At 37.6% G+C, this 57,671-nt stretch carries 67 protein-coding genes and 3 tRNA genes; 16 read left to right on the plus strand and 54 right to left on the minus strand.

All coding sequences use genetic code 11. The features are described 5' to 3' along the window. Positions 1–21 precede the first annotated feature (21 nt). Together LGB01_00005 and LGB01_00010 are read right to left on the minus strand one after the other, a co-directional pair. Positions 22–780, minus strand: coding sequence for a fibrobacter succinogenes major paralogous domain-containing protein (locus LGB01_00005; GenBank protein ID MCB4752611.1), 759 nt, complete (start codon positions 778–780; stop codon positions 22–24). Positions 781–932: 152 nt separating this feature from the next. Further along, positions 933–2,666, minus strand: coding sequence for an ATP-binding protein (locus LGB01_00010; GenBank protein MCB4752612.1), 1,734 nt, complete (start codon positions 2,664–2,666; stop codon positions 933–935). Positions 2,667–2,763: 97 nt separating this feature from the next. Between LGB01_00010 and LGB01_00015 the strand changes: the two genes are divergently transcribed. Genes LGB01_00015 through LGB01_00025 form a run of 3 tightly spaced genes read left to right on the plus strand, consistent with a single transcriptional unit; the run spans position 2,764 to position 6,370 of the window. Next, positions 2,764–3,177 (plus strand): DUF1566 domain-containing protein, encoded by a 414-nt coding sequence (locus LGB01_00015; GenBank protein MCB4752613.1) that lies wholly within the window; start codon positions 2,764–2,766, stop codon positions 3,175–3,177. Between the two features lie 3 nt (positions 3,178–3,180). Beyond that, positions 3,181–5,001 (plus strand): HPr family phosphocarrier protein, encoded by a 1,821-nt coding sequence (locus LGB01_00020; GenBank protein ID MCB4752614.1) that lies wholly within the window; start codon positions 3,181–3,183, stop codon positions 4,999–5,001. Next, the gene (locus LGB01_00025) at positions 4,994–6,370 is read left to right on the plus strand and encodes a PTS transporter subunit EIIC (protein ID MCB4752615.1); all 1,377 of its coding nucleotides are present in this window, start codon (positions 4,994–4,996) and stop codon (positions 6,368–6,370) included. The genes LGB01_00020 and LGB01_00025 overlap by 8 nt, the downstream gene beginning before the upstream one ends. A gap of 36 nt (positions 6,371–6,406) precedes the next feature. On the opposite strand, the gene LGB01_00030 is transcribed toward LGB01_00025, so the two are convergent. Genes LGB01_00030 through LGB01_00045 form a run of 4 tightly spaced genes read right to left on the minus strand, consistent with a single transcriptional unit; the run spans position 6,407 to position 9,423 of the window. Beyond that, the gene (locus LGB01_00030) at positions 6,407–6,877 is read right to left on the minus strand and encodes a PTS glucose transporter subunit IIA (protein MCB4752616.1); all 471 of its coding nucleotides are present in this window, start codon (positions 6,875–6,877) and stop codon (positions 6,407–6,409) included. After that, positions 6,850–8,010: an N-acetylglucosamine-6-phosphate deacetylase gene (gene nagA / locus LGB01_00035; GenBank protein MCB4752617.1), complete on the minus strand. Its 1,161-nt coding sequence runs from the start codon at positions 8,008–8,010 to the stop codon at positions 6,850–6,852. The genes LGB01_00030 and nagA overlap by 28 nt, the downstream gene beginning before the upstream one ends. Before the next feature lie 27 nt (positions 8,011–8,037). Continuing rightward, positions 8,038–8,928 carry a deoxyribonuclease IV gene (gene nfo, locus LGB01_00040; protein MCB4752618.1) on the minus strand — a complete coding sequence of 297 codons (891 nt, stop codon included), beginning with the start codon at positions 8,926–8,928 and terminating at the stop codon, positions 8,038–8,040. Positions 8,929–8,931: 3 nt separating this feature from the next. Further along, positions 8,932–9,423, minus strand: a complete 492-nt coding sequence (locus LGB01_00045) for a hypothetical protein (protein ID MCB4752619.1) — start codon at positions 9,421–9,423, stop codon at positions 8,932–8,934. An 85-nt stretch (positions 9,424–9,508) separates the two neighbouring features. Between LGB01_00045 and LGB01_00050 the strand changes: the two genes are divergently transcribed. From LGB01_00050 to LGB01_00060, 3 genes are all read left to right on the plus strand, one after another. Further along, positions 9,509–9,583: transfer RNA gene (locus LGB01_00050), tRNA-Glu, on the plus strand. Between the two features lie 27 nt (positions 9,584–9,610). Continuing rightward, a tRNA-Glu gene (locus LGB01_00055) sits at positions 9,611–9,685 on the plus strand. Between the two features lie 64 nt (positions 9,686–9,749). Then, positions 9,750–9,825 (plus strand) — tRNA-Ala (locus LGB01_00060). 82 nt (positions 9,826–9,907) lie between these two features. Here the strand turns inward: LGB01_00060 and dnaG are convergent. Continuing rightward, on the minus strand, positions 9,908–11,557 hold the full coding sequence (gene dnaG / locus LGB01_00065; protein MCB4752620.1) for a DNA primase: 1,650 nt from the start codon (positions 11,555–11,557) through the stop codon (positions 9,908–9,910). 33 nt (positions 11,558–11,590) lie between these two features. Here dnaG and LGB01_00070 point away from each other — a divergent pair, with 33 nt between their 5' ends. From LGB01_00070 to aroC, 4 genes are read left to right on the plus strand one after another with little or no spacing between them, the layout of a single operon-like run. After that, complete coding sequence (locus LGB01_00070; GenBank protein ID MCB4752621.1) at positions 11,591–12,634, plus strand: hypothetical protein; 1,044 nt, start codon at positions 11,591–11,593, stop codon at positions 12,632–12,634. Continuing rightward, entirely contained in the window at positions 12,594–13,040 is a 447-nt protein-coding gene (gene rnhA / locus LGB01_00075) for a ribonuclease HI (protein ID MCB4752622.1), read from the plus strand. The genes LGB01_00070 and rnhA overlap by 41 nt, the downstream gene beginning before the upstream one ends. Before the next feature lie 8 nt (positions 13,041–13,048). Further along, positions 13,049–13,720: a ribonuclease III gene (gene rnc, locus LGB01_00080; GenBank protein MCB4752623.1), complete on the plus strand. Its 672-nt coding sequence runs from the start codon at positions 13,049–13,051 to the stop codon at positions 13,718–13,720. Continuing rightward, positions 13,717–14,793 (plus strand): chorismate synthase, encoded by a 1,077-nt coding sequence (aroC, locus tag LGB01_00085; protein MCB4752624.1) that lies wholly within the window; start codon positions 13,717–13,719, stop codon positions 14,791–14,793. Before rnc ends, aroC begins: the two co-directional genes overlap by 4 nt. Here the strand turns inward: aroC and LGB01_00090 are convergent, their stop codons facing one another. The 9 genes from LGB01_00090 to LGB01_00130 all read right to left on the minus strand — a co-directional run bounded on the left by LGB01_00090 (position 14,794) and on the right by LGB01_00130 (position 22,679). Next, positions 14,794–15,357 (minus strand): ribonuclease HII, encoded by a 564-nt coding sequence (locus LGB01_00090; GenBank protein ID MCB4752625.1) that lies wholly within the window; start codon positions 15,355–15,357, stop codon positions 14,794–14,796. It lies immediately after the preceding gene. Further along, positions 15,350–17,128, minus strand: coding sequence for a DNA helicase RecQ (gene recQ, locus LGB01_00095; GenBank protein MCB4752626.1), 1,779 nt, complete (start codon positions 17,126–17,128; stop codon positions 15,350–15,352). The genes LGB01_00090 and recQ overlap by 8 nt, the downstream gene beginning before the upstream one ends. A 58-nt stretch (positions 17,129–17,186) precedes the next feature. Beyond that, complete coding sequence (locus LGB01_00100; GenBank protein MCB4752627.1) at positions 17,187–17,870, minus strand: response regulator transcription factor; 684 nt, start codon at positions 17,868–17,870, stop codon at positions 17,187–17,189. A gap of 65 nt (positions 17,871–17,935) precedes the next feature. After that, the gene (locus LGB01_00105) at positions 17,936–19,474 is read right to left on the minus strand and encodes an inorganic phosphate transporter (protein ID MCB4752628.1); all 1,539 of its coding nucleotides are present in this window, start codon (positions 19,472–19,474) and stop codon (positions 17,936–17,938) included. Positions 19,475–19,529: 55 nt separating this feature from the next. After that, positions 19,530–20,642: a putative porin gene (locus tag LGB01_00110; protein MCB4752629.1), complete on the minus strand. Its 1,113-nt coding sequence runs from the start codon at positions 20,640–20,642 to the stop codon at positions 19,530–19,532. A gap of 113 nt (positions 20,643–20,755) precedes the next feature. After that, positions 20,756–21,283 (minus strand): ankyrin repeat domain-containing protein, encoded by a 528-nt coding sequence (locus LGB01_00115; protein MCB4752630.1) that lies wholly within the window; start codon positions 21,281–21,283, stop codon positions 20,756–20,758. 215 nt (positions 21,284–21,498) lie between these two features. After that, a complete protein-coding gene (locus LGB01_00120; protein MCB4752631.1) occupies positions 21,499–21,810 on the minus strand; it encodes a YbaB/EbfC family nucleoid-associated protein in 312 nt (103 codons plus the stop codon). Further along, a complete protein-coding gene (panD, locus tag LGB01_00125; GenBank protein MCB4752632.1) occupies positions 21,810–22,178 on the minus strand; it encodes an aspartate 1-decarboxylase in 369 nt (122 codons plus the stop codon). The genes LGB01_00120 and panD overlap by 1 nt, the downstream gene beginning before the upstream one ends. A gap of 123 nt (positions 22,179–22,301) precedes the next feature. Further along, positions 22,302–22,679 (minus strand): (2Fe-2S) ferredoxin domain-containing protein, encoded by a 378-nt coding sequence (locus LGB01_00130; GenBank protein ID MCB4752633.1) that lies wholly within the window; start codon positions 22,677–22,679, stop codon positions 22,302–22,304. A gap of 149 nt (positions 22,680–22,828) precedes the next feature. Here LGB01_00130 and LGB01_00135 point away from each other — a divergent pair, with 149 nt between their 5' ends. The 4 genes from LGB01_00135 to LGB01_00150 are packed head-to-tail and all read left to right on the plus strand — an operon-like array spanning position 22,829 to position 25,428. Further along, positions 22,829–23,431, plus strand: coding sequence for a hypothetical protein (locus tag LGB01_00135; GenBank protein MCB4752634.1), 603 nt, complete (start codon positions 22,829–22,831; stop codon positions 23,429–23,431). Between the two features lie 13 nt (positions 23,432–23,444). Beyond that, complete coding sequence (locus LGB01_00140; protein MCB4752635.1) at positions 23,445–23,885, plus strand: hemerythrin domain-containing protein; 441 nt, start codon at positions 23,445–23,447, stop codon at positions 23,883–23,885. Positions 23,886–23,888: 3 nt separating this feature from the next. Next, positions 23,889–24,149, plus strand: coding sequence for a DUF2249 domain-containing protein (locus tag LGB01_00145; GenBank protein ID MCB4752636.1), 261 nt, complete (start codon positions 23,889–23,891; stop codon positions 24,147–24,149). Beyond that, positions 24,142–25,428 carry a hypothetical protein gene (locus LGB01_00150; GenBank protein MCB4752637.1) on the plus strand — a complete coding sequence of 429 codons (1,287 nt, stop codon included), beginning with the start codon at positions 24,142–24,144 and terminating at the stop codon, positions 25,426–25,428. Before LGB01_00145 ends, LGB01_00150 begins: the two co-directional genes overlap by 8 nt. A gap of 7 nt (positions 25,429–25,435) precedes the next feature. Here LGB01_00150 and LGB01_00155 read toward each other — a convergent pair whose 3' ends face one another. The 32 genes from LGB01_00155 to rpsJ form a co-directional block, all read right to left on the minus strand. After that, the gene (locus tag LGB01_00155) at positions 25,436–26,734 is read right to left on the minus strand and encodes a UDP-N-acetylmuramoyl-L-alanyl-D-glutamate--2,6-diaminopimelate ligase (protein MCB4752638.1); all 1,299 of its coding nucleotides are present in this window, start codon (positions 26,732–26,734) and stop codon (positions 25,436–25,438) included. Beyond that, a complete protein-coding gene (locus LGB01_00160; protein ID MCB4752639.1) occupies positions 26,734–27,312 on the minus strand; it encodes a hypothetical protein in 579 nt (192 codons plus the stop codon). Before LGB01_00160 ends, LGB01_00155 begins: the two co-directional genes overlap by 1 nt. Position 27,313: 1 nt before the next feature. After that, positions 27,314–27,592 (minus strand): NifU family protein, encoded by a 279-nt coding sequence (locus tag LGB01_00165; protein ID MCB4752640.1) that lies wholly within the window; start codon positions 27,590–27,592, stop codon positions 27,314–27,316. 183 nt (positions 27,593–27,775) lie between these two features. Beyond that, complete coding sequence (gene rplQ, locus LGB01_00170) at positions 27,776–28,126, minus strand: 50S ribosomal protein L17 (GenBank protein ID MCB4752641.1); 351 nt, start codon at positions 28,124–28,126, stop codon at positions 27,776–27,778. Positions 28,127–28,146: 20 nt separating this feature from the next. Further along, positions 28,147–29,148, minus strand: a complete 1,002-nt coding sequence (locus LGB01_00175) for a DNA-directed RNA polymerase subunit alpha (protein MCB4752642.1) — start codon at positions 29,146–29,148, stop codon at positions 28,147–28,149. A 20-nt stretch (positions 29,149–29,168) separates the two neighbouring features. Further along, positions 29,169–29,795 carry a 30S ribosomal protein S4 gene (gene rpsD, locus LGB01_00180; GenBank protein MCB4752643.1) on the minus strand — a complete coding sequence of 209 codons (627 nt, stop codon included), beginning with the start codon at positions 29,793–29,795 and terminating at the stop codon, positions 29,169–29,171. 2 nt (positions 29,796–29,797) lie between these two features. Further along, positions 29,798–30,172 carry a 30S ribosomal protein S11 gene (rpsK, locus tag LGB01_00185; protein MCB4752644.1) on the minus strand — a complete coding sequence of 125 codons (375 nt, stop codon included), beginning with the start codon at positions 30,170–30,172 and terminating at the stop codon, positions 29,798–29,800. A gap of 14 nt (positions 30,173–30,186) precedes the next feature. Continuing rightward, complete coding sequence (gene rpsM, locus LGB01_00190) at positions 30,187–30,549, minus strand: 30S ribosomal protein S13 (GenBank protein MCB4752645.1); 363 nt, start codon at positions 30,547–30,549, stop codon at positions 30,187–30,189. A 2-nt stretch (positions 30,550–30,551) separates the two neighbouring features. After that, complete coding sequence (gene rpmJ / locus LGB01_00195) at positions 30,552–30,665, minus strand: 50S ribosomal protein L36 (GenBank protein MCB4752646.1); 114 nt, start codon at positions 30,663–30,665, stop codon at positions 30,552–30,554. Positions 30,666–30,914: 249 nt separating this feature from the next. Beyond that, positions 30,915–31,133 (minus strand): translation initiation factor IF-1, encoded by a 219-nt coding sequence (infA, locus tag LGB01_00200; GenBank protein ID MCB4752647.1) that lies wholly within the window; start codon positions 31,131–31,133, stop codon positions 30,915–30,917. Positions 31,134–31,151: 18 nt separating this feature from the next. Beyond that, positions 31,152–31,922: a type I methionyl aminopeptidase gene (gene map, locus LGB01_00205; GenBank protein ID MCB4752648.1), complete on the minus strand. Its 771-nt coding sequence runs from the start codon at positions 31,920–31,922 to the stop codon at positions 31,152–31,154. Continuing rightward, complete coding sequence (secY, locus tag LGB01_00210; protein MCB4752649.1) at positions 31,922–33,184, minus strand: preprotein translocase subunit SecY; 1,263 nt, start codon at positions 33,182–33,184, stop codon at positions 31,922–31,924. The genes map and secY overlap by 1 nt, the downstream gene beginning before the upstream one ends. Before the next feature lie 2 nt (positions 33,185–33,186). Next, on the minus strand, positions 33,187–33,585 hold the full coding sequence (rplO, locus tag LGB01_00215; protein ID MCB4752650.1) for a 50S ribosomal protein L15: 399 nt from the start codon (positions 33,583–33,585) through the stop codon (positions 33,187–33,189). A gap of 10 nt (positions 33,586–33,595) precedes the next feature. Further along, positions 33,596–34,042 (minus strand): 30S ribosomal protein S5, encoded by a 447-nt coding sequence (gene rpsE, locus LGB01_00220; protein ID MCB4752651.1) that lies wholly within the window; start codon positions 34,040–34,042, stop codon positions 33,596–33,598. 9 nt (positions 34,043–34,051) lie between these two features. Next, positions 34,052–34,408 (minus strand): 50S ribosomal protein L18, encoded by a 357-nt coding sequence (rplR, locus tag LGB01_00225; GenBank protein MCB4752652.1) that lies wholly within the window; start codon positions 34,406–34,408, stop codon positions 34,052–34,054. 11 nt (positions 34,409–34,419) lie between these two features. Then, positions 34,420–34,956: a 50S ribosomal protein L6 gene (gene rplF, locus LGB01_00230; protein ID MCB4752653.1), complete on the minus strand. Its 537-nt coding sequence runs from the start codon at positions 34,954–34,956 to the stop codon at positions 34,420–34,422. Between the two features lie 10 nt (positions 34,957–34,966). Then, positions 34,967–35,362, minus strand: a complete 396-nt coding sequence (gene rpsH, locus LGB01_00235) for a 30S ribosomal protein S8 (GenBank protein MCB4752654.1) — start codon at positions 35,360–35,362, stop codon at positions 34,967–34,969. Between the two features lie 12 nt (positions 35,363–35,374). Next, the gene (locus LGB01_00240) at positions 35,375–35,560 is read right to left on the minus strand and encodes a type Z 30S ribosomal protein S14 (protein MCB4752655.1); all 186 of its coding nucleotides are present in this window, start codon (positions 35,558–35,560) and stop codon (positions 35,375–35,377) included. Next, positions 35,560–36,105, minus strand: coding sequence for a 50S ribosomal protein L5 (rplE, locus tag LGB01_00245; GenBank protein MCB4752656.1), 546 nt, complete (start codon positions 36,103–36,105; stop codon positions 35,560–35,562). The genes LGB01_00240 and rplE overlap by 1 nt, the downstream gene beginning before the upstream one ends. Before the next feature lie 4 nt (positions 36,106–36,109). Then, positions 36,110–36,358, minus strand: a complete 249-nt coding sequence (locus LGB01_00250) for a 50S ribosomal protein L24 (protein ID MCB4752657.1) — start codon at positions 36,356–36,358, stop codon at positions 36,110–36,112. Beyond that, the gene (gene rplN / locus LGB01_00255; GenBank protein ID MCB4752658.1) at positions 36,358–36,726 is read right to left on the minus strand and encodes a 50S ribosomal protein L14; all 369 of its coding nucleotides are present in this window, start codon (positions 36,724–36,726) and stop codon (positions 36,358–36,360) included. Before rplN ends, LGB01_00250 begins: the two co-directional genes overlap by 1 nt. After that, positions 36,726–36,977 carry a 30S ribosomal protein S17 gene (rpsQ, locus tag LGB01_00260; GenBank protein ID MCB4752659.1) on the minus strand — a complete coding sequence of 84 codons (252 nt, stop codon included), beginning with the start codon at positions 36,975–36,977 and terminating at the stop codon, positions 36,726–36,728. Before rpsQ ends, rplN begins: the two co-directional genes overlap by 1 nt. A gap of 7 nt (positions 36,978–36,984) precedes the next feature. Beyond that, positions 36,985–37,176 (minus strand): 50S ribosomal protein L29, encoded by a 192-nt coding sequence (gene rpmC / locus LGB01_00265; GenBank protein ID MCB4752660.1) that lies wholly within the window; start codon positions 37,174–37,176, stop codon positions 36,985–36,987. Further along, a complete protein-coding gene (gene rplP / locus LGB01_00270; protein MCB4752661.1) occupies positions 37,163–37,588 on the minus strand; it encodes a 50S ribosomal protein L16 in 426 nt (141 codons plus the stop codon). Before rplP ends, rpmC begins: the two co-directional genes overlap by 14 nt. 2 nt (positions 37,589–37,590) lie before the next feature. Then, complete coding sequence (gene rpsC / locus LGB01_00275; protein MCB4752662.1) at positions 37,591–38,289, minus strand: 30S ribosomal protein S3; 699 nt, start codon at positions 38,287–38,289, stop codon at positions 37,591–37,593. A gap of 1 nt (position 38,290) precedes the next feature. Further along, positions 38,291–38,629: a 50S ribosomal protein L22 gene (rplV, locus tag LGB01_00280; GenBank protein ID MCB4752663.1), complete on the minus strand. Its 339-nt coding sequence runs from the start codon at positions 38,627–38,629 to the stop codon at positions 38,291–38,293. A 1-nt stretch (position 38,630) separates the two neighbouring features. Further along, a complete protein-coding gene (gene rpsS, locus LGB01_00285) occupies positions 38,631–38,909 on the minus strand; it encodes a 30S ribosomal protein S19 (protein ID MCB4752664.1) in 279 nt (92 codons plus the stop codon). 11 nt (positions 38,910–38,920) lie between these two features. Beyond that, entirely contained in the window at positions 38,921–39,748 is an 828-nt protein-coding gene (gene rplB, locus LGB01_00290) for a 50S ribosomal protein L2 (GenBank protein MCB4752665.1), read from the minus strand. 9 nt (positions 39,749–39,757) lie between these two features. Then, a complete protein-coding gene (locus tag LGB01_00295; GenBank protein MCB4752666.1) occupies positions 39,758–40,039 on the minus strand; it encodes a 50S ribosomal protein L23 in 282 nt (93 codons plus the stop codon). A gap of 1 nt (position 40,040) precedes the next feature. Continuing rightward, positions 40,041–40,634, minus strand: a complete 594-nt coding sequence (gene rplD / locus LGB01_00300) for a 50S ribosomal protein L4 (protein MCB4752667.1) — start codon at positions 40,632–40,634, stop codon at positions 40,041–40,043. Continuing rightward, on the minus strand, positions 40,631–41,212 hold the full coding sequence (gene rplC, locus LGB01_00305) for a 50S ribosomal protein L3 (protein MCB4752668.1): 582 nt from the start codon (positions 41,210–41,212) through the stop codon (positions 40,631–40,633). Before rplC ends, rplD begins: the two co-directional genes overlap by 4 nt. A 9-nt stretch (positions 41,213–41,221) precedes the next feature. Continuing rightward, positions 41,222–41,533 (minus strand): 30S ribosomal protein S10, encoded by a 312-nt coding sequence (gene rpsJ, locus LGB01_00310; GenBank protein ID MCB4752669.1) that lies wholly within the window; start codon positions 41,531–41,533, stop codon positions 41,222–41,224. Positions 41,534–41,725: 192 nt separating this feature from the next. On the opposite strand from rpsJ, the gene LGB01_00315 reads away from it, so the two are divergent. Beyond that, positions 41,726–42,619, plus strand: a complete 894-nt coding sequence (locus LGB01_00315) for a hypothetical protein (GenBank protein MCB4752670.1) — start codon at positions 41,726–41,728, stop codon at positions 42,617–42,619. A gap of 1,072 nt (positions 42,620–43,691) precedes the next feature. Here LGB01_00315 and LGB01_00320 read toward each other — a convergent pair. The 6 genes from LGB01_00320 to LGB01_00345 all read right to left on the minus strand — a co-directional run bounded on the left by LGB01_00320 (position 43,692) and on the right by LGB01_00345 (position 52,309). Continuing rightward, positions 43,692–45,086, minus strand: coding sequence for a pre-peptidase C-terminal domain-containing protein (locus tag LGB01_00320; protein MCB4752671.1), 1,395 nt, complete (start codon positions 45,084–45,086; stop codon positions 43,692–43,694). A 247-nt stretch (positions 45,087–45,333) separates the two neighbouring features. Next, positions 45,334–46,014, minus strand: a complete 681-nt coding sequence (locus LGB01_00325) for a PPC domain-containing protein (GenBank protein MCB4752672.1) — start codon at positions 46,012–46,014, stop codon at positions 45,334–45,336. A gap of 709 nt (positions 46,015–46,723) precedes the next feature. Beyond that, positions 46,724–47,110: an RICIN domain-containing protein gene (locus tag LGB01_00330; GenBank protein ID MCB4752673.1), complete on the minus strand. Its 387-nt coding sequence runs from the start codon at positions 47,108–47,110 to the stop codon at positions 46,724–46,726. Between the two features lie 147 nt (positions 47,111–47,257). Beyond that, the gene (locus tag LGB01_00335; GenBank protein ID MCB4752674.1) at positions 47,258–49,024 is read right to left on the minus strand and encodes a PPC domain-containing protein; all 1,767 of its coding nucleotides are present in this window, start codon (positions 49,022–49,024) and stop codon (positions 47,258–47,260) included. A 26-nt stretch (positions 49,025–49,050) separates the two neighbouring features. Beyond that, positions 49,051–50,967, minus strand: a complete 1,917-nt coding sequence (locus LGB01_00340) for a PPC domain-containing protein (GenBank protein ID MCB4752675.1) — start codon at positions 50,965–50,967, stop codon at positions 49,051–49,053. Between the two features lie 160 nt (positions 50,968–51,127). Continuing rightward, positions 51,128–52,309 carry an RICIN domain-containing protein gene (locus tag LGB01_00345; GenBank protein ID MCB4752676.1) on the minus strand — a complete coding sequence of 394 codons (1,182 nt, stop codon included), beginning with the start codon at positions 52,307–52,309 and terminating at the stop codon, positions 51,128–51,130. 3,564 nt (positions 52,310–55,873) lie between these two features. Here LGB01_00345 and LGB01_00350 point away from each other — a divergent pair. After that, a complete protein-coding gene (locus tag LGB01_00350; GenBank protein MCB4752677.1) occupies positions 55,874–56,020 on the plus strand; it encodes a hypothetical protein in 147 nt (48 codons plus the stop codon). Positions 56,021–57,671: the final 1,651 nt, after the last annotated feature.

A 57,671-nucleotide genomic window follows, 5' to 3' on the forward strand; every position in this document is an offset into this window, starting at 1 on the left:
CTACTATCTACCTTCTAGTTTTTATTCTAAATATTTATTTTTAGCAATTTCATATGCTGTAGCACTATTTTTTCTAATGCAGCGGATAGATAATCCATATATAGGAAAACCTGGACGAAAATTTACACCTTTACCACTTGTGGTACGAAAATACCGAGCAAGTCTCCTTGTTTCATCAAACTCAGATGTCCAATAGTAACCACGTTCACCCATTTCTGTTAGACGTGCACCTTGGGCTTCTGCAACACGAATACCTGATGTTGGTAATTTTAATACCGAAGTATAGGCACCTTCGGTATCGTTACTTTTCCAAGTATGATATTCATTTTCCCACTCCTGCCTAGTTGGTACCCTAAATCCATTAGGGCATATACCTTTTCCATCAGTTTTCAATAGAAAAGCTGTTCTTTTTGATCCATTATCATCCACTCCATCAGCTACCCAATCACTATCTACTGCTCTTACAATAAAATTACTATTTGGGTTTTCTAGCGTTGTTGCTAGAACTGATGTTGTTTTTGATGTCTTGTCTTCATGGCCATCAGCTTTTCTGCCCCACTGAAAATAATCACCATAAGACAGTGTATCTGTAATAGATCTGGCTACTCTTGTAGCACCCAGATTTCTATCTAACCATACTTTATGTGTTGTGTTATTAATAACACATCCATATTTATTGCCATTGTATGTAGTTGAAAAATTAGCATCGCATACAGATTTACAGCCTACTAAAATTAATGATACAAATATCATTATTATTGAGAATGAGTTAAAATTCATAGATATTCTTCCTTCATCTATCAAAATAACTTACATACTTAACATAATCTATATTTAAGATTTTTTATATAAAGCATTTGTATGCTCAATACTATTTACCCTCAATAAACCTTAATAGCAATATATCATTATTTTTATTCTTTTTGATATCACTAAACCTTAAATCCCATACTTTTAGTGCCATCGAAACTACTGCCAAGTTCTTTTTCAATCTCTTCAAGAAAATCATGGTTACCAAAAACTGACTCTTTGCGTACCGCAACCTTGTAGGCAGTATTTCGAATAATAAGATTGATCTGTCCACCAGTTAGCTCATATTTTGCCAGTATTTCTACATCAAAATCTTCTGTATAGTCTGCTTTTTCAGGCAACATAAACTGCCAAAGTCTCAAGCGCTGTTTTTTACCTGGCTTCCTAAACTCAATCTTATAGTTAAATCGTCTTGAAAAAGCTTTGTCAATATTGCCCAATAGATTAGTAGTAGCAATAAGTATCCCCTCAAAACATTCAATCTGCTCAAGAAAGATATTCTGCATCTGATTATGCATCTTATCAGCACTGCTACTAACTCCTTCACTTCTAGAACTCAAAAACTGGTCAGCTTCATTAAGCAACAAAATAGGTTCGACCTTTGCTTTAGCACTAAGCTCTTTAAAATCATCAAAAATACGGCGAACATTTTTCTCACTCTCTCCTACATACATTGATAAGATTTTTGAGCAGTCAAAAGAGAGAATAGGTTTTTTCAGTGTCTTGGCAAGACTCATTGCAGTCATTGTCTTACCTGTACCCGCTACCCCATAGAAGATAATGCGCGCATCAATACTCTTACGCTTGTCTTTAATACCCCACTCACGCAATTTTTTAAATACCTCTTTGTCAACTTGTTTTACTACATTATCAAGTGTCTCACGGGTCTTAGAGTGGAGTACCACATCGTCAAGTGTTGTCTCGGGCTTGAGGTATTCAAAAAGCTCTTGCTCTTTAACTAATGCATCAAGCTTAAGTTTGGTAACTGTTTTTTTCTTTTTAGGGTGAATAATACGTTGCATTACCTCTTCTTGAAGATAGAATGAACGGCTTACTCCACCAAACATATTGAGGATCTCTTCATAGTCAATAATTCCCTCAATAATTAGCTTGGCACCATCTTCAAGTAGGGCACGATTCTTGATCTTCTCGTACTCATCGAAGCTAATTAGTTCAATCAGTGTGTTCATATCACGAAACTGCCCTTCACCCCCACTGTACTCTTCTTTCAAAAGGGCAAGAAAAATACGTTGTTCTTTTTCATCAAGTTGCTTTTCTTTAAAAAACTCCTCAACAATAATAGGTGTTTGGGTAATTTTGATACGCTCCTCGATACGTTTTGTCAATAGTGTCAACTTATTTTTAAGCCTACCAATATTCAATGAGTTATTAGTAAACTCTTGTTTATAAGTAGCAATCTGATGTAGCAGTGCAACCATATCAAACTGATCTTGTAGATACTCTAGGTGATCGGTATAAGGCTTTATTTCTGGTAAAAATATTTCTAATGACCCTTTTTCAAGTAGGCGGAGTAGTGACATACTCGGTGTTACTGAAGTATTAATAAGTTCCAACTGCGAAGAGTCATGTGCTTTAACCTGCCCAAAACTCACCTGTATAAACCAGCCTAGATCAAGTAGATTCTTTACTAGTGGTAGCTTCTTAAGATAAAGATAGGACTTTCCCCGAAAATTTTCCTGCAACATATCCAATACCGATATCTCCTCTGTTCCCTGAACATACCGACAGCAAACATACTGGATCAGTTTTGCTTCCACTTCGGTACACTTTAAATGCTTGAAGATACAGCTCTTCTTTATCTCTTTGGCTTCTATAAAATCAATTAGGTGCTTCAATGCATACTTTCCTATTTTCTTTTCAGTATAGCAAAGTTTTGTTTTGATTTGCTATACTATATTTATTAAAAAACTAAAAATTGATTAGGAGGTTGCTATGCCTAAGCTTATACTGCTCTTTACCTTTGGTGCTACACTACTATTTTCTGAAGCAACAATGGTACGTGACACCCGAACTGGTCTAATGTGGGAAGATACATCACATACAAAAGAGACAAAAATCACTCATCCACGTGCTAAAGCCTACTGTCACCAACTAAAACTTGGTAATTTTAGTAATTGGCGACTGCCAACCATTAAAGAACTCTTAAGTATCGTTGACTATAACCGTATAGAACCAGCAACTCTTAAAGTTTTTGACTACATCAAGGAAGACTCTTTCTACTGGACATCCACACCTGTTGCCAAAGAAGATGATGAGTTTTGGGGTATTAACTTCAAACACGGGGAAAGTAGTAGAGCTTCAGAATATTATGACCGTTATGTACGTTGTACTAGAAATATAAAATAACCAATGTTCTTATTTAATCGACTCTTTGCCAAAAGCCATACAATTGTATTGCATATTCTCTCATCTAATGGGTTTCATTTACGCCCTGTAGCACAATTTACTACTGAAGCCAAAAAGTTCTCTTGTAGTGTTGAAGCAGAGAGTCGTGGTAAAGTTATCAATGCTAAAAACCTCAATGAACTTCTATCACTCAACCTTGATAAGGGTGATCATTTTGATCTCATCTGTAGAGGAACGGATGCTGATAAGGCCATAGAAAAACTTTCTCAAGTCTTTGAAGCACTCATGGAAAAAGAACCTGAATACAATACTATAAAGGAGACCAGAAATCATTATGATGGTACTCACTTAAATGGAAAAATCATTGTGTCTGGGGTTACGATTTCCTCATTATGGCACTACAGTAAAACTACTACAAAGAAAATAACTGGTACAGTATTTTCTGAAGCAATTACTATGAGTATTGCTGAATTAGAGTATCTCTACATCACACATCAGGCTCAAGCTGATAATACAATCTATCTTGCCCAAAAAGTATTACTTGAGTCCCTCGCACACATCAATTCACTTCATGATTTTGAAAAATATATAATACAAAAAAGCGAAGCACTTCATGGTGGTAAAATGGAGGCAAAGATTGTCGATTACCAAGATATTCTTCAGCGAGTCAAAAGACACCTAGGCTACCATACTACAATAAACTACCCTTCCAATACATTCATACTAGTTGCAGAGGATCTTCTTCCTTCGCAAATAGAAGCATTACCAAAGCAAGTACAGGGGGTTGTTCTCAAAAATACATCACCCGCCTCCCATACTGCTATTCTACTACGTGCAACGGGAATTCCATCTCTAATCATTCAGGAGAATTTACCACAGATAGAGGAGAGTGTTATCCTCGATGCATACAGTGGTACACTTGTTATATCTCCAACAAAAGAAGATATATGTAAAGCTCAAGCATGCATCAGTCAAGAAAAAGAGACTTTAAATACAGCCAATCAAAAACGTTTTGAAAAAGCAGTCACATCTGATGGTATCTCTGTCAAAATACTTGCCAACATCACTGATGTTACTTCAGCAAAGATTGCTAAAAATTCAGGTGCGGAAGGGATTGGGTTGCTGCGCACTGAGTTTCTTTTTAAAGAGAAACTTCCTTCCTTTAAAGAACAACAAGATATCTATAAGGCTATTTTTAATCTTTTTGATGACGTAACCATACGTACCCTCGATGTGGGAGGGGACAAGTCATTGCCTTATATTGACATTCCTCAAGAGAATAATCCATTTTTAGGTATCCGCGGTATTCGCCTACTTAAAACTCACCCAGAACTTATTGAAGCACAATTACATGCCATCTTTATTGCCGCAGAAGGCAAGGCACTTAAAGTGATGTTTCCCATGATTGCTACTGTAAAAGAGTTCAATGAAGCCAAGCATTTTGCACAGAAAATAGCAAAAAAGCATCATATTAATATTGATAACATTATGTTTGGTATCATGGTAGAAATACCTTCTGTTCTCTTTCAGATAGAGGCATTCAACGAGATAGTCGATTTCTACTCCATTGGTACTAATGATCTCAACCAATATCTATTTGCCATCGAACGAACCCATCCTTTGCTAACCCTAGACCCATATTCACAAGTACTCTTTGATACTATCAAGAAGATTCACAAAGAGGCAGATAAGCCTATCAGTATCTGTGGAGAAATAGCTAGTGACAGCAAAGTAGTGCCTTGGCTAATCACACATGGTATCACTACACTCAGCCTTTCAGCACAGAAAATTCCCACTATCAAGGAGACTATCCGACATGTTTAACCTATCTCAACATATTGGTAAGGCACTGATGACCCCCATTGCTATTCTACCTGTAGCGGCATTACTGCTTCGTCTTGGATTTGGTGATATTTTTGAAGGACAAGTTGCCCTTATAATGAAAAGTGCTGGAGAGGCTATCTTTTCCAATCTTGACCTACTTTTTGGCATCGGTATTGCCTATGGACTAGCAAAAAATAATGATGGAGCAGCAGCACTTTCTGGAGCCATTGGCGTGTTTATTGCCAAAGCAGTCTATATGAACATTGACAATACGGTTAACATGGGGGTTTTTGTCGGCATTATTATCGGGGTAGTTACAGGGATACTTTATAATCGCTATCATACTATTAAACTGCCTGAGTTTCTTGGATTCTTTGGAGGAAAACGTTTCATACCTATCATAACTGCTCTTGTTGCTATTATCGTAGGAGTACTTTCTGGCTACTTTTGGCACTATGCACAAAATGGTATTGATGCTTTTTCTAATACTATCATTGGGTTGGGTGAAATAGGTACCTTTATCTATGGTGTACTTAATCGTCTACTGATTCCCCTAGGGCTACACCATATTCTCAACTCAGTCTTCTGGTTCCAGTTGGGTGAGTATAGTTATCTCAAGGATGGCGTACAAGTAGTTGCCAACGGTGATCTACACCGCTTCTTTGCCGGTGATCCAAGTGCAGGCATTTATATGTCTGGTTTCTATGTGGTAATGATGTTTGGTCTACCTGCTATTGCATATGCAATTTATCTTAATACTCCCAAAGCCCATCGCAAGAAAGCTGGTGCCATCCTTGCAGGAGTTGCATTTACCTCATTCTTGACAGGTATCACCGAACCATTAGAGTTTCTCTTTCTTTTTGTTGCACCAGTACTCTTTGTTATCCATGCCCTCTTGACTGGGCTTGCACTTGCCATAGCCCAAGGACTCAATATTCATGCTGGATTTGGCTTCTCTGCTGGTCTCATTGACTACCTCATCAATTACAAACTTGCTACTCACCCTCTCCGACTTGTTATGTTGGGGCTTGCATTTACTCCTATTTACTTTATTGTCAGTTACTATACCATTAAGATATTCAAACTCAAAATATTTGAAACCGAATCCTCCCATAAAAATAGTGAAGATGCAGATAAAACTGTGACTGCCTTTATTAAAGCCTTGGGCGGTATTGATAATATTATAAACACCGATGCTTGTATTACTCGTTTACGAATGAGTGTTAAAAGTAGTCATAATTTAAAAGATGAAGATTTCATAAGGCTGGGGGCAAAAGGAGTTATCAGACCAGATAAGCATTCAATCCAAATTGTACTTGGCACAAAAGCAGAAGGTATAGCAGAGAAAATTAAAGTATTGACTACTTAATATCCTCAATACTTTATTGTTGCTACAATAGTAGCATTAGGTTACCTTCATTACAACATCACCACACTTAACAATAGATAACTTTTTCTCTATCTGCTGAACATCACTCTCTTCAGAGATAATAATAGGAGTGATAATGTCTCTGGCATGTATCACAATATAATCCAAGTCAACTTTAATTACCGGATCACCTGCAGTAATGCTATCACCCTCATTAACCAAACGTTCAAAGCCTTTTCCTTCAAGTGCTACCGTCTCTAACCCAATATGTACCATCACTTCAAGATCTTTGTCACTTTTAATACTATAAGCATGATTGGTTAAAAATATCTTGCTAACAGTACCACTAATTGGGGCACAGAATATATCTCCTATAGGCTTGATGGCAACCCCATCTCCAACCATTTTATTAGCAAATACCTCATCTGGTACTTCGGTAATATCAACCACCTGTCCATCAATAGGCGAAACTACCTCTCTTAGCTTTCGTTTGAATAATTTGAACACTGTATACTCCTTTGGTATTTAACCTCTCCTTCTACTATGGTTGTTATAATATTCAAATCTTTATCAAAAATAACCAAATCAGCATCATAACCTAACATAAGTTTTCCCTTTTTTAATCTAAGTTTTTCTGCCGGTAGTTGTGTTACACTTAAAATTGCTTCTGGAAGTGTCATTTCTGTATATTCTACCATATTTCTAAGGGCTTCATTCATGCGTAGCACACTACCTGCTAGAGTACCATCAGCAAGTGCTGCTTTACCCTCCGATACAGTAACATCTCTTCCTCCAAGATCATATCTACCACACTTCATACACCCAGCACGCATTGCATCGGTAATAAGTATTAGATGCCCTTTTTTCATTTGATGGCTTAAGTGTAAATGATGGGGGTGTACATGTATTGTATCAGCAATAATATCTGCTGTAACTTCATCTCGGTCAAAACAGGCACCCACAATCCCTGGTCTTCGATGATGGTATGAAGACATGGCATTAAATAGGTGTGTTACGTGGGATACCCCAGCATCAAATGCTTTTATGCTCTCATCATAATTTGCTTTTGAATGCCCAATACTCAAAATTAGTTCAGGATATCTCCTCTTCATCATTTCAATAAATGCCATACCCTGCGCTACCTCTGGTGCCAATGTGATTATACGGATAATATCAAGATAAGGCTCTATCCATTCACTCTGTGGAGACTGTATATAGCATTTATCCTGTGCACCATTTTTAGAGGCATTGATAAATGGTCCCTCAAGGTGTGCACCAAGGATCTGTGCACCAGATAATCTACCAAGAGAGGCTTTGATGTTTGCCAATGCCGCCTCTATCTTCTCTTGACTCATAGTCATTGTTGTTGCAAGAAATGCTGTTGTTCCTGTCTGTAGAAGTGTTTTTGAGAGTGTTTCAAGTGCTAAAGGGGTAGCATCCATTACATCTACACCACCACTGCCATGGATATGTATATCAATAAATCCAGGGCTTACATATGCCCCTTTAGCATCAATAGTGTCTACATCATTAATATTGATATTGCTATCAATATCTATAATCTTATTGTTAAATAAAAGTATCTGGTCTTCAATAACCTTATTGCCTATAATCAATTTGGCATTGATAAGTGCTGTCATGATACTCTACACTTTTTATTGATAAAATTAAGTTTCAATAAAATCATACAATGCCTTAATCTCCTCCGTCCATATCTCCTCATTAATAGTCTCTAATACCAATGGAATATCATCCATTCTTGGATCATTCATAATAAAATGGAACGCATCCCAGCCAATTTCACCAAATCCTAGTGAATGGTGACGGTCTACACGTGATCCAAGTGGTGGCTTGGAGTCATTAATATGCATCCCCATCAAATATTCAAATCCAACAATATTGCCAAATGTATCCATTGTCTTATCATAAGCTTTACGGGTACGCAAATCATATCCTGCAGTGAAAGTATGACAGGTATCTAAACAAACACCCACACGACTTTTATCCTCAACTTTCTCTATGAGGTGTGCCAAGTGTTCAAATTTATAGCCAAGATTGCTCCCTTGCCCAGCAGTATTCTCAATAACCAACTTAACACTAGAGCCTTCTGTTGCCTCTATGGCAAAATTAATTGACTCAGCAATAATATCAAGACAATGTATTTCTGCTTCTATCAACTTCTCTTCATAATGTGCGTCATGTTTAGATATCTTAACAAGATGAGAGCCTGGATGAAAATTGAGCTTCTCTAGCCCCAACTGTTCACATCGTTTTAACTCATCAATAAATGCTTCACGAGATTTCTCTAGCTTATCTGTTTCAGGATGCCCAAGATTAATCAAGTAAGAATCATGTGGAAGCACATGCCTAGAAAGGATACCACTTTTTTCAAGATTTGACTTAAATGCTTCAATAGAGGCTTCCGTCAGTGGCTTAGCAACCCACTGACGCTGATTCTTGGTAAAAAGAGCAAAGGCTTTTGCCCCTATATGCATTGCATTAAGAGGCGCATTCTCTACTCCTCCACTGGCACTCACATGTGCTCCTACAAATTTCATTTGTTACCCTTTGGATTTTTTAATCTTCATCACTATATGATTGATTGTATCATGGAAGGTCATTTCATGATTTAAAACACTGTATACAATATTATATTTATTGCCATTTGTTAATTTTTGTGTAAAGCCATTATCTTCTTTAACTACATTTTTCCCATCCATTAATGGTTGTCCACGAAAAATATTTTCAATAATATTATCTGGATAAAATGGTGAGAGTGCTTGCTCATTGAGTGATGCTTTGTTTATACAGTTAAACATACCACTACACACAGTATCTTGCGTAATATACAAAGAAAACAGTGCCTGACCATTTTCATAGATTTCAATTTTTATTTTATCTTCACCCTCATAGATAAACCCCTGATAGGCATAGTGCATAGTTGGTGTTCTTAGTACCATAAGTGCACTATGCTGCTTAGTATAAACATGGGGTTCTTTGATACATCCACTAATAAAAACTACAAGAAATAGAAGAAAGAATGTAAACCGCATAAGAACCTCGTTTTTTAGTATTGTACCGACATTTTAATAACAACTTAAGGATTGTGTTTATATAATTCCGTCCACAAGTTGTTATGGCCCCTTCATCTAGCGGTTAGGATTCCAGGTTTTCATCCTGGCCACAGGAGTTCGAGTCTCCTAGGGGTCACCACTTGTTTTTCTGCATTTTTGTTGTTATGGCCCCTTCATCTAGCGGTTAGGATTCCAGGTTTTCATCCTGGCCACAGGAGTTCGAGTCTCCTAGGGGTCACCACTATTTACAATCTCATACTTTAATAGTTTTTATAGGCAAAATGGAAATAATTATATTGATATTTGGGTCCTTAGCTCAGCTGGGAGAGCGCTTCGCTGGCAGCGAAGAGGTCGTCGGTTCGATCCCGATAGGATCCACCAACCAAACTCATTTACTAATTTATTAATATTTTTCTTAATTATGAACTATACGGGAATAAGAGTATTTTATTGTCTTTATATATTAGCTCTCAAATATTACCAACTCACCCTTTTTTAACTTTGGCAAAATATCAATCTTGATTTTTCTAATCTGGTACATTTTTTCTGTAGAAGAGAGATTTTTCTGTCGAGGAAGATTTCTAAGTTTCTCTTCATAGTAGGCTTGAAGCATCTGTACTAAAGCCTGTTCTAACTCCTTCTCATCCATTACTTTGATATTTTCATCAAGTGAAAGCCCTACTAGTTTTGGATGCTCTTTTTCTCCCCTTATGAATGCCTCTAAAAGCTCCACATATCTCCCAAAAAACTTCACATCAACTACATCTAATACAAAATCAACCAATTTTGGCTTCTCTAAAAGTGTTTTCAGAATACTTAACTGTGCTATATCATCTTTAGCCTGAGAGAAGTTCTCTCTAGCTTTGGCAGACTGTGCTTGCACACCAAACATAGTAGGTGATACACCTATAAGTGTTGCCGCTATGGGAAGATAGGCATCTCTAATAATGGGTGTTAATCTAAAAAGAAATTGCTTGACAACACCAAATGCTACCTCTTTAGAACGTGGATCATTCAAATTATGCTCCTCGACCATTTTTTCTAACACAAAAGGAATAATTGGCTTAGCTTCACGTAAGAGTTTTGTCACCATTGTGCTTTGTCCTTTGGCAATAAGGTCAGCAGGGTCTTGTCCATCAGGGAAAAGTACCACTCCACCATCAAAACCACTATAAGAAAGCATTTGTGCTGCCTTAAGTGCTGCGGCTACTCCTGCTTTGTCTCCATCATAGGCAAGAGTAATTTTTGGTTCTCCTTTGCGAAGTAGTGGAAGGTGTTCGCTTGTCAAGGCCGTCCCCAGTGTTGCCACCGCTTCAGTAAAACCTGCTTGATGGAACATTACAACATCAAGGTAACCCTCACATACAATTAACTTTTTGTTTTTGTAGATACTTTCTTTAGCAAGATTGTAGCCATAAAGTAAACGAGATTTGTTAAAAAGTTTAGTTTGTGGTGAATTGATATATTTTGCCGGATGATTGGTGATGGTACGACCCCCAAATCCAACTGCTGCACCATTAGGAGAAAAAATAGGGAAAGTAATGCGTTCAACTAAACGCGCATAGTAACCACCATCTTCCCCTTGTGCAATAATCCCTGCTTCAGTTGCTTGCGGGCGCGGCAAGGAGGTAGAATCGAGAAACTGCATCACCAATCTACCTTCAGGTACATACCCAATGCCAAAACGCTCAATAGCATTCTGAGAAATACCTCGTTCATGTAAGTAATTCTTTGCTATTTTATTTTGCTCAAGATTCTTCACATACCAGTGTTGAATTACTTCAAGCAGTCGCTTGGAACTAGAGTAATCTGAACTACCTTTAATATAATTAAGTGAGAAATTAAACCCTGAAGCAATCTTCTCGATTGCCTCTGGGTAGCTTAGCTTCTCAATTTCCATCACAAACTTAATAGCATCACCACCTACCCCACAGCCAAAGCAGTGGTAAATCTGCTTAGAGGGGCTTACTACAAATGATGGTGTCTTCTCTCCATGAAAAGGGCAGTTTGCCTTATAATTTGTGCCTGCTTTTTTAAGCTCTACATAGTTACCAACAATATCAACAATATCAATGATATTTTTGAGAGATTCTATGGAGGATTGATCAATCATAACAGTATTATATCGAATTTGGTATAATCTAGTATGGAATATATTCTCCCCACCTATGACGATCCACTATTTAGTATCCTCCTTATTATCATTATCAGCCTTATTATTGCTGTAGTGACATATGCATGGGGTCTTTATAAGCAACAAAGGGAGGCAGGGAACCTACTAAAATTTCTTGATAAGTTTGACAGTGCTGAGTGTGCACTTGATACTGCAGATATGGTCTTTGAAGAACATATGTTCAAACCACTAACACTTCTTGCAAAAGCATTTGAAAACTCTGGAGAGTATCACAAAGCAATTAATATCTATCTCTATCTCATCAAAAATATTGCCAATGAACTGACAAAAATAGAGTTAATGGAAAGGCTAGGTACAACTTATCTGCATGCTGGCTTTTTAGAGCGTGCTCGTACAATCTATATTGAAATTCTTAGGAAAAACCCTCGAAACAAAAAAGTACTTTATGGGCTAGGGGTTGTTTATGAAATAATGCACAAGTATGAAAAGGCTAAAGAAGTACTTGAGCCTCTACATCTTCTTGGGGAAGATACCTATATTCTAGAAAAATTTCTTCAATTCTCTGAACTTTCAAACAATCATCATCTTTCAATCAAAAAAAAACTTTTAATACTAAGCAATTTTCTCAAAGAAGAACCTAGTTTCTACAGATATATTATTGATTTCATGCTTCGACTTGATACTAGGGTTGCATGGGAAAACATCGATACTGAGCGTATTAGGGAGATACTCGATATCTTATGGTACTTACCAAATTCACAACTCGATTTAGATATAATTACAGCCGATACGCGACTCTCAACACTTTATTATGCCAAAGGATATCTACAAAAGCCAATAGCCAAGAGTGGTATATTTATACTTGATATGATTGCAAAGGCAAAAGAGAATGGATTTAAAGGAGGAGATCTTCAGTTCTCCTACTTGTGTAAAAAATGTAAACAGAGTTTCCCTGTCTCATTCAAACGATGTCCTAACTGTATGGCAATTAATTCTATAAAAGTCGAGGAACAAATTGCAAAAATACGTACGCAAACAGATTACTCTCTACTCTGATGGTTCCAGTTTGGGCAATCCTGGTCCTGGTGGGTACGGTGGCATTCTTGAGTACAATGGTTATTGTAAAGAGTATTATGGAGGAGAGGAATATACCACCAATAACCGTATGGAACTTCTTGGTGTTATTGAAGGCTTAAAGATGCTTAAGGAGCCCTGTGATATCACAGTAGTATCAGACAGCTCCTATGTTATTAAGGCAATTAATGAATGGCTTGAGGGATGGGTAAACAAAGATTTTAAAAAAGTTAAAAATATTGATCTCTGGAAAAAGTACCTTGAAGTTGCTAAACCTCATCATATTAAAGGTATTTGGGTGCGTGGGCATAATGGACACCCACAAAATGAACGGTGTGATCAACTAGCACGCACTGAAGCTGAACGCATACAACAAAACCTAACATAGGAGCTAGGATGACAGACTATAGTCGATTAGAAAAACGACTGACCTACACATTCCAAAATAAGCAATTAATTATTGAGGCCTTGACACACAAAAGTCATAAAAAGCCTTATAATAATGAACGGCTTGAATTTCTTGGAGATGCGGTACTTGACCTTATTGTCGGTGAATATCTTTTTCATAAATTTCCCAACTCTAATGAAGGAATACTCTCTAAAATAAGAGCCTCTTTGGTTAACGAAAGCGGTTTTGCGCTACTAGCACGTGCTATGGATTTGGGTAAATATATCTATCTTTCTGCTGCAGAAGAAAATAATAATGGGCGCAACAAACCCTCCTTACTTTCTAATGCATTTGAGGCAGTTATTGGTGCAATCTATCTTGAAGCAGGGCTAGAAAAAGCTAAAGAGGTTACTATTGCCCTACTCGAATCAGCACACCCTAGGATAGATCTTGATGCCCTCTCAAAAGATTACAAAACTGCTCTTCAAGAGTTAACGCAAGCAACCCATGGGGTGATACCACAATATGAGATGCTTGGTTCCTTTGGTCCTGATCACAAAAAAGAGTTTGAGGTTGCCGTGATACTTAATGACGAGATCATTGCTACTGCTAAAGGAAAGAGTAAAAAAGAAGCACAACAAAAAGCTGCACAGATTGCATTGGGGGTATTGAAGAGATGAATACTTTTGGAAAACGACTAACCTTAACCACTTTTGGAGAGTCTCATGGCAAAGCGATAGGATGTATTCTTGATGGCATACCTGCTGGGCTAAAAATAGACAAAACCTTTATTCAGTCAGAATTAGATAGACGCAAGCCAGGGAAAACAAAGCTGGAGACTGGACGTAAAGAGGATGACAAAGTAGAAATCCTTTCTGGTATCTTTGAAGGAGTATCTACTGGCACTCCTATTGCAATGATAATCTTCAATACTGATCAAAAAAGTAAAGATTATGACAGTGTCAAGAATCTTTTTCGTCCGGGACATGCTGACTTTACTTACTTTCATAAATATGGGCTACGTGACTACCGTGGTGGTGGACGCTCCTCTGCACGAGAAACAGCAGCCCGTGTTGCAGGAGGTGCTATTGCCAAACTAATACTTAAAGAGGTGGGAGTAAAAATAGAGAGTGGTCTATGTGAAGTTGATGGCATTAAAGCCGAGATTATTGACTTTTCTCATGCTCAAAACTCTAAGCTCTGTGCACTTGACCCAATGAAGGAGAAAGTACAAGAAGAGGCAGTTCTTGCAGCAAAAGAGGCACATGATTCTGTTGGTGGCGTGGTACTCACCCGTGCTACCGGTATCCCTGTAGGTCTAGGGGAGCCACTCTACTACAAACTCGATGCGATACTTGCCGATGCGATGATGGGTATCAATGCCGCCAAAGCAGTTGAGATTGGTGATGGTGTGGCAAGTACGCACCTCAAGGGAAGCCAGAATAACGACGAGATCACTCCCAAAGGGTTTGCAAGCAACCATGCAGGCGGAACCCTTGGCGGCATCAGTAATGGTGATACTCTCATTGTTAAAACCCACTTCAAACCGACCCCTTCCATCTTTCAGCCACAGCAGACCATAGACAAAAAGGGCAACCCTGTCACACTCGAACTCAAAGGACGCCACGACCCTTGTGTTGCCATTCGCGGTGCTGTGGTAACTGAAGCGATGATGGCACTTGTACTTGCTGATATGGTGCTGCTCAATATGGGTAGAAAAATGGAACACATTACAACACTTTATCAACAATAACTATTTAAAAAGCATAATCTCATCAAGCCCCTTTACATAAAAGCTTTTACGGTGAATGAAGCATCTGCCGTATCTTAGCAATGCTTCATAGTGTGCCTTGGTTGCATATCCTTTATGGCGTTCAAAACCATACTTTGAGTATATGTTTGCCATTTCAATCATCTCCCTATCACGTGTCACTTTTGCCAAAATACTTGCTGCTGAAACTTCTGGTATTTTTGTATCAGCTTTGACCATGGTCTTAATATTTGCAACACCAAAAGTACTATTGCCATCAAAAAGATAGTGTGCTTTAGGCAGTTCCCGTTGTATCTGCCTTAGACCCCTTGAAAGACATTTTGAGATACCTATAGTATCAATCTCTTCTGGTGAGAATCGAACAATACAATAGTGTGCTACTTGGATAATTTGCGAAAAGAGTATTTCCCGTCTCTTTTCACTTAGTTGTTTAGAGTCTGCCAATCCATCTATCTTCTCTTTCAGTATGACACCAGTCATTATCAGTGGTCCTGCAAGTGGTCCACGACCTGCTTCATCAATACCACAAAGAGGTAGCCTATCCATTTAATAGCCCTAAAAACTTCTCTCCATACCGTTCAAATTTTACCTCTCCAATACCATGTACCTCTAGCATCTCCTCTTTATTTTTTGGTTGTTTAGCACTGAGCTCTTTGAGGGTTTTGTCAGAAAAAATAATATAAGGGGGCATATTGTTATGTAATGCTATCTGCAAACGTAGATTTCTAAGTTTATTATAAAGTTCAATATTATAATCATCAACGTTAGGTACTTTGTATTTAAGAACATTTTGCTTAATGCTCAACCGTTCTTTTTTAAGTAAAATTATATGCATTCCCTTTAGTACTTCTGCCCCAAATAGTGTCAATTTGTAAACCTTAAACTCCCCTATATTTACTGCACCAAGCTCTAGTAACTTGTCACCAATAGTCAACCATTGTGCCTTAGTATATTTTTTACCAATACCATAAACACTCAGATTGCTATGTCCATTCTGTAGTACCCGTTTCTCCTTGCTTCCTCGAAGCACATCAATAATATAATGTAGTCCAAACTTCTGCTCAGTACGAATTATGGTTGAGAGTAGCATCTGTGTAGCTTCGGTAATATTGACCTTCTCAATTTCATGTATAGTACAGTTGTCACACTTGTCAACACAAGGTTCAATACAATCATCAAAGTAAGTTGCAATATTCTGGTGACGACATCTCTCACTATTGGTATAACGTACCATGCTCTCAAGCTTATTGAAGGCGTGTTCTTTGTAGGGTGTATCTGGTAAATCATTTATGAACATCTTCTGTTGTACGATATCTGCAGCAGAAAAAAGTAATAGTGTTTCAGACTCTAATCCATCACGCCCTGCACGTCCTATCTCTTGATAGTAATTCTCAAGTGTCTTAGGCATGGTCATATGCACTACAAAGCGGATATTAGATTTGTCAATGCCCATTCCAAAGGCAATAGTTGCCACAACAATCTGTATTTTATCTATTACAAAGTTATGATAAGTACTATTCTTCTTCTCTGCTGAAAGTCCTGCATGATAAGGGTATGCTTTAATGCCTTTGCCTTGAAGATAGTTTGCTACTGATTCAGTTGATTTACGAGAAAGGGTGTAAATGATACCAGATTCCCCATCATGCAACTTCAAAAAATTAATTAACTGCTCTTTACCATCTTTAATACGGTGCCTAGCATATATAGTTAAATTCTCTCGAAAGAGTAATCCACGTACTCGCTTAGGACTTTGTAATCCAAGATTAGCAATAATATCTTCTTCAACTGTTTTGGTTGCTGTAGCAGTAAAGGCAGCAATAGGAATAGTAGGAAACTGTGCCTTAAGTAACGACAGCTTACGATAGTTCTCTCTAAACTCATGCCCCCACTCACTTACACAGTGTGCCTCATCAATAACAAAAAAGTTAATCTTTAAATTATGCAATATATGAAGAAAGTGAGTATTGGTCAACCGTTCTGGTGCAACATAAAGTAATTTAACTTTACCGTACCGTAATTGTGCTTCTATCTTCTGGCTCTCTTCGGCATCTTGCATCGATGAGAGCATAACTGCAGTAATACCATTGGCTTTCAGGGAAGCTACTTGATCATACATCAATGCCAATAGTGGTGAAATCACTACTGTCACACCTTCCATCAACAAAGTAGGAATTTGATAACAAAGTGATTTTCCACCTCCAGTAGGTAAAATCATCAGTACATCTTTTTTATCTACAATTGTGTCAATCACCTCTTCTTGTAGTGGTCGAAACTGTTTGTGCCCAAAATAGTCTTTAAGTATCTCAAATTTGCTCATAGCAAAAGTGTAACGTGTTTTAAAAAAGAGTGGGATAAAATATGTCAGATTGTCATATTTAGAAGAATTTATAGCCTACACCCCATACTGGGTGAAAATAGTTATGCATACTGTTGGGATCTATCTTGTATTTAAGGCGGTTGATAGCGACATTGATAGCATTATCATTAACCCTCTTACTTTCACTGCCCCACACCTCTTCTCTCAGATAGTCACGTGTCAATGGTTTATCAATATTATTAAAAAAGGTATAAAGAAGTCTAAACTCAAGGTTAGTTAATAGGACTTCATTGCCATCAGAAATAATAGTTTTCTGACTAAAATCAAGTATAAGTCCCTTATGTTTGAGACGTTCCTGCTTTTGCATAGCACCTGAGCGTTTTAGTAATGCCTTGACACGAAGCACCAGTTCCTTAGGGCTAAAAGGTTTTGTCATGTAGTCGTCACCACCTACTTCAAAACCTGTCTCAAGATCTACTTCTTTATCTTTAGCAGTTAAGAAGATAACTGGAATATCGTAACCAATCTCACGTAAATAAGCAATAAAATCACTTCCCTCTGTTCCAGGTAGGTTACGGTCAATAATCATAAGTGCAGGGATTTCTTCCTCAAGAAACTGCTCTACATTTTCAGTTGAGAGAAAACCAGTAACGGCAAACCCCTCTTTCTCAAGATGATACTCAATGAGTTCAAGAATATCTTCTTCATCTTCGATAATAACAATCTCTATGTTTATCTGCATAAAAGTATTATAGCATATTGGAGGCTTGTGCTATAGAAACAAAATTATTTTTAGGAGGGGCTTGCCTATGCCACAAACCCTTTGATTATGTAAAAAATAAGTGCTGAGAGTATGGCCGCAGCAGGAACAGTGATAATCCATGCCGCAACAATTTTTTTAACCATACCACGCTTAATATAGTTCTCTTTAATTGCCTTTTTGAGCTTCTTGACTGCTCTTTTTTGCTCTTTATGCTTTTCAATAAGTATTAGTTTTTTTGTTGGATCTTCATTGGTACAAGCATTAAGGTCAGCTTTAAGTATATGTAACTTCTCTATTTCCCCTTGAAGCTTCTGCTGATTCTCTCCCATATTTTTACTATCAAGCCATTCTCGTAAAAATCCAACACCAAAAACAGCACCTACTGCAATATGTGTTGAAGAGACAGGCAAGCCAAGCTGAGAAGCAATGACTACCGTAATTGCTGCTGCCATCATGATGGAAAAAGCACGTATTTGATCAAGCTCAGTAATTTCAGAACCAACTGTCTTGATAAGTCTAGGACCAAAAAGTGCCAGTCCAATAGAGATACCAACACCACCAATTACCATAACCCAAAGAGGAATTGCTGCTTTTTTAGAGACAGCAAGATTAGTCAGTGCATCATTGACTGCTGCAAGTGGACCAACGGCATTGGCAACATCATTGGCACCATGTGCAAAACTAAGCATTGCCGCAGCAAAAATAAGTGGGATAGTAAAAAGTAGGTTGATATCTGTACGACTACCTTCCATATTCCCAATACGACTAATAACACGAGGTTTAACAAAAAAGAAAGTAATAGCTCCACCAATCATACCAAAAATAAGTGCTACGCCAAAAGTAGGTTTTTTTGTCTGTGGTAGAAATGAGAATACTTCTGTTAAATCTTTCCAAACATGCTTAAGCCCCTTAAGTGTCAAATAGGTTAAAAAAGCTGTTGCCATGATTGCTACCAATACAGGTACAACTTTTTTTGCTGCAGTAACCCTATCTTCTTTGTAAAGAATTTGTGATTTGACAACATAAAGAAATATTGCTGCTATCGCACCACCCAATACCGGTGAGATAACCCATGATGCAACAATTTTTCCCATAGTTCCCCAAGAGACAATAGCAAATCCACCTGCAGCAATTCCACCTCCAAGTACACCACCCACAATAGAGTGGGTAGTAGAAACTGGTGCTTTGAGCCAAGTAGCAAGATTAAGCCAAAGCGCAGCAGACAATAATGCAGCAGACATCGCATAGACAAAGAGTAGTGGATCTCCCCCAAAAGCAGCTGGGTCAATAATACCTTTTTTAATAGTACCAACAACATCTCCCCCAGCAACAAGGGCACCACCTGCCTCAAAAATAGAAGCAATAACAATTGCACCACCAATAGTCAATGCGCCTGCACCTACTGCAGGTCCAACATTGTTAGCAACATCATTTGCTCCAATATTCATTGCCATATAGGCACCAAATATTGCTGCAAGAACAAGGAATCCACCATGTGCCATATGAAAAACAATACTATTGGTATAGAAAGCAACAACTGTGGCAAATACCGCTCCAAGAATTATTTTGATTGTATTATGCATAAACCTTCCTTTACAGTCTTATAATGTTTAGCAAAAAGTATTGCAGCTCGTTATATTAGAACTTAACAATACAGTCAAGTTGTACACGCTTATAGTCTGGCTTTATCCCAACAATTTTACTTTTACTCTCATAATATTTATTAAAGAAAAAATTACCTGCAAAATAGAGATGTTTGCTCATTTTATATTTTGTACGTATTGCATGCCCTTTGGCTGCTGTACCACCACCAAAGTTATCTGAATCAGAGTATGCTCCAAGGACTGCATCTTCTTGAATATTAGTATAGGAGTACTTGACCTGCCACTCTCCAATATGCTTGGCTTTACCAAGTTGAAATGCAAGATCATACCCAAAATTATTACCGCTCACGGCAATATTATATGCAGCTGATGCTGCAACCTTAAGTGGCATACCAAATACATTGCCAAATTGCAATTCTCCAAATCCCTCTACGATATGATAATCATTGGCATAGATACCATTTATAACTGTATTACCTTTATTTTTACCAAAAATTGGTGTATTGTCTTTTAGTCCATCATAGTAATAAATACCAGTACCCGTATACAATTTAGCAAAGTTAAATTTAGTTTTATACACATACTGTGCAATAAAAAGATTGACACTATTTTCAGCAACAGATTTTTCTTCCATAGTAGGCTGATTTACCCCTATTGTAATAGTCTGTGTCCTATCTTTGTATTGATAATTTATTCCATTCATAGAAATATCATTATCCCAAATGAGCTGAGACTTAATAGGTCTATACATCATATAGGGCTCTCTACCAATTTTCATAGTAGTATTTCCTGATTTATACACAAGTCCTAAAGTATTTAACCTAAGTGATTGAAAAAAGTAATCACCCATTGGCTCATCGGTATGAAAAGTTTGGTTCCCTGATGTAGGGTTACCAAAACCACTTCGCATTCCTGCATTGATATAGAGAGAATCAATAAGATTAATTTTTGCACCAAGTCTTAGACGATATCTGGTTCTATATTTATTTTCTTTATCATCTCTTTCAATACTCTCATACCTTAATCTTAGATCACCTTTAAGTGCTATTCTTTTTATCTCTTTTATTTTTTTATGTGGGCGCTCAATATCTCCACCTGACATTCCTGCCGACGCTACTACTGTGACCAAGAGTATAATTTTTTTCACGATATGTAATCCTTGTCTATATTTTGAATAATATAAGTATAAAAAAAAAGAATTACAGAATGATTACAATAAAATAAGACATATAAAGCTTTTTAGTAGTTGACCAAATTATATTAGTCGCAATATGCCGCATATCTTGCGCCATGCTCTTCGAGATACTTTTTCATCTGCTTTTGTCCAAGCTTTCGGGAGTAATCCAATGGGCTCATTCCAGCCCTATCAGTAGCATTGATATCTCCTCCACCATCAAGGAGTATCTGCATCATCTCTATATCAGAAAAACAAGCAGCAAGTATAACCGGTGTAATGCCACTCTTTCGTTTAGTGGTATTGAGATTAAACCCCTGGTCGATACAATACCGGATAACATCTTTACGTTTAAACTTAACCGCTATATCAAGTGCAGAAACACCATCACTGTCTGTGGCATACAGGTCAACACCATTTTCAAGCATTATTTCAATAAATGCCAAAGAGGCATATTTTCGGATAGCATAAAAAAGTGGAGAGATATTATCATAATCCTCCAAATCATACTCTTCACCTATAAGAATAGACTTATTTAAATCAACTCCTTCTTCAATCAAGGATTTTAGTTGAGCAATTGAATCATTCTCTATGGCTTCGGTTAATAGATTCATCTTTTTTCCTTTTGTAACCAATTTGTAACTACTCTACGTTACGATGGCATATCTCATTAAAGAGATACATTTAAAAAGAAGGAGAAGCAATGAAACTGAGCAGAATACTTCGGCATATTGTTAAAGCAGAAGGTAAAAAAACCATAACTGCTAAAACAATTATCAAACTTAAAAACTCACGTGAGTTTAGCTATTTAATAGATACTAAACGTTAGTTATGGACCAAATGGGCTTATCCCGCCAAACATCCCCATTGCTTGGGACTTTCTGTTATCCTCTACCATCTTATTAATATCATTCATCGCTGAGATGAGTAAAATCTGTAAAGATTCCTTATCCTCTAGTAGTGAATTATCAATATTTAGATCAATAATCTCACCCATGCCATTAGCACGTATTTCGACCATTCCGCCTCCAGCTCTTGCCGTTAATTCTATACTTTTTTCTTGCTCTTGCAACTCTTTGGCTTTTTCTTGCATCTGAGACATAACTTCAGCCATCTTGCTCATATCAAAGTTACTAAACATTATGTTAGCCCCTTAAATGTCTGCGCAATCGTATTGTCATCATTAAGGATAACAATCTTGGGCTCATGAGCTTCTGCTTCCTCTTCACTCATACTTGCATAGGCAATAATGATAATCTTATCTCCCTTGTGTACCTTTCTTGCAGCTGCACCATTGAGACAAATATCACCCTTACCACGCTCACCAGAAAGAATATAGGTAGAAAAACGTTCACCATTATTAATATTGACAATATCAATCTTTTGTCCTATGCGCATATTGGTAGCTTCAAGAAGATTTTGATCAATCGTAATGGAGCCTACATAGTTAAGATTTGCATCAGTCACAGTTGCTCTATGCAGTTTAGAATAAAGCATAGTAATATTCATTATGTTCCTACCTAATATCATTAAATTACTAGAATTATACCAATATTTCAATCTATAATTATATAGTAATTGTAAAGAGATTATAAACTAGGTCTAGTTTACTTTTCTAAAAAAGACTTTTGTTTATTGTGCCATCTGAGATGGAGGAACCGGCTCACCCCACATCTCTTCAGAAATCACATACTCTTCAACCACAGTGCCACCAATAATATGCTCATCAATAATACGGTCGATCTTCTCTTTTGTTAACCCTACATACATCGTATGACCAGGCTCTACAAGCATTACTGGACCTTGTTGGCAACGGTTAAGACATCCTGTCTGAATTGGCTGAACTGTCCCAATAATTCCTTTCATCATCAGTTGTTGTGCTAAATGCTGAAAGAGTTGCTGACTCTCAGGATCACTCTGGCTCACACAGCTTGGTTTTGGCATACCTGGAGGTGCTGATTGTTGACATTTGAAAATATAGAAGGCTGGTTGTGGCACACCTTGCATCATTATAGTTCCTTTTACATTTAGTTTTAATTGGGAGTATTTTACTCCTAAATACTTAAATAGGGATTAATTAGTAGATTGATACATGTCAATCTACTATTAAAATTTTTAAACTATAATCCCATACCTATAAAAAATAAAGGGATTTCTTAATGAAACATCCTAACTTTTTCAATAAAGTTCCAACCATTTTGCTCCAAGATCCGCTTAGTGACTTTCTTGGTGTTTTCAAAGAAGGCAAAGTGGAGATTAGCTATCTAGAGTGTGCCAAGCTTGCAGGGCACTCTTGTCCCACTGTTGCTGGTGCATACCTCATGACACTCAAGGGGCTAGAGAAACTCTATTCTAATTCTTTACCTCAGCGTGGCATGATCCATGTCTCTATGTGCAACAAGGAGGATGAAGGTGTCACTGGTGTCATTTGTAATATTATTTCATTTATTGTTGGTGCTAGTGGTATTGGTGGCTTTAAGGGCATACAAGGGAACTTCAGTAGAAATAACTTAGTAAGTTATAATATAAAAATGGAAGGTGAGGTTAAACTAACTCGGCTTGATACCAATAAAAGTGTAGTACTCAGCTATAACTCTTCTATCATACCAAGTGATCCAAAAATGAAGCAACTAATGGGGAAAAATCTTCAAGGACTTGCTTCGTCAGAAGAGAAAATAGTATTTGGAAAACTATGGCAACAGCATGTTGAAAAAATCTTACTTTCACAAGAACTTTGGAATAAAATGATTACCATACATTAAGGAGAGAAGCTAAATGAGTATTTTACAATTTATGACCAATGAGCACAGAGAGTGTGATACAATATTCGCAACAGCAGAGCAAGCAGTTGCAAACAGTGATTGGGAAATGGCAGAGAAAGCCTTTTTGAGTTTTAGCAATGAGACATTAATACATTTCAAACGTGAAGAGGAAGAACTATTCCCTGCTTTTGAAACACAAACAGGTAATATGCAAGGACCTACACAGGTGATGCGTTATGAGCATGAACAAGTTAAAGGGCTTATTGGCAAACTGGCTGAAGCAATGGAAGCCAAAGACAAAGATGCCTATCTTTCACTCTGTGAATCAATGATGATTTTACTTCAGCAACATAATATGAAAGAAGAACAGATGCTTTATGCCATGTGCGAAAGACTCTTATCGCCTAACTTCAAGGAGGAGACACTTGAAAAGATGAAACAGGTAGTGCTATAGTCAATGTCACACTTCAAAAAGATCTTCTTTGATGCAAGAGAACTTGAACATCCTATCCCTTTAGAGCGTTCTATTGCCATATTGAGAGAGCTTGGAAAAGTCAATTTCTTCTATATGATTCACCGCAAAAACCCTATTCCACTTATCGATATGGCAAGTGAACAGGGGTTTATGGTATTAAATAAAGAAGATAAGAATGGCACATGGCATATTCTTATCACGCATAATCCTGAACTCAATCTCGAAGAGCTCTGTGATGTTTAGTCAGCAGGGGCTCTCACTTGATCAGGCACCACCTATTTCAGTTGTTCTCCGTTTCTTTCTTAGTGGTGCACTCTTTGGGATTTTCTCAGGGATTTTCATACTCTTTTTTGGTATAAAGATTTTTGATACCAATAGTACTGAAGCAATTATTCTCACACATACTCTAACGTTGGGTGTAATGCTCTCTTTTATGTTTGCTGCACTCTTTCAGATGCTTCCAGTTATTGCTGGTGTCAAACTTACTGCCCCTACAGTGAAAGCTAGTTTAGTACAATTTCCACTCATATTTGGCGTACCAATTCTCCTGTTTGCTTTTTATACACATAAAAGTATTTTTTTTGTTATAGCTTCTTTATTGCTTGGCGTTAGCATACTAAGCATTGCCTTTATAATGCTCAAAAATCTTTTAAAATTACCTAACCATAGCACCTCATCTAAGGGAATAACCATTGCCCTTGTCTCCCTTATTATCTTAACAATACTTGCACTCTATCTTACATCAACACTATCTGGTTTCATTCAAGGGTCACACTATGCACAGTTCAAAGTAGCACACTACTCTTTTGGGCTCTTTGGTTGGGTCATAGTACTCATTATCTCTATCTCCTTTCAAGTTATCGAAATGTTCTATGTCACCCCCTCTTACCCTAAAGTTATTAGTCAATATCTTCCATTGACACTGCTTGTCATACTAATAACCACAATCATAGCAGTAACTTTCATGCCAAATAGCTGGCTATTTTCTCATTTAATAATTGCGCTTCTATTGACACTCTATGCACTCTTGACACTTAAACGTTTGACACAGAAAAAACGTCCTCTAGTAGATGCAACTGTTTGGTTTTGGCGACTAGGACTCACTATATTAATTGTTAGTATGAGTATCATGCTTATCACACCTTTTTGGGATATAGCACCTTTACGGTCACTCTCTTATATATTTTTTAGTGGATTTTCTTTGAGTATTGTCTTTGCCATGTTTTACAAGATTGTCCCTTTTTTAACATGGTTCCATCTCAACTCACAAGGATACTTTACTGCACCAATGATGCATGAGGTCATCCACCCCCAAACTGCAATGAAACATCTCTATATTCACATAGGAGTATTATTAACTTTCGTATTATCAGTATTTGCTGCACCACTCATCTATATTGCAGGTATATTGACATTACTATCATTTGGGTGGATGCTATGGCAGATTGTCTATGCATGGAAACTTTATTTATACATACAAAGAACAGGGAAGAAATTTAACATGAATATAAGAGGAGAGTAAAAAGAGTTTATTTCCTGTTCTCTAAAAGCTCCCGTACTACTTTGCGATCATCAAATGGATACTTCACCCCTTTTATCTCCTGATAAGTCTCATCACCCTTACCAAGAATAAGTAATACCTCATTAGGTTTCAATGTATCAAGAGCCATTTTAATAGCAAGTCGTCTGTCAGGACAAGCAGTGACATTCTCTTTGCCTACAAGCCCAACAAGAATATCTTCAAGAATTTGTTCAGGTACCTCATCACGTGGATTGTCTGAAGTAACATAGATTTTACTAGCATATCGTCCAGCTACTGCACCCATATTTGGGCGTTTCTTTTTATCACGATTACCGCCAGCACCAAATACTACTGAAATATCACGATCCTTCATTGACTCAAATACCGCACACATCCCATCATCAGTATGGGCAAAATCTACAATAATAAGTGGATCAGCACTGATAACTTCCATACGTCCTGAAACTCCTGCAAAATACTCAACTACTTCACAAATCTCCTTAAGTGAACGTTTAAGAAGTAGATGTACCGAACCAATGGCTGCCATTAGATTGGAAAGATTAAAAAGTCCTACCATTGGAGAGTGGAAAGTTACCTCCTCTTGCATATATTTAAAACCTGCGGTAATACCATCAAGCAAAGAAAATGCCTGTACCTTATAAGTTGCCGGCTCATCTATCCCGTAACTGTAAGCATTCTTCCAGTTATAGCTTATATGCTTAATATCATCCTTATTTAAAAGTTTCATTGTATCATCAGCAAAGAAAAGGCTCTTAATACGACGATACTCTTCAATGGTACCATGGTAGTCAAGATGATCACTGGTGACATTGGTATGCACCTTCAGTGCAAATGCAATCCCTTCAATACGCTTTTGATGAATGGCATGAGAGCTAACTTCCATAATAAAGTAACTACACCCTAGATCATATGTCTGCTTCATATTGTACAGTGTCTCCAGAATAGAGGGTGTAGTCATACTCTTCTCTTCAATACGCTGCTCCTGCGCAAAAAGTCCTCGTGTGCCCTGAAGTGCTGGCTTCTCACCTAGGTCGAGTAGAAAGGAGTATATTGCTGCAGTTACAGTGGTTTTTCCATTTGTACCAGTTACTCCCACAACATGAATAGTATCAAGCCCCCAAAGCTTAATCAGCTCTTGAGGTTTAATATATACTGGTTTCTTATTTAATTTTTCATAGTGAGGGGTATTTTGTGCTGTTTTTAGAAAAAGTGTATCTGGGTCGAGCTTGGTTGTATTGTCTGTAATGAAGGCATACCCCTCTTTTAGCCCAAAGGGGAGTTTCACTATTTTACCCCTTTAACTATATTGTAAAGTGCCAATACTTCTTGGTCATTGCCAAAAAGACTACTTGTAGTATCAAGATAATTAAGTGCTATCTCATCAAAACCCTCTTTGGCAAGGCGGGTAACAAAGTCGATAAACTGATCTTTATCAGTAATTACCACCTTAGTAGAAAACATAATATCTTCAAATGCTTGTTTAAAACTACCTCGGCTTTTGACAAGTGCAAGAAAGTCACTATAGCGGATACCATCTCCATACTCTACCTGCTCTTGTATTGGGTCAACCAATAGTTTGCTTAGTTGTATCTTAGCAGTAGAGAGTGATTCAATAAGTCTATCTATAATATCTGCTGCATTTTCACGCTCCTGCTTGATCACTTGATAGTAATCAAAAAGTGCCTGTGCCTCTTTATCACTCTCAATACCAAGATCACTCAAATAGACACCAACTTTTGCCTCTTCCATTGCTGGATAGTCCCTTAAGAGCAATCCATAGGTTTGCAATGCCATACGATAGTTGCCTTCTAAAAACTCTTTCTCTGCACGTTGTAACATTAGATTAGGGTTAACTTTTCTCATACTACCCCAATTGGTTCAGTTTGTCTTCAAAACCCTGTGGTACATTTATTACAGTTAGGTCTGGATGAATCAATGTCTTCAATTGTCTCTCTACTCCAAACTTTAGTGTCGTACCACTACTCCCGCAACCTATGCATGCACCTTGTAACTGAACATAGACTTTGCCACTTTTAATATCAATTAACTCAATATCGCCTCCATCCAATTTAATTGAAGGTCTCACCTTCTCTATCACATCTTTTACTGGCAACAAAAGCTCTTCATCTGTAAATGGAATCAATATTTCTCCTTTAATCTATTTGTATTCACAATCTATACAATTATATCAAATATAGCGTTATCTTACTCTTTATGAAGTTTATACACTAAAAGTATTCTATTGTCAATGGAGTTTTGTATTGGTTTTATAAAAATTTGTAGATTTGTACTCAAGGCAAAGCCTTAAAGTACGAAGAATGAATCATTATACGAGTTCGATAATTGCCATAGGTGCTGCATCACCTCTTCTCATGCGTGTTTTAATAATACGTGTATAGCCACCATTTCTATCTACATATTTTGGTGCAATTTCAGTAACAATTTTATTAGTACACTCTTTGTCTTGTAGCATTGCAAAGATTGCTCTATGCGCATTAAGGTCACCAGATGATGCTTTTGTAATCAATTTTTCATAATAACTTCTCAGCTCTTTTGCTTTTGGAAGTGTTGTCTCAATTCTACCCTCTTTTGTCAACGCAATAGAGAGATTTTTAAATAGTGCTGCTCTATGAGAAGAGGTTCTATTTAGTTTACGGTATCCATGCTTATGTCTCATATTTATCCTTTTTTGGCAACTTATACTTTAAGTTGCTCAATTTTTTTTACAAGATTTACTCTTGTACTCTCTTTAAGTTCAAACGTAGAACCATATCCTTGCTCAACAAGACACTCATTTATCTCATCAAAAGATTTCTTACCAAGATTCTTAATATTTTTAATATTATTCTCACTCATCAACACAAGCTCACCAAGATATTTAATGCCTGCTCTGTCAAGTGAGTTAAATGAACGTGCACTCAAACCAAGAGAATCTACAGTCTGAAGAAATGGTTTAAGCTCATTATCATCTCCACTTCTTCTTAGGGTTGGTGCAGAAATATCTACATCCAATACACCACCAAAGACAGACAACTGCTTATTCATCACTTCTAGTGCATTAGTAAATGCCTCTACTGGACCAATCTGCGCATCTGTTTCAATATCAAAAGTAATCTTCTCAAAACTTGGATTATCTTCAACCAAAACTGGGTCAATCTTATAGTTAGCTTTTCTTACTGGTGTAAAAAAAGCATCTAATGCAATTGCATCAGGTGCCACTTCATCTCTCATCTCCTCACTTGGTACATATCCAATACCTTTTGCAATAACAACAGTAAAGTTAAGTTCTGCATCCTCATTGAGTGTTGCAAGAGGAAGATTGCCGTTGACTACTTCAATTTGATCATTATTAAGATCTTGTGCCGTTACTTCCTTGTGTCCAGAAAAACTATATTTTAGCTCTACTCTGTCACTTTCATCTTTAATTTTAAAACGAATATTTTTAAGGTTAATAATAAATACAGCTACATCTTCATGCATACCTCTAATGGTATCAAACTCATGTGCCGTACCTTCAATCTTTATAGAAATTGGTGCATACCCAATGGATGATCCAAGAATCAAACGTCTGAGTGGATGCGCAAGAGTAACAGCATAGCCACTCTCAAATGGATAGGCAATAATCTCAGCACGGTTTTTGCTAATCTCATTGACCTCTACCTCTGTCGGCATAAATGGTGCAACTTTAATTTTTCTCATTCACTAGCCTTTGCTTACGATTATTTAGAGTATAGCTCAACGATTAAACGCTCTTCTACTGGAATTGCAATTTCATCTCTTTCGGGAATTCTTGAAAAGATACCAAAAAGTTTTTCTTTATCAACATCAACCCACTCAACTATACCTGTCTGATTTGTTAACTCAATTGCCCTAAGAATCTGTGGATTGTTTTTACTCTTCTCTCTAATCTCAATTTTTTGACCAGATCTAACTCTATAGGAAGGAATATCAACACGCTTACCATCAACCAGTATATGACCATGATTGACAAACTGTCTTGCAGATGCCCTTGTTGTTGCAAATCCCATTCTATAGACAACATTATCAAGCCTCTGCTCAAGTAGTTGTACTAGAATGGCACCCGTGTTACCCTCTTTCCTATTAGCCTCTTTAAAAAGTGTTCTAAACTGTTTTTCAGAAACACCGTACATAAATTTTGCTTTCTGTTTTTCTTGGAGCTGAAGCCCATATTCACTAATCTTTGCTCTTCTTTGACCATGTTGCCCAGGTGCATATGGTCTTTTCTCAAGTGCAGACTTACCAGCAAGTCTTCGCTCACCTTTAAGCCCAAGATCAACACCAAGTCTTCTTTCTAATCTTTCTACCGGACCTCTATATCTTGCCATGCTTATACCCTTCTCTTCTTAGGTGGTCTACAACCATTGTGTGGAAGTGGTGTAATATCCTTAAGGAACGTTACTCTAATTCCCTCTGTCGCACCAATTGCCTTCACCGCCGTATCTCTACCAGAACCTGGACCTTGTACTTTAATCCCCACCTCTTTAATACCATGCTCTTTTGCTTTATTCATTGCATCAGCAACTGCCTCAGTTGCTGCAAAAGGTGTAGATTTCTTGGAGCCCTTAAAGCCAAGTGCTCCTGCAGAACTCCAACAGATAACATTACCCATTTCATCTGTTACAGTAATTACTGTATTGTTAAAGGTAGCTGCCACATATACGACACCTTTAGCAATACTCTTTTTTACTTTTTTCTTTGCCATATTCTACTACTCCTTTATGCTGCACCGACAGTTTTACGCTTACCTTTTCTAGTACGCGCATTTGTCTTTGTTTTTTGCCCACGAACAGGAAGACCTCTTCTGTGTCGAAGTCCTCTATAGTTACCAAGATCCATCAATGCTTTAATATCAAGTGTCACTTTTTTACGAAGATCTCCCTCTACCATAACATGCTCTTGGATATCATTACGAATTGTTGCTGCTTCTGCATCGGTAAGCTCGTGAACTCTCTTGTCACAACTGATACCTGTTCTATCAAGAATCTGTCTTGACGTTGTCAAACCAATACCATAGATATATGTTAATGCATACTCTATTCTCTTCTTTTGTGGTAAATCAACACCTGCAATACGTGCCATACTTATCCTTGTCTCTGTTTATGTTTTGGATTTTTACAAATCACGCGTACAATTCCTTTGCGCTTAATGATCTTACAATCATCGCACATCTTCTTAACCGATGGTCTAACCTTCATGGTGACTCCTATAAATTTTTACACCTCTTTTGCGTGGATATATGAGTTTAAGATATCCAATCCTTGAGTGACCAGTGTAAATCAATCAAAAATTCTTCTCGCAGTTCCCTAGTTAACATACCCTTTGCAGAGTAATAGGGACAGGGATTATACCGAAAAAATTCTGTATTTTTGCTTACGCGTAGATTTTATGTGAAATAGGTTGCCCTTAATTCAAAAAGATATAGTAGTGGAATCCTGCCTTTAGCTCTATTTATATCTAAATGTAATACGCCCTTTGTCGAGGCTATAAGGGGTGAGCTCAATCTTAACCTTATCTCCTGGAAGGATCTTAATATAGTGCATACGCATCTTTCCTGCAATATGACACAAAATAACATGTCCATTATCAAGCTCTACCCTAAATGTTGCATTTGGTAATGCCTCAACCACTTTACCATCAATTTCAATTACATCATCTTTTGCCATACAATTCCTTCTCTTTTCTTATATGTCAGAAGCTACTGCTTCAGTCAATATGACTGCCTTGCCATCAATCACTGCTACTTGATGCTCATAGTGTGCTGTACGCAATCCATCTTCACTCATAACCGACCACCGATCTTCCATTAGAACTGGATTACCACTCTTTTGACAAACCATTGGTTCAAGACAAAAAACCATCCCATTTTTAATCTTGGGACCCTGATTAGGCTTACCTTCAAGATAGTTAGGAATATTGGGCTCATCGTGTGGCTTAGTACCAATACCATGGCCACAATAATCACGAAGTGGCACAAAGCCTGCACCAACAATATACTCTTCAAGAATTTTAGTTAGCTCCTTAAAACGCATACCTGGTCTAATACTATCAATTGCCCAATAAAGTGCACCCTTGGCACAGTCAATCAGTTTCTGATCCTCATTGGATATATCACCAATCGCCATAGTAATTGCTGCATCCCCAAAATAGCCATCATATTTTGTACCAATATCCAAGCCAAGTATATCACCCTCTTTAACAACCGTATTATCCGGAACACCATGAATACAAACCTCATTGAGCGAGGTGCAAACAGAACCAGTAAAACCGTATAATCCCTTAAAGGAAGGGGTTGCACCCTGTTCTCGAATATAAGATTCGCCACATAGATCAATCTCTTGCAATGTCATACCAGGTTTAATGGTATTTTGAAGATATTGAAGTGTATTTCCAACAATCTCACCTGCTCTTTTGAGTGTGGCAATCTCATCAGGTTTTCTAATAGCAATTGCCACTATAAACCTACATTGCCTAATGTATTATATTGGTTCATCGTACGCTGTGCTTCAATCTTACGCATAGTATCAAGTGCAACCTGTACAATAATGAGTACTGAGACCCCACCAAAATAGAAACTTGCTCCCATACCAGAGATAACCGCAAAGGGTACTGTTGAAATAATACCAAGATAAACTGCTCCTGAACTAGTTAGACGACTTGCTACTTCATTCAGAAACTCCTTGGTATGCTCGCCCGGTCTAACACCAGGAATAAAACCGCCCTGACGCTTAAGGTTATCTGCAATATCTTTTGCATTAAATGCGATAGAGGCATAGAAGAATGCAAAAAAGATAACTAAAATAAATGTTGTTATATTAAAGGTAACTCCACCTGGTGCCAACGTATCAGCAATTGCTGTCAAGTACTTATTGGTACTTGACTGAAGTACCGTAAGTGGAAACATTAGTATTGCTGAAGCAAAAATTGGAGGAATTACACCTGAGAGATTAACTTTAATTGGAATATAGTTCATCACTCTTTTGTTCTGATTCTGCATAATTGTTTTACGAGAATAGGAGATTGGCACACGTCTCTCCCCAAGCTCTACATAGATAATTGCAAGAATTGTAATCAACATAATCACAAGAATACTAAGTACAACAAGGAAATTCATCTCTCCTGCATTTACTGCCCTAATAGTATTTCCAATTGCAGAAGGAAGCCCAGAAACAATACCAGCAAAGATAATAAGGGAGATACCATTACCAATACCCTTCTGTGTAATCTGTTCACCAATCCACATCAATAACATTGTTCCTGTCAACATGGAAAAGGTTGTCAATACTGTAAATAACATTGGGTCAACCATTACTGCACTTTGCCCTGCACGTCCTGTCATACCTTGAAGCCCCATAGAAACACCAATAGCCTGAACAACCGTAATGAAGATAGTAAAGTAACGAATAATTTGCATATATTTCTGCATACCATCACGCTCTTTTTTCATTTGTCCAAGTGCAGGGAAGGTAGCTGCAAGAAGCTCCATAACAATGGAAGCTGTAATATAAGGCATAATACCAAGGGAGATAATACTTAGACGAGAAACTGCATTTCCAGAGAACATATTCATCATCCCAAGGGCATTGTTTGAATTATTATCAAAGAACTCTTTAATAACACCTAAATCAACACCAGGTGTAGGAATATAGGCTAAAACTCTGTACGCAAAAAGAAATCCTAATGTAATTAGGATTTTTTGAGTTAAGGCATTACCCATAATTATTTTCCACTTGTTGTAATAGTGTTATCTTTAATCTTGCTAGCAAGATCTTTGGCAGATGCACCAATAAGCTTAACTCTTTTAACAGTTTTCTGAAGCTTATGGACTGACTTAATACTCTCAAGTGTAATCTCATCAAGTTCTGCAACTACTTTAATCTTCTCAACATTAATCACATATGGTTTCTCTACTTTAGAAGTAAAACCAATTTTTGGTAACCTCTTTTGAAGTGGCATCTGACCACCCTCAAAACCCCTTTTTTTACTATAACCTGATCTTGCTTTCTGACCTTTATTACCACGACCTGCCGTCTTGCCTGTTCCTGAGCCCTGTCCACGACCTACTCTTTTTCTATTACGAGTAGAACCTGGTGCGGGCTGTAAGTTATGTAGACCCATACTATACCCCTTACGCTTTGATTCTATTAAGTGCTTGAATAGCACATCTTACCAAGTTATTTGGATTGTTAGAACCGATAGATTTGCAAAGCACATCTTGTACACCTGCAAGCTCAAGTACTGGACGAGCAGCACCACCGGCAATAACCCCTGTACCTTCACTCGCTGGCCTAAGCACAATTCTACTTGCATTAAATTTGTGCTCAATATCGTGAGCAATGGTAGTTCCCTTAATGTTGATCTTTACAAGATTTTTATGTGCATCATCAACTGCTTTTTTGATTGCATCAGGAACTTCTTTGGCTTTACCAAATCCATACCCAACAGTCCCTTTTTTATCACCAATAACAACAAGTGCAGTAAATCTAAAGCGTCTACCACCCTTAACAACCTTGGTAACACGACCGATATTAACAATAACTTCTTCAAACTCTTTTTCAATCTCTTGATTTTCCATCATGTTTCCTTAAAACTTAATTCCAGCTTCTCTAAGACCATCTGCAAATGCAGCAACAACACCATGATAAAGATAACCATTTCTGTCAAAGACTACAGTCTTAATCTTATTAGAGGTAAGGCTCTTAGCCATCTCAGCAGCTACTTTCTTTACATCTTCTCTGTTAGACTTAAGACCAAGTTTACACCCATCTACTGCTGCAAGTGTTACACCCGCATTATCATCAATCGCCTGTGCATAAAAATGTTTATTAGACTTATAGATAGTCAATCTTGGAATCTCTACTGTTCCAAAAATCTTGCCTCTTACCCTTGCTTTTCTTTGAGCACGAAGTTTATTTTTTCTTTTTTGAACACTTTTTAACATACTATTGCCCCTTACTTACCAGCTGCTTTACCAGCTTTTCTGATGATCACTTCATCTGTATACTTCACACCTTTTCCTTTGTAAGGCTCAGGTGGTCTAAACGCTCTAATCTCTGCTGCAGCCTGACCTACCACCTGCTTATCAGTACCGGAGATAGTAATAATATTCTTATCAACCTTCACTTCAAGACCTTCAGGGATATCATAATTAATATCATGGGAGAATCCAAGCTGAAGATTGAGTACCTTGCCCTGCACTGCTGCCCTATAACCTACACCATTAATTTCTAGAGATTTTGTAAATCCTTTATCAAGGCCCATAATGATATTATTAAAAAGTGCTCTATAAGTACCCCAGTAGGCTGCTGATTGCTTATCCTCACCTTTTCTGGTAAAACTTACTTCATTTCCTTCAATACTCATATCAACACGTCCATGTGTCTCAAGTCTCTTCTCAAGATTGCCTTTCTTAGCCACGAGAGTTGTACCATCGAGAGATACTTCAATACCACTAGCGATAGTGACTGGTCTTTTTCCTATTCTTGACATTCTTGTCTCCTTACCAAATACTACAGATTACTTCGCCACCGATACCGCGTTTATATGCTTCATCATTGGCAAGTACGCCCTGGCTTGTTGAAACAACCAGTGTGCCGTAACCATTTTTAAATGTTCTAATCATATCCTTGCCCTGATGAACACGTCTACCAGGCTTGGAGATCTTTTTGATTTCACTAATAACACTTCTGTCATTGTCATCATATTTCAATACCACCTTAATGGTCTTCTTGTTCCCATCTTCTTTCACTTTATAACTCTCAAGGTATCCTTTTTCTACAAAGATTTTTACAGTTGCCTCAATTGTGTTGGAGTGAAGAAGTGTTGTTACATCTAGTCTTCTTTGAGCAGCATTTCTGATACGAGTCAGAGAGTCTGCAATAATATCTGTCATCATCTTTTCTTCTCCTTACCAGCTTGCTTTTCGCATACCAGGAATAAGGCCTTCATTGGCCATCTTTCTCAAACATACACGACACAGACCAAAATCTCTATAGACAGAGTGAGGTCTTCCGCAAATGTTACATCTTGTATATGCCTGAACAGCAAACTTAGGTTTTCTCTTCTGCTTTGCAATCATTGATTTCTTAGCCATTAGTTTCTCCCTTTAGCAAAAGGCATACCAAGTTTTTCTAAAAGGGTAAATGCCTCTTTATCATCTTCAGTACTTGTGACGATAGTAATGTTCATACCATGTGTCTTGATAATGCTATCAAAATCAACTTCTGGAAACATTAGTTGCTCCTGAAGACCAAAGTTGTAGTTACCACGACCATCAAAACCTTTTCTTGATACACCTCTAAAGTCTTTCACTCTTGGTAGGGCAATAGAGACTAACTTATCAAAGAAGTTATACATATTCTCACCTCTAAGTGTTACTCTAATACCAGAAGGTGCACCCTCTCTTGCCTTAAAACCTGCAACAGATTTTTTGGCATTAACAATGACTGCTTTTTGTCCCGCAATCAAAGAGATAGTATCTGCCATATTGGCAATAAGTTTGGAGTCTGTTCCCTCCTTACCTGCACCTACAGAAATTACAATCTTTTCAAGCTTAGGTGTCTGCATCGAGTTTTTAATCTCACACTCTTTACGAAGTGTAGGTACGATGTCATTGTACTTTTGCTTCATTCTACTCATAGGATTAGCCCTCTACTTTTTTTACATTGGAGATATGAATTGGCATCTCTTTGTTGACAAATCCACCCTCTTTATTCTGTTCACTTGGCTTAATGGCTTTTTTTACCATCTTGCAACCTGAAACGATCACTGCATCTTTTTTTATTAGTGCCTGAAGAACTTCTCCAGTCTTGCCTTTATCATCACCAGCGATGATCATTACCTGATCACCTTTTTTGATTTTAAGTTTTTTATTTTTAGTTATTTTGGCCATTACCATACCTCCGGTGCAAGGGATACAATCTTCATAAATCCCGCATATCTTGTTTCACGACTAACAGGACCAAATATACGTGTACCAATAGGCTCTTTCTTATCATCAATAATAACTGCTGCATTATCATCAAATCTAATGAGTGATCCATTCTCTCTTTGGATCTCTTTTTTTGTTCTCACAACAACTGCCCTGACAACCTTACCTTTTTTTACTTTTCCAGTAGGGAGTGCTTTCTTAACAGAGGCGACAATAACATCACCCACAGAAGCATACCTCCTTTTAGATCCGCCAAGAACCTTAATACACATAATCTCTTTTGCTCCAGAGTTGTCTGCAACATTCAATCTAGTAAATCCTTGGATCATTACACCTCTCCTCTCTTCACAATCTCAAGAAGTCTGAAACTTTTTGTCTTGGAGAGTGGTCTGCATTCAATTGCTGTAATCGTATCTCCAATATTGATATCATTCTTCTCATCATGAACAAGATATTTCTTAAATCTTTTTACTGTCTTGTGATATCTTGGATGGAGTACGCGTCTCTCAACCAGTACGGTTGCTGTCTTCTCTCCAGCCTTTTTAATCACAGTTCCTTGTATTTGTCTTTTTGGCATCAATGACCCCTTACTTCGATCTTGCAACAGTTAGTGCTGTTTGGATTCTAGCGATATCTTTTTTCGCTATTCTCAACTCTGAAGTGTTTGTTAACTGCATAGTCTTCTGCTTTGCATTCAGTGTAAACAATTCAAATTTCTTCTCTTTGAGCATCGCTTCAAGTTCTGCAATACTTTTATCTTTCATATCAATATATTTCATTACTGTCCTTTGAAGTGATAATTTTGCACTTAAATGGCAGCTTATGGATTGCTAGTGTTAATGCTTCTCTTGCAAGAGACTCCCCAACGCCTGCCATTTCAAAAATAATTCTTCCAGGCTTGATATTCATAACCCATCTATCAACAGCACCTTTACCTTTACCCATTCTTGTCTCAAGAGGTTTGGCCGTTAAAGGTTTGTCTGGAAATACACGAATCCATGTCTTACCAGTTCTGTTAATTCTTCTTGTCATTGTAATACGTGCTGCTTCAATCTGGCGAGAATCAATTCTTCCAGCCTCTACCGCTTTGATTGCAATATCACCAAACTCAATCTTATTACCACGGAAGGATTTACCACGGTTACGACCCTTCTGTTGCTTTCTCCATTTGGTTCTTTTAGGCATCAACATAACTATTCACCTCTTCTTCTAGATGGTCTTCTGCCACCTTTTTTCTCTTCTTTTGGCTCAGCTTGAATACCCTTTGCAAGTACTTCACCTTTGAATATCCACACCTTGATCCCAATAATCCCATATGTAGTTTGTGCTTCTGCAAAACCATAGTCTATCTTTGCTCTAAGTGTATGTAGAGGTACACGACCTTCAAGATACCACTCAGTTCTTGCCATTTCTGCACCACCAAGTCTACCTGCTACAGAGACTTTAATCCCTTTTGCTCCTGACTTAAGTGCACCCTGAATTGCTTTTTTCATTGCACGCCTAAAAGCAACACGACGCTCAAGCTGTGTTGCAATATTCTCTGCTACAAGCTGACCAGAAGCTTGAGGACGTTTCTCCTCTTTGATATTGATAGCAATCTCTTTTCCAAGCATTTTTGTTAATGTCTTTTTAAGCTGCTCAATATCAGCACCTTTCTTTCCAATGATAATACCTGGACGTGCAGTAACAATGTTAATTCTCAGTTTTTTAACTGTTCTTTCAATGATCATATTAGAAACACCTGCATAGAAAAGCTCTTTTTTCAGGAACTTTCTAATCTTATAGTCTTCTGCAATGAAATCAGCTGCTCTTGTTTTTGCAGGAAACCATCTTGATTCCCAGTTTCGGTTGATTCCTAATCTAAGACCTATTGGATTGACTTTTTGACCCATATTATGCGTCCTCCCCATCTTTTTTCGCTGGACCAACTTCTACAAGAATGTGTGCTGTTGGTTTCAAGATTCTTGACGCAGTACCCCTTGCTCTAGGTCTCCATCTTTTCATGACCGCTGCCTTATCAACTCTGCATGAAGTAATCTCTACCTCTTCTGGATCATAATTACCATTGGCTACGGCCGAAGCAATCACTTTAGAAATAATACCTGCTGCCTTATTTGGCATAAACTCCAAAGATGCTAGTGCAAGTTCTGCACTCATTCCTTGTACTTCCCTTGCAACTAGTCTCGCTTTTGTAGGTGAGACTCTTACAAATTTTAATAGTGCTCTACTCATCTTACCCCACCTTCTTCTGAACAGAGCCTTTATGACCCTTAAAAGTTCTTGTTGGTGCAAATTCACCAAGCTTGTAACCTACATGGTTTTCAGTAATAAACACAGGTACAAACTGTCGTCCATTATGCACATTGATTGTCAAGCCAATAAACTCTGGGAAGATTACAGATCTTCTTGACCAAGTCTTAATTGGCTTGGTAGAATTCTCTTCTTTTGCCTTAAGTACTTTTTTCATTAGATGACCATCGATGAATGGACCTTTTTTTAACGATCTTGCCATATCTTAGCCCCTTACTTTTTTCTCTTGCTAATAATAAGTTTATCACTAGCTTTTTTCTTACGCGTCTTGTAACCCTTTGTTGGCATACCCCAAGGAGATACTGGATGACGACCAGAGTTGGTTTTACCCTCACCACCACCATGTGGATGATCAATTGGGTTCATTGCAGAACCACGTGTCTGTGGTCTAATACCAAGATGCCTACTTCTACCTGCTTTACCAATAACAATATTAGAAAAGTCTTCATTGCCAACAGTACCAATGGTTGCAAGACACTCACCAAGGATATATCTCATTTCGCCAGAAGGCAGTCTAAGAGAGACATACTTTCCATCTCTACCCATAATCTGTGCATAACCACCAGCAGATCTTGCAATCTGTCCACCATGACCTGGGCTCATTTCAATATTATGTACCAATGTACCCACTGGAATATTTTTTAGTTTCATTGCATTGCCAGTCTTAATATCAAGCCCTGCTTCTGCAGACATAATCTTATCCCCAACTTGTAACCCTTTTGGCTGAAGGATATATCTTCTGTCACCATCTGTGTACTTGACAAGACAGATTCTACAGTTTCTATATGGATCATACTCAATTGTTGCAACTGTACCCTCTACACCAAACTTATTTCTTTTAAAGTCAATAATTCTGTAGAGTTTTTTTGCGCCTGCTTCTCTGTGACGAGAAGTAATCCTACCGTTACTATTTCTACCTGCAGATCTAGGAAGATTCTTTAGTAGAGCCCTAACACTTGCTTTGGCAGTAATGTCCCCACTGTCAAGGTTAGTCATGTAACGACGGGAAGGTGTAGTTGGTTTATATGTTTTAATTGCCATCTTCTATCCTTATACCGCTAAACTTTCAATTTTTGCATCTTCAGGAAGCTTGACATAGAATTTTTTCGTGTCAGGTCTTTTGCCTTCAATGCCTTTAAATCTTTTTACTTTACCATTCACTCTCATAGAATTTACTCTCAGTGGTGTAATGCCAAAGAACTCTTTAAAAACTTCCTTCAGGCTATTTTTAGTCATCCTTGGAGTTGTTTGAACTACAAGAATACTCTCTTCCTGAAGAGCCAAGCTCTTCTCTGTATACATAATTGATTTGATATCAGTAATATCTGCCATCTTAAGCCTCTTTTGTCAATTTATCAAATACAGCTTTTTCAATCACTATAGAGTGATATGCTGCTGCAAGGTAAGCGTTAAACTCATTCGCTTCAATTAAATATGCATTCTGAAGATTTCTGAATGCAAGAAATGTTTTGTCATCAATCATCTCTTTAACCACAAGAACATCTCTTTGCTTTAAGCTATTTACAAATGCTGATGCATCTTTTGTTTTACCAGACTCAACAGTAATGCTATCTGTTACAAAAAGAGTGTCATTCGCTGCTTTTTCAGCCAATGCATGATAAAGTGCAAGTTTTTTCTGCTTTTTATTAACCTTCAGATCATAGTTTCTATTGGTACTTGGACCAAATGCAACACCACCGCCTACAAAGATAGGAGATCTTTTTGAACCTGCCCTTGCACGTCCTCCACCTTTTTGAGCCCATGGCTTCTTACCGCCACCTCTTACTGCAGACCTATTTTTTGTCTGTGCTGTATTTGCCCTGAGTCCTGATGCATACGCTTTACAATAGAGGTAAAGATTATGTGGGTGAACCTCAAGAAACGCCTGTGGAAGGTTAGTTGTCTTAATAGTTGTTACTTTACTCATTTAACGATCCTTACCAATCCTCTGGCACCACTATGACCAGGAATTGAACCTTTTAGTACTAAGATGCCATTCTCAGCATCGAATGAAATAACTTCATTTTTGACTGTGACTTTAGTGTTTCCATACTGTCCAGGCATTTTTTTCCCTTTTTGTACACGCCCTGGCCACTCAGCATTACCAATAGAACCGATACGTCTACCAAATCTATGTCCGTGAGATCCTGGTCCACCACCAAATCCATGACGCTTCATACCGCCTTGGAAACCTCTACCCTTTGTATTGAGTGATGTTTTAACCGTAGCTGCTTCTGCCAATGGTGCAAGACTAAGATCTCCTGCTTCAGTACCCTCTGCCACCTCAATGGTTGTAAATTTGTTAAACTCTTTAGAGATTCCAAACTTTGTCTGTTGACCTTCAATTGCTTTATTAATCTTCTTAGAAGAGTTATATGCCACAAGTGCTTTTCCGTCTTCTCTGACTTCACACACTTTTATATCAATGACCTTAAGAAGCGTAACAGGAACACTTGGTACGTCAACTGTTCTGCTCATACCAATTTTTTCTACAATAAATTCCATCCTCTACTCCTACTTATCCATTGATCTAATTTCAACTTCAATCTCAGGTGCAAGATCCAGTTTCATCAGTGAATCGATGGTATCTGAAGTCGCTGAAACGATGTCGATCATTCTTCCATGAATACGAATCTCAAACTGTTCGCGAGAATCTTTATTCACGTGTGGTGATTTGAGTACAGTATAACGCTTAATCTTAGTAGGCATTGGAATTGGGCCCCTAATCTCAGCACCTGTACGCTTGACTGCATCCACAATGGCAGCAACTGATCTGTCTAACACACGGTGATCATAAGCCTTAAGCTTCAATCTAATCTTTTCCATTTTTACCCTTTAAAGAACTCGTTAGCAGAGCAAAGCTCAGGTGCCTAAACACAGGGCGTAACACCCCCTAACCTATTTTTAGGAACGCGAATTATATCTAAACTTTTCAAAAGAGACAATGGTTTTTAGTCCATTTGTGATACAATATATAAATTTATTTCCTTATTAAAAGGAAACTTTGGAGTATTTAAGGTGGATTTACTCGAGTACTATCATGAACATTTACCGCAAAATAGTAGCTACATAATAAGAAAAACACTTATCCCAAATATGGGAGATGTGAACCTTTATGGTGCTAGGGGCTGTGGCAAGACTGCACTCATACTTGACTACCTTTATGCATATGAAGAAAAAGCTCTCTACATCGACTTAGAGGATCCAAATCTTATCCTCAATACTTTTGATACTCTGCCACTACAGGCATTCATAAAGGAGTATCATATTAAAGTACTCATTCTTGACCATTATGAAGAGGGAATGCTTGAAACTTTTCCAACTATTAATCGTCTCATACTACTTAGTCGTATACCAGTACAACAGGAGCGTTTTACACCTGTGCAACTCTTCCCACTTGACTATGAAGAGTTTCTTGCTTTCGAGCATGGTAGGTCAACAACCATTGCACTTAACCACTTTCTTAAAGCCGGTACATTGCCCAACATGGCACAACACAAAACCAATACCACCCTTGTAATGAAGCAATTTTTTCAGCAGCAGTTCTCTCCTAATGAACAGTCACTCATTCTTATTCTTGCACGCTACAATGCCCAACCTATGACCATCCACCAGATCTACAGTTTCACCAAAGAGCATTTTCGTATCTCTAAAGATTTTGTCTATAGTGCCATAAAACGCTTTCAAGAGGAGGGGCTAATCTACTTTATCAATAATGCTATCAAGCGTAGTGGAAAAAAGATGGTCATGTATGACTTTGCCTTTGTAAAGTATCTCACTGCTGGACAACCTTTTTGTAGCTTTTACGATCTTGCTCTCTGTTGTGTACAGGTGGTTTTCATGTTTCATGGATTTAGTGAGCCTTGGGCTATTTTCTCTAAGGTCTTTCATAGTATACTATTCTCATTGTAAATCTAAACCACTTTCTAACCCAGTAATTGAACTAATCCCTCTTTAAAGTTAGCAATTTCAACCTATTTATTTTAGTCCAAAATAAGCCAAGGTTTTGCCATGTTTTACATGGTTTTATCATTGAGTTAAAGACAGGATAGGCATATATCCGACAAAAAATAATTTTGCCTGCAATCTCGTCCTGAAAGTTATTAGTATCGGAGGAAGCTCAACAAAATAAATAAACATAAAGATTATAAAATTGATTTTTTAGATGAATAGTGTCACAAGAGGAAGAGATTATCAGTACAAGTTTATTGTGTTCGATTTTATATCGTGACAAAAGGTTATTGAGGAAATATTGCTTTTTTTTCATGATCTACGCAGAAGTTAAATTGTTCTTGATGCAATAATGAATCTCCTGCTTTGCTTTGGTAAAAGAGATATTGGATATCTCATTAGTGTATTCTAAGTACACACATCATTTAGATATTTCAATATAAAAAATCTTCTTCAATGGAATTATTGCTTTTATTATCGTAATTATATGGAATATTTCCTATTTTGTTAAAGTATATTTTGAAAGATGTGGAAATGACCAAAAGAATTAGCTAAAAACTTGATATTAGGCGTAAACTGGACTCATGGGAAGAAGAAACGTCGGAGGTAATGCGACTTATTAAGTTAGTTAGCCGCAGAACAACATACAAGGATGTCAGATGTTGACAGAGTTAAAAAATAATATTATAAGTCAAGGCAGCAGCCACTTAATGTTAAAAAAAGATCAGAGTTTTACTAGGTATAGAACTGGAACCAATGATGTGGTAAAGAGTTTTGTGTAAGCTTTTGGAGGAGATCAGGTCAGTATTAGTGCAGTTGGATATTTAAGTTCTTCTCTGGAGGCATTTGGGAAATACATTACAAGAAATTTATAGAAAAGCAGGAGGATCAAACTGATAACCTCTGTAGAACTGACAGAAGCAGACAGTAATGCAATTGAACAAAAGGTCTTAGCAAGCAAGAAGTATGTGAAAACTGGGATCAATACCATTATTGAAAAATGAATTTAAAGAAAATGTGGGAACAGGAGTTACTAAGTTATCCTAACGAAATAGGAGGCTTCAAAATGAGACACAAGTACATAACTGCCAGCCAGTAAAGCACTACTGTGTTTTACTTTCACATAGTATGTTCCAGCTGTGACACTTTTTGAGATTTTAAAGTTACTATAGGCTGAACCATTATCATCAGATGCAATCTGATGACCATTTGCATTCAAAAGAGTTCCGTATGTATCTGTTAAGCCGGTTGTCTTTACAACCAGTGTTCCTCTACTGTGGATTTGGATTTTAAAGAAATCTACATCCCCATCTACTTCAATGCGCCCCTGCGTTGTACTGTTTGGATTGATGGGTTTTGCTGTACTTCTGGTATTGCCATAATCATCAGATATAAACTGAGAAATAAGCGTATAATAACCAATTGATGAAGCACTACTGTGTTTTACTTTCACATAGTATGTTCCAGTTGAGACACTTTTTAAGATTCTAAAGTTACTATAGGTTGAACCATTATCATCAGATGCAATCTGATGACCATTTGCATTCAAAAGAGTTCCGTATGTATCTGTTAAGCCGGTTGTCTTTACAACCAGTGTTCCACTACTGGGGATTCGGATTTTAAAGAAATCTACATCCCCGGCTACTTCAATGCGCCCTTGTGTTGTACTGTTTGGATTGATAGATGTTGCTGCAATTCTACTACTGGTATGATCATCAGGCACAAAATGAGACACAAGCGCATAAGAACCAATTCCTGTAGGACTATGATGTCTCACTTTCGCATAGTATGTCCCAGCTGTGACACTTATTGAGATTCTAAAGTTATGACCTGAACCACTGTTGTCATCCAATGCAAGCTGGGCACCGCTTCCGCCTAAAAGGGATCCATATGTATCTGTTGAGCCAGTTGTATTGATAATTAATGTTCCTCTTTTTCCACTAGGGATTATGATTTTAAAATAATCTCCACTTCCAGCTGCTTCAATACGCCCCCGTGTTGTACTTTTGAGAGCTATGGGTGTTGCTGTATTGTTACCATGATCATCAGAACCACCTGTTCTAGGCGATGGTATATAAAATTTTTGATTGATGCCACCATGACAACGCCATAAAATAAGATCTGTTCTGTTTCCCCCATGAACATCTAAACATTTATGAGAAGCAATATGTAAAAACCGTTTTGTTTTATCAAGATAAGAGAATATTTGTTCTGCACTATTTGGTTGACACCGAGTATATGTTATTTTTGATCCATTACTATATGATTGGGCAGTTAAACACTTATTGGTTGAAGGGTCTCTTAGTGACCTGTTTGAAGTATAGATCAATAACTGATTTGCACTTGAAGCATTACACGTTCGTTTTTTAGCATAGTCCCCAACGTTGGTGATGCATCCCCCACCAAATGCACGTGTAGATACTTTCAAATGATTATATAGATGGGCTTGTTGCTATTAAGTGTTTAGATGAGGGTGTGGATATTCCAAGTGTTGAGTGCATTCATCTTGGCAAGCAGTTCCTAATCCAAGAGTTTATTATTCAACGAAGAGAGACGAGTGCTTAGACAAGTAAAGAAACTAATTAAAAAATTTGCATATATTTATGACTTCTTAGTCATACCAAACCCAGAAAAAGATAATCTCTTGATCCGGAACCTATAAAAATGGAGAGAAACTATCTTGAAAAAGATATACCTTGTGTTTGACCTGCTTGGGTAGGTGTAAAACGAGATATCAGTGAATAAGGACCAGTTGCCGCAGAAGAATGGAGTTTCACTTTTACATAATACGTTCCAGCTGTCACCCTTTTTGAAATTCTAAAGTTACGGCCTGAACCACCATTATCATCTAATGCAATTTGATCCCAGTTTGCATTTAAAAGGTATCCAACTGTATCTGTTGGTCCAGTTGTATGAACAACCAATGTTCCTGTACTAGGGATTCCAATTCTAAAGTAATCGTTATCCCTGGCTATTTGAAGACGTCCTGGTGTTGTACTATTTGGGTTGATGGCTGTTGCTGTATACACGTAACCGCCATGATCAGATTCAAGGCTTATATCTAACCAATACGTACCAATTCCCGAAGAAGAAGGGTGTTTTACTCTCACATAATATGTTCCAGCCGCTACACTTCTTATGATTAAAAAATTATGACCTGAACCACCATTGTTATCTGCTGCAATTTGACTACCATCTGCATTGTAAAGGTATCCAACTGTATCTGTTTGTCCAAGTGTCTGGATCATCAATATGCCTGTACGAGGCATTACAACTTTAAACCAATCCTCATCTCCAGCGACTTCAATGCTTCCTGATATTCTACCGTTCAGCCTTGTGGTTGTTGCTGCATTCATACTATTGCCATGATCATCTATAGATAGTCCTAAAACGATATGAATAAAATTTTAAGCAAAAGAATTAAAGAAGTATTTCTTTTTGATGAGGAAGCAATGATGATAAGTTAACTAGACCGGAAGATAAAGATATGAAGATGGTATTAAAAAATATTATGGGGATTACTATCTGTAGAAAAGGGATTAAACACACAAGAAGCTAAAAATACGAGCTGGTGGATAAAATAAAATTCAGAAGGTGAAGTTTCTCCATATGAAAGAAGAAGATGGGCTTATTACCAGAACTAGATGAATATAAAATTAAACTAAAAAATAATAAACAGAAAGAGAACCAAACTTGCTGAGAAAGAAAAAGTTCCAGATGAATTAAAAAGTGTTGAAGAGCGAAAAAACATGAAAAGCTGAAAATTGAAAGGAGACTGCCTTAGAAGAGTATAATTTTGAATATCAGAATTAATTGAAAGAAAAAGGTCTTATAAGCAAAAAGGCATATCTCGCTTCTTTCAAGTGACTTAGTACTTTGAAAATGCATCAGTTTAGATGAAAAAGAAAAGAGGTGAACTGCCGTCAGGTATTCGGGAACCAGTTTACATACAGAGATCTCTCGTGATTGCCACATATGTGTGCATCTTTAGTTAAGGAGATGTTCATGTGGAGCATCTGAAAGTCTTTTCGCAAATGTTTGAAGAAAAAGTGTCGAAGATGGATTCTAAGATTGAATTGCTTTTACAGATAAAATGTCAGATGTGAAAAAACTTAAAGAAAAGCTTTTAACAGCAATATGTAAAAACCGTTTTGTTTTATCAAGATAAGAGAATATTTGTTCTGCACTATTTGGTTGACACCGAGTATATGTTATTTTTGATCCATTACTATATGATTGGGCAGTTAAACACTTATTGGTTGAAGGGTCTCTTAGTGACCTGTTTGAAGTATAGATCAATAACTGATTTGCACTTGAAGCATTACACGTTCGTTTTTTAGCATAGTCCCCAACGTTGGTGATGCATCCCCCACCAAATGCACGTGTAGATACTGGAGAAGCATATGTTTGTGTTACTATAAAAAACAGCAACAATCCTATAACCTTTTTCATCAAAATCCCCCTTACTTAATTAATTTTATGATTAGTACTGTTATTACAATACACCCTTAGATAAACATACCATTGTACCACAAGCAAAACGGCAATAATCTTACAAAATAAATATGTTCAGTGGAAGTACCAAGGAAGTCAATGGTGTTATGAAAAAACACCACTTCCACTGGTGAAAAGAACCAATGTTCCTCCACTGGGGATTTGGATTTTAAAGTAATCTTTATCATTAGCTACTTCAATGCGCCCCTGTGTTATGCTATTTGGCTCGATGGGTGTTGCTCCACCTCTACTGTCGTCATGATCATCAGGCACAAAACGAGACACAAGCAGATAATCACCGGTTGATGAAGGGTTACGGTGTTTTACTTTCACATAATATGCTCCAGGCATCGTTATGAGCTTTGAGATTTTAAAGTTATTGCCTGAACCACTATTGTCATCAGATACAATTTCTCTGCCACTTACGCTAGAAAGGTATCCTTGTGTATCTGTTGTTCCAGATGTATATATAATTAATTTTCCTCCTCCGTCAGGGACTCGGATTTCAAAGTAATCTTCATCCCCAGCAAAGTCAATGCGCCCCCGTGTTGTACTGTTTAGGTCTATGGATGTTGCCAGACTTCTGCTGTCACCATGATCATCATCAGATACAAAATGAGACACAAGTACATAACTGCCAGCCAGTAAAGCACTACTGTGTTTTACTTTCACATAGTATGTTCCAGCTGTGACACTTTTTGAGATTTTAAAGTTACTATAGGCTGAACCATTATCATCAGATGCAATCTGATGACCATTTGCATTCAAAAGAGTTCCGTATGTATCTGTTAAGCCGGTTGTCTTTACAACCAGTGTTCCTCTACTGTGGATTTGGATTTTAAAGAAATCTACATCCCCATCTACTTCAATGCGCCCCTGCGTTGTACTGTTTGGATTGATGGGTTTTGCTGTACTTCTGGTATTGCCATAATCATCAGATATAAACTGAGAAATAAGCGTATAATAACCAATTGATGAAGCACTACTGTGTTTTACTTTCACATAGTATGTTCCAGTTGAGACACTTTTTAAGATTCTAAAGTTACTATAGGTTGAACCATTATCATCAGATGCAATCTGATGACCATTTGCATTCAAAAGAGTTCCGTATGTATCTGTTAAGCCGGTTGTCTTTACAACCAGTGTTCCACTACTGGGGATTCGGATTTTAAAGAAATCTACATCCCCGGCTACTTCAATGCGCCCTTGTGTTGTACTGTTTGGATTGATAGATGTTGCTGCAATTCTACTACTGGTATGATCATCAGGCACAAAATGAGACACAAGCGCATAAGAACCAATTCCTGTAGGACTATGATGTCTCACTTTCGCATAGTATGTCCCAGCTGTGACACTTATTGAGATTCTAAAGTTATGACCTGAACCACTGTTGTCATCCAATGCAAGCTGGGCACCGCTTCCGCCTAAAAGGGATCCATATGTATCTGTTGAGCCAGTTGTATTGATAATTAATGTTCCTCTTTTTCCACTAGGGATTATGATTTTAAAATAATCTCCACTTCCAGCTGCTTCAATACGCCCCCGTGTTGTACTTTTGAGAGCTATGGGTGTTGCTGTATTGACATTATATCCATAATCATTGGGTATAAAATGAGATACAAGTGCATAAATACCTGTTCCCGTAGTACCACTGTGTCTCACTTTTACATAGTATGTTCCAGCCACTGTGATGAACTTTGAGATTTTAAAGTTATGGTTCGAACTACTTATATTATCATTGGATGCAAGCTGGACACCACTTGCATTGTAAAGATATCCTTTTGTATCTGTGGTGTCAGTTGTCTCTACAACCAGTGTTCCGGTACGAGGGATTACGATTTTAAACCAATCTACGTCCCCAACTTTATTAATATGTCCTAATGTTGTGCTGTTTAGGTCTATGGATGTTGCTGTCTTCTGCTGTCACCATGATCATCATCAGATACAAAATGAGACACAAGTACATAACTGCCAGCCAGTAAAGCACTACTGTGTTTTACTTTCACATAGTATGTTCCAGCTGTGACACTTTTTGAGATTTTAAAGTTACTATAGGCTGAACCATTATCATCAGATGCAATCTGATGACCATTTGCATTCAAAAGAGTTCCGTATGTATCTGTTAAGCCGGTTGTCTTTACAACCAGTGTTCCTCTACTGTGGATTTGGATTTTAAAGAAATCTACATCCCCATCTACTTCAATGCGCCCCTGCGTTGTACTGTTTGGATTGATGGGTTTTGCTGTACTTCTGGTATTGCCATAATCATCAGATATAAACTGAGAAATAAGCGTATAATAACCAATTGATGAAGCACTACTGTGTTTTACTTTCACATAGTATGTTCCAGTTGAGACACTTTTTAAGATTCTAAAGTTACTATAGGTTGAACCATTATCATCAGATGCAATCTGATGACCATTTGCATTCAAAAGAGTTCCGTATGTATCTGTTAAGCCGGTTGTCTTTACAACCAGTGTTCCACTACTGGGGATTCGGATTTTAAAGAAATCTACATCCCCGGCTACTTCAATGCGCCCTTGTGTTGTACTGTTTGGATTGATAGATGTTGCTGCAATTCTACTACTGGTATGATCATCAGGCACAAAATGAGACACAAGCGCATAAGAACCAATTCCTGTAGGACTATGATGTCTCACTTTCGCATAGTATGTCCCAGCTGTGACACTTATTGAGATTCTAAAGTTATGACCTGAACCACTGTTGTCATCCAATGCAAGCTGGGCACCGCTTCCGCCTAAAAGGGATCCATATGTATCTGTTGAGCCAGTTGTATTGATAATTAATGTTCCTCTTTTTCCACTAGGGATTATGATTTTAAAATAATCTCCACTTCCAGCTGCTTCAATACGCCCCCGTGTTGTACTTTTGAGAGCTATGGGTGTTGCTGTATTGACATTATATCCATAATCATTGGGTATAAAATGAGATACAAGTGCATAAATACCTGTTCCCGTAGTACCACTGTGTCTCACTTTTACATAGTATGTTCCAGCCACTGTGATGAACTTTGAGATTTTAAAGTTATGGTTCGAACTACTTATATTATCATTGGATGCAAGCTGGACACCACTTGCATTGTAAAGATATCCTTTTGTATCTGTGGTGTCAGTTGTCTCTACAACCAGTGTTCCGGTACGAGGGATTACGATTTTAAACCAATCTACGTCCCCAACTTTATTAATATGTCCTAATGTTGTGCTGTTTAGGTCTATGGATGTTGCTGTATCTATACGATTACTATGATCAGATTCAAGGCTTATATCTAACCAATACGTACCAATTCCCGAAGAAGAAGGGTGTTTTACTCTCACATAATATGTTCCAGCCGCTACACTTCTTATGATTAAAAAATTATGACCTGAACCACCATTGTTATCTGCTGCAATTTGACTACCATCTGCATTGTAAAGGTATCCAACTGTATCTGTTTGTCCAAGTGTCTGGATCATCAATATGCCTGTACGAGGCATTACAACTTTAAACCAATCCTCATCTCCAGCGACTTCAATGCTTCCTGATATTCTACCGTTCAGCCTTGTGGTTGTTGCTGCATTCATACTATTGCCATGATCATCAGAACGTTGTAGTGTAAAGTTTACAACAAGTGTATAACGACCTGTTCCCCCAGAAGAATTGTGTTGTACTTTTACATAATATGTTCCAGCTGTTACACGCTCTTCAATGTTAAAGTTAGAATATGAACCAGCATCATCATCCAATGCAATACGGCCACCACTTGCATTTAAAAAATATCCCAATGTATCTGTTGACCCAGTTGTATAAATAGTCAATTTTCCTGCACTAGGGATTACGATTTTATAGTAATTGCTATCTCCAGGTAATTTAATATTTCCTGATGTTGTACTGTTTCGACTTATAAATTACGCCCCTCTTTGCCCATTGCTCAACTAGGTGCATATGGGACCACTACAAGTAACTGATACATAGCCTTCAGGGAGGTCCCGAAGAAAAACTGTGATGTCTCACTTTGACATAATATGTTCCAGCTGTTACATTTTGTGAGAATTTAAAGTTACGATTTAATCCACTATTATCATCACCAACAAGAGTGAATGAACCCTGTGCGCCAAAAAGGCATCCGTATGTATCTGTTAATCCAGTTGTATTTACAATTAATCTTCCCGAACGAGGGATTACAATTTTAAACCAATCTTCATCTCCAGCTAGTTCAATACTTCCTGATGTTGTACTATTTGGTTTTACAATTGTTGCTCTACTTCTATCATTACCATGATCATCAGAACCACCTGTTCTAGGCGATGGTATATAAAATTTTTGATTGATGCCACCATGACAACGCCATAAAATAAGATCTGTTCTGTTTCCCCCATGAACATCTAAACATTTATGAGAAGCAATATGTAAAAACCGTTTTGTTTTATCAAGATAAGAGAATATTTGTTCTGCACTATTTGGTTGACACCGAGTATATGTTATTTTTGATCCATTACTATATGATTGGGCAGTTAAACACTTATTGGTTGAAGGGTCTCTTAGTGACCTGTTTGAAGTATAGATCAATAACTGATTTGCACTTGAAGCATTACACGTTCGTTTTTTAGCATAGTCCCCAACGTTGGTGATGCATCCCCCACCAAATGCACGTGTAGATACTGGAGATGTTGTACTATTTGGTTTTACAATTGTTGCTCTACTTCTATCATTACCATGATCATCAGAACCACCTGTTCTAGGCGATGGTATATAAAATTTTTGATTGATGCCACCATGACAACGCCATAAAATAAGATCTGTTCTGTTTCCCCCATGAACATCTAAACATTTATGAGAAGCAATATGTAAAAACCGTTTTGTTTTATCAAGATAAGAGAATATTTGTTCTGCACTATTTGGTTGACACCGAGTATATGTTATTTTTGATCCATTACTATATGATTGGGCAGTTAAACACTTATTGGTTGAAGGGTCTCTTAGTGACCTGTTTGAAGTATAGATCAATAACTGATTTGCACTTGAAGCATTACACGTTCGTTTTTTAGCATAGTCCCCAACGTTGGTGATGCATCCCCCACCAAATGCACGTGTAGATACTGGAGAAGCATATGTTTGTGTTACTATAAAAAACAGCAACAATCCTATAACCTTTTTCATCAAAATCCCCCTTACTTAATTAATTTTATGATTAGTACTGTTATCAATATCTCTCTTTTACCAAAAACAAAACAGGAGATCTATTTATTGCATCCCAAAGTGAATTTACTTCTCTTGCGTGAATCCTTGAAAAAAGCAATAAGCCTATCATGCCTTTTATGCACGATATAAAATCGAACATAATGAAACAGTAGCTGATAATCTCTTCCTCTTGTGACACTATTCTATCTAAAAAATCAATTTTTATAATTTTATGTTTATTTACTGTTGAGCCTCCTCCGGATACGAATAATCTCAAGGACTATGAATTGCAGGCAAAGTATTTTTTGTCGGATAACTATGCCTATCCTAAATCTTTAACTCAATGATAAAACCATGTAAACATGGCAAAACCTTGTCATTTTGGACTAAAATAAAATGAGTTGAAATGCTTAACAAAAAGAGGATTAGTTCAATTAATGGAGTTAGAAAAGTAGTTTAGATTTACAATGAATGTATCTATGAAAAGAATCTTAGAAAAATAGCCTCAAGGCTCACTAATCCAAGAGCATGGAAAACCGACTCTACCTGTGAGAGAACAAGATCATAAAACTACAAGGAGGCCAGCAATAGGTAAGAATTTAGATATTAACGATGAACAGTGGTGGGAGTTAGAGGTATTTGAAGTGTAATATATTGCAGTTAAAATGGAAAAAATACTCAATGAAAAAATGGTAGCTGATAACGATGGTCAAGGTTTGATTTAATTGCTGAGTGCAATCCACGGGTGCAATTATTGCTGGGTTGAGCAAGGGTAGATGCAGTTGTCTTTGTGAGATGTATAAGGAATACAATGATTTTGGAAAAAATATGAGGAAAGATTCCCTTTCAATATTTTCCTTTTCGCTTTTTGTTCAAATATAAATCAACCAATCTTGAAGCAATGTAAATACTTTGGAGATGGCACATTTGAAGATGTCAAACTGATTTGATAGTGACATCTGTTGATGTGCCAAGATGATACGACTTTACAAGACAGATCGTTTAACAACATACTGGACAGGTGTTTAACACAAATGCCCTTTTGGCTTCAGTGCTGCACCACATACTTTAAGGTTGATAGAAGGTCCAAAGCATTCGGACTACTTGGTTGATGGAAGTATTGCTGCCAACAACCCATCACTGCAGTTATTGACGCATTACAACTTGAAAATAAAAGATAAAGATGGCTCCCGCCTCTATATCAGTTTATAGTCTTATTGTCAATGGGTACTGGAAAGGTTGATGCATTGCCATGTGACTTATAGATATTCTTCCATTTTAACCACTTTTTACGCTCTTGACGTAATGCATTTAAATCCACCACTATCCTTCAATTTATCAAAGTAGAGCGTACAACATTGCTGTCTGCTACTTTTTTAGATAGGCTTTTTTAATTTTTATATCAAATAGTGGTCTATCAGTGGCACTCGTTGTTACATTTTCTATCTTTTTAACAGTCTTCTTCTGGATGATGTGACTCGAGACATTGCGTAAATTGATAAGTTGAACCGAAAGGCAAATAGCTGAATCAAAACACATTTGCCGTTTTGTTTGTGTTACAATAGTCATTTTATCTAAGGGGTGTATTGTGGTTACTAATCAATACAAATGAAAAATCAATCAGTGGGAGAATTTTGATGAAAAGGTTATAGGATTGTTGCTGTTTCTTACCCAGCAACGAGTATGTGTCTTGCTACCGATGACCATAGTGACGTTAGGATATTGGCACTCTCCAATCAAACAGTACAACACCAGGGCGCATTAACACAATTAAGGATGTAGTTTTATGTTTCAGACTTTTTTGGTTAAAAAGTATGGGATAGAGAAGGTCAATGGTTTTTTCAAGGAGTACTCTAAGCAGTATTTTCCTTTTGGGATCAATAAGATGGTAACTTAAGTAATAACTTTAGAATCTCAGAGAAGTGTAACAGCTGGAATATATTATATAAGGTTAGACACCTTTTATATGACGAACAGTACTTATTAAGCTTGTCTCAGTTTACATCTGACAGAGGTTCCAGCAATACAACGCAAAACCACGGATATCTACACGTGCATTTGGTGAAGTGCATCACAAAGTTGAGCTATGCTAAAACAAACCTGTAATGATTCAACACACATAGAACTTGGAGTATGAATAATCACTCAAAACTCGCCTGAACCACTTCAAGCAATCAATGTTTAACAGTTTCAATCACATGACAATGGTCAAAATAGTATTTGCTCGTCTTGAAGAAAGTAACTAAGAGCAAAACTTTCTTATCATAACGATACTACACAAGTTTATCCATACTGTCTTTTCTAATAAGTGTTTAGATATTCATGGAGAAACAGAACAGACCTTATTTTATGGAGTTGTCATGGTGGGTGTTAACCAGTAATTTTATGTACAGCCTGAGGTACACAGCTGGTCAATACAGATTAGTTCTGCATCGCAGAACCTATTAATACAGAATCACAAGTATCTACATGCGGTGGAGGATGTATCACAAGGTTGGAGAACTATGCAAAAGACGAACTGTGGTACTAGTAATCAGTCGTTAACCTATACTTCAAACAGGGCATAGAGACCTGCAAGCAATAAGTGTTTAACTTTGCCCAATCTAATAATAGTCAAAATCTTTAATGTCAAAATAGTGACCAGTATTCATATCTGAAACTCGTAAGTTTTATGTGCTTCTCGCCATGTTTTAGATATTCATGGAGGAAACAAAACAGATCTTGTTACATGGCGTTGTCATGGTGGCACAACAAAAATTTTCATCGCCTAGAACAAGTGGTTCTGATGATCATGGTAATGATAGGGTAGGAGCAACTTAGTTGTAAAACACATGAGTACAACATCAGGAAATATTGAACTAGCTGGAGATGAAGATTGGTTTAAAGTATATCCACCGTTCGGGGAAGATTATTGTAAATACAACTGGATTAACAGATACATGAGATGCTGGTGCCTGGGAGTTCATCCTGTTGGTGATGATAATGATGGATTAAATCGTAACTTTGGTGCTCACAAAATGTAACAGCTGGAATACATATTATGTCAAAGTGAGAGAGACATCACAGTTTTCTTCGGGACAGTCGCTATTCGCTTGTTGTAAACTTTATATTACAAGTTCTGATAATCATTAGTATGAAGTAGAATACTGCAGCAATACCTGTAAGTCAATAGTACAACATCAGGAAATATTAAATTACCTGGAGATATGAGTACTATAAAATCGTAATCCTAGTGCGAGAAAATTGACTATTTAATACAACTGGGTCAGCAGATACATTGGGATATTTTTTTTTAAGAAATGCAGAAGTGTTGAAATGTGTGCATTGGATGAGATGCTGGTTCATATTCTGCTTTAACATTGAAGGCGATGGCAGCTGGAACATATTATGTAAAGAGTACAACACAACTACTGGGGAACAGGGGTGTTAGCTTGTTGTAAACTTTACACTACAACGTTCACAGTGATCATGGCAATAGTATGAATGCAGCAACAACCACAAGGCTGAACGGTAGAATATCAGGAACATTGAAGACAGCTGGAGATGAGTTGGTTTAAAGTTATGTGCCTCGGCACAGGCATGATGATGAATCGAACACTTGGACAAACAGATACAGTTGGATACCTTTACAATGCAGATGGTAGTCAAATTACAGCAGATAACAATGGTGGTTCAGGTCATAATTTTTAATCATAAAGTGTAGTAGCTGGGTATATTATGTGAGGTAAGACACGAATCTCTTCAGGGGTGGTGCGTGTTGGTTGAATAAGTAACCAGATCTGATCATGGCAGTTGATGTATGCAGCAACAGCCATCAACCGTGAGTACAACACTGGGACGATGTGTGTGGGGATAACAGTGCTAGGGTGGGTGGTAGGAACATTGATTGTTCCTTCAACCTGGACCGACAGACACCAGTTGGATACCTTTTAAATACAAACTGAGATCAAATTGCATTAGATGATAATGGTGGTTCTGGTAGTAACACTGGGAATTTCAAAGGTGACGCTGGAACGTGTTATGTAAGTGAAACTCCATGCTCTGCGACAACTGGTCCTTATTCACTGATATCTCGTTCTACCGCAGGTCAAACACAAGAGTATAGACAATTCTTTACATCACCCAGGGCTCCAGTAATATGGGACAGGCAGCAACAGGGCACAACATATAGGAAGATAATTGATCACTGTATTCCCAGAAAAAGACTTAACAGAAGAAGGAGCAACAAGCCTCTTCTCTTCTCTTCAGAAAACCTCAAGATGCTTTCGCGCAGCATACATCACATAGTGTTTACCATTTTGTTTATTACAGTCTGTTTATCTAAAGATATATGGTATTTGCTCGTCAATAAAAGTAACCTCGATTAAGGAAGATTTTTATAAAAGGTTATAGGATTATTACTATTTTTATGGCAACACAAGCATACACTATATATGCTACCAACGATCTTCATGGCAACAGTAGAAACACAACACCATCAACCCAAACAATTATAACACACAGGCGCATTGAAAGGACTGAGATGCGAACTACTTTAAGTGTTATCCCTCGTGGAGGGAGGAACACTGGTGGTTAAGACAGGAGCTTAACAGATACCAAAGGATACCTTTACACTGCAAGTGGTGGTCCAAATTGCATCTGATAACAGTGGCTTGGACACTATTTAAAAATGACAAAGGGTAAGAGTGGATTTTATACTACGTCGAAGTGAAACACCATCTTTTCATCAGTTAGCAACTATACTTATCTGATTACCTGGGATGACCGCGGCGGCCGGTGAAACGCAGCGGCGCGTAGCCCAGGCGGTATCTGCGGGCGTTGAGAGGACCAGTCTGGACTGCTTTGGTGTTGTCCTGGGTGGAGCGCTGATTGGTTGAGACGGCAGACCAGCAGATGCCGGGATGCTGCGGTCGGTGGTCAAATTGCATCTGATGATAGCAGTGGCTTTGGACACTAACTTTAAAGTGACAAAGGGTAAGGCCTGGAACGCCGTGAGTGAAACGCCGTAATACTTCGTCGGTTGGCAGCCTTGTGCTTGTATCGCAGTTTGCCCAACGACCATGGCGGCAGTGAAACACAGCAGCACCCATCAGCCCCAAACAGTATAACACACGGGGCGCATTGAAAGGGCCAGAGATGCCAGACTGCTTTAAGGTATCCTGTCGTGGAATGGAGCCACTGGTGGGTTAAGACAACGGGCTTAACAGATACTGGATACCTTTACTGCAGGTGGTGGTCAGAATTATCTGATGATAACAGTGGCGTTCTTTAAAATGACAAAGGGTAAAGGCGGAACATACTGCGTCAGGTGAAATGCCGTAATACTTCATCGGTTGGCAAC

This window comes from Sulfurovum sp., from assembly GCA_020525365.1.
Taxonomy (GTDB): domain Bacteria; phylum Campylobacterota; class Campylobacteria; order Campylobacterales; family Sulfurovaceae; genus Sulfurovum.

Bases quoted from the DNA above. Each gene is read 5' to 3' on its own strand.
- LGB01_00005 (MCB4752611.1), bottom strand. From the start codon at position 780: ATGAATTTTAACTCATTCTCAATAATAATGATATTTGTATCATTAATT.
- LGB01_00015 (MCB4752613.1), top strand. From the start codon at position 2,764: ATGCCTAAGCTTATACTGCTCTTTACCTTTGGTGCTACACTACTATTT.
- LGB01_00020 (MCB4752614.1), top strand. From the start codon at position 3,181: ATGTTCTTATTTAATCGACTCTTTGCCAAAAGCCATACAATTGTATTG.
- LGB01_00025 (MCB4752615.1), top strand. From the start codon at position 4,994: ATGTTTAACCTATCTCAACATATTGGTAAGGCACTGATGACCCCCATT.
- nagA (MCB4752617.1), bottom strand. From the start codon at position 8,010: ATGACAGCACTTATCAATGCCAAATTGATTATAGGCAATAAGGTTATT.
- nfo (MCB4752618.1), bottom strand. From the start codon at position 8,928: ATGAAATTTGTAGGAGCACATGTGAGTGCCAGTGGAGGAGTAGAGAAT.
- LGB01_00045 (MCB4752619.1), bottom strand. From the start codon at position 9,423: ATGCGGTTTACATTCTTTCTTCTATTTCTTGTAGTTTTTATTAGTGGA.
- dnaG (MCB4752620.1), bottom strand. From the start codon at position 11,557: ATGATTGATCAATCCTCCATAGAATCTCTCAAAAATATCATTGATATT.
- LGB01_00070 (MCB4752621.1), top strand. From the start codon at position 11,591: ATGGAATATATTCTCCCCACCTATGACGATCCACTATTTAGTATCCTC.
- rnc (MCB4752623.1), top strand. From the start codon at position 13,049: ATGACAGACTATAGTCGATTAGAAAAACGACTGACCTACACATTCCAA.
- aroC (MCB4752624.1), top strand. From the start codon at position 13,717: ATGAATACTTTTGGAAAACGACTAACCTTAACCACTTTTGGAGAGTCT.
- LGB01_00090 (MCB4752625.1), bottom strand. From the start codon at position 15,357: ATGGATAGGCTACCTCTTTGTGGTATTGATGAAGCAGGTCGTGGACCA.
- recQ (MCB4752626.1), bottom strand. From the start codon at position 17,128: ATGAGCAAATTTGAGATACTTAAAGACTATTTTGGGCACAAACAGTTT.
- LGB01_00100 (MCB4752627.1), bottom strand. From the start codon at position 17,870: ATGCAGATAAACATAGAGATTGTTATTATCGAAGATGAAGAAGATATT.
- LGB01_00105 (MCB4752628.1), bottom strand. From the start codon at position 19,474: ATGCATAATACAATCAAAATAATTCTTGGAGCGGTATTTGCCACAGTT.
- LGB01_00115 (MCB4752630.1), bottom strand. From the start codon at position 21,283: ATGAATCTATTAACCGAAGCCATAGAGAATGATTCAATTGCTCAACTA.
- LGB01_00120 (MCB4752631.1), bottom strand. From the start codon at position 21,810: ATGTTTAGTAACTTTGATATGAGCAAGATGGCTGAAGTTATGTCTCAG.
- panD (MCB4752632.1), bottom strand. From the start codon at position 22,178: ATGAATATTACTATGCTTTATTCTAAACTGCATAGAGCAACTGTGACT.
- LGB01_00130 (MCB4752633.1), bottom strand. From the start codon at position 22,679: ATGATGCAAGGTGTGCCACAACCAGCCTTCTATATTTTCAAATGTCAA.
- LGB01_00135 (MCB4752634.1), top strand. From the start codon at position 22,829: ATGAAACATCCTAACTTTTTCAATAAAGTTCCAACCATTTTGCTCCAA.
- LGB01_00140 (MCB4752635.1), top strand. From the start codon at position 23,445: ATGAGTATTTTACAATTTATGACCAATGAGCACAGAGAGTGTGATACA.
- LGB01_00145 (MCB4752636.1), top strand. From the start codon at position 23,889: ATGTCACACTTCAAAAAGATCTTCTTTGATGCAAGAGAACTTGAACAT.
- LGB01_00150 (MCB4752637.1), top strand. From the start codon at position 24,142: ATGTTTAGTCAGCAGGGGCTCTCACTTGATCAGGCACCACCTATTTCA.
- LGB01_00160 (MCB4752639.1), bottom strand. From the start codon at position 27,312: ATGAGAAAAGTTAACCCTAATCTAATGTTACAACGTGCAGAGAAAGAG.
- rplQ (MCB4752641.1), bottom strand. From the start codon at position 28,126: ATGAGACATAAGCATGGATACCGTAAACTAAATAGAACCTCTTCTCAT.
- LGB01_00175 (MCB4752642.1), bottom strand. From the start codon at position 29,148: ATGAGAAAAATTAAAGTTGCACCATTTATGCCGACAGAGGTAGAGGTC.
- rpsD (MCB4752643.1), bottom strand. From the start codon at position 29,795: ATGGCAAGATATAGAGGTCCGGTAGAAAGATTAGAAAGAAGACTTGGT.
- rpsK (MCB4752644.1), bottom strand. From the start codon at position 30,172: ATGGCAAAGAAAAAAGTAAAAAAGAGTATTGCTAAAGGTGTCGTATAT.
- rpsM (MCB4752645.1), bottom strand. From the start codon at position 30,549: ATGGCACGTATTGCAGGTGTTGATTTACCACAAAAGAAGAGAATAGAG.
- rpmJ (MCB4752646.1), bottom strand. From the start codon at position 30,665: ATGAAGGTTAGACCATCGGTTAAGAAGATGTGCGATGATTGTAAGATC.
- infA (MCB4752647.1), bottom strand. From the start codon at position 31,133: ATGGCAAAAGATGATGTAATTGAAATTGATGGTAAAGTGGTTGAGGCA.
- secY (MCB4752649.1), bottom strand. From the start codon at position 33,184: ATGGGTAATGCCTTAACTCAAAAAATCCTAATTACATTAGGATTTCTT.
- rplO (MCB4752650.1), bottom strand. From the start codon at position 33,585: ATGGGTCTACATAACTTACAGCCCGCACCAGGTTCTACTCGTAATAGA.
- rpsE (MCB4752651.1), bottom strand. From the start codon at position 34,042: ATGGAAAATCAAGAGATTGAAAAAGAGTTTGAAGAAGTTATTGTTAAT.
- rplR (MCB4752652.1), bottom strand. From the start codon at position 34,408: ATGTTAAAAAGTGTTCAAAAAAGAAAAAATAAACTTCGTGCTCAAAGA.
- rplF (MCB4752653.1), bottom strand. From the start codon at position 34,956: ATGTCAAGAATAGGAAAAAGACCAGTCACTATCGCTAGTGGTATTGAA.
- rpsH (MCB4752654.1), bottom strand. From the start codon at position 35,362: ATGATGACAGATATTATTGCAGACTCTCTGACTCGTATCAGAAATGCT.
- LGB01_00240 (MCB4752655.1), bottom strand. From the start codon at position 35,560: ATGGCTAAGAAATCAATGATTGCAAAGCAGAAGAGAAAACCTAAGTTT.
- rplE (MCB4752656.1), bottom strand. From the start codon at position 36,105: ATGAGTAGAATGAAGCAAAAGTACAATGACATCGTACCTACACTTCGT.
- LGB01_00250 (MCB4752657.1), bottom strand. From the start codon at position 36,358: ATGGCCAAAATAACTAAAAATAAAAAACTTAAAATCAAAAAAGGTGAT.
- rplN (MCB4752658.1), bottom strand. From the start codon at position 36,726: ATGATCCAAGGATTTACTAGATTGAATGTTGCAGACAACTCTGGAGCA.
- rpmC (MCB4752660.1), bottom strand. From the start codon at position 37,176: ATGAAATATATTGATATGAAAGATAAAAGTATTGCAGAACTTGAAGCG.
- rplP (MCB4752661.1), bottom strand. From the start codon at position 37,588: ATGTTGATGCCTAAAAGAACCAAATGGAGAAAGCAACAGAAGGGTCGT.
- rpsC (MCB4752662.1), bottom strand. From the start codon at position 38,289: ATGGGTCAAAAAGTCAATCCAATAGGTCTTAGATTAGGAATCAACCGA.
- rplV (MCB4752663.1), bottom strand. From the start codon at position 38,629: ATGAGTAGAGCACTATTAAAATTTGTAAGAGTCTCACCTACAAAAGCG.
- rpsS (MCB4752664.1), bottom strand. From the start codon at position 38,909: ATGGCAAGATCGTTAAAAAAAGGTCCATTCATCGATGGTCATCTAATG.
- rplB (MCB4752665.1), bottom strand. From the start codon at position 39,748: ATGGCAATTAAAACATATAAACCAACTACACCTTCCCGTCGTTACATG.
- LGB01_00295 (MCB4752666.1), bottom strand. From the start codon at position 40,039: ATGGCAGATATTACTGATATCAAATCAATTATGTATACAGAGAAGAGC.
- rplD (MCB4752667.1), bottom strand. From the start codon at position 40,634: ATGAGTAAAGTAACAACTATTAAGACAACTAACCTTCCACAGGCGTTT.
- rplC (MCB4752668.1), bottom strand. From the start codon at position 41,212: ATGGAATTTATTGTAGAAAAAATTGGTATGAGCAGAACAGTTGACGTA.
- rpsJ (MCB4752669.1), bottom strand. From the start codon at position 41,533: ATGGAAAAGATTAGATTGAAGCTTAAGGCTTATGATCACCGTGTGTTA.
- LGB01_00325 (MCB4752672.1), bottom strand. From the start codon at position 46,014: ATGAATGCAGCAACAACCACAAGGCTGAACGGTAGAATATCAGGAAGC.
- LGB01_00330 (MCB4752673.1), bottom strand. From the start codon at position 47,110: ATGAAAAAGGTTATAGGATTGTTGCTGTTTTTTATAGTAACACAAACA.
- LGB01_00345 (MCB4752676.1), bottom strand. From the start codon at position 52,309: ATGAAAAAGGTTATAGGATTGTTGCTGTTTTTTATAGTAACACAAACA.
- LGB01_00350 (MCB4752677.1), top strand. From the start codon at position 55,874: ATGAGTTGGTTTAAAGTTATGTGCCTCGGCACAGGCATGATGATGAAT.